Below are 55,228 nucleotides of genomic sequence, written 5' to 3' on the forward strand. Positions count from 1 at the left end.
GACGCTGGGAGGCGACGCTGAGAGGCGACGCGGAAAGGCGCGGCGCTGAGAGGCGGCGCTTAGGGGCAACACCGAAAGGCCCGCCACACGGCGGGCCTTTCGGTGTTGCCCGGAGGTTGCTCGGACGCTGTCCGTGCGAGGGCGGCGGCCTTGTCCGTGCGAGGGCGGCGGCGTTCGGGCGCGACGAAGGGGCGCCGGGAGAGTCCCGGCGCCCCTTCGTCGTGTGTCGTGCCCGTCCGGACCGGCGTGCGGCGGACGTCAGTTCTGCGCGGGCTTCTGGGCCGCGACGCCCGCGTGCACCTCGGCCATGTCGAGCTTGCGGGCCTGGCCGATCAAGTCCTCCAGGGCCGCCTCGGGGAGCGCGCCCGGCTGGGCGAAGACCAGGACGCCCTCGCGGATGATCGCCAGAGTCGGGATCGACCGGATCTCGAACGCCGCCGCGAGCTCCTGCTGCGCCTCGGTGTCGACCTTCGCGAAGGTGATGTCCGTGTGCTTCTCGGCGGCCCGCTCGAAGACCGGCGCAAACTGGCGGCAGGGACCGCACCAGGCCGCCCAGAAGTCGATCAGGACGAACCCCTTGCCGTCCTCACCCTGGACCACCTCGTCGAAGTTGTCCTTGGTCAGTTCCACCGTGCTCATCGCCGCCACCTGCCTTTCACAGCCGGGTATCTCCGTCGCGGGCCCGGTCCCGGACCCACGGCCGTCACAACTCCGCCACCTGCGGAACTATTCCGGGGCTCGACTTCCGCCGAGCGGTCCGGACCCGCCGTACGTACCCCTGGGCGAACTGTTCGAACCGCGGGCCCGGCAGCGCCGGTCACCGTGCCCGCCCGGCGGTGAACACCCCGGCGCGGCACACTGGGGAATGAGGAGGCCACGCGGGCCCGGGAGCTGTCCGCCGCGGGGCGCGTGGACGGCCGAGATGCACGAGATGCACCCGATTCCCCTGCTCTGCCCACGCTGCGGCGAGCCGCAGCAGGTCGTCCACATCGACGACCCGCACCACCCGATCCGGGTGGTGCACACAGAGACCGGCCGCGAGGCCTGCGAGCCCGCCTCCGGCGACCATCCCGCCGCGGCGAACCCGACGGAAAGCTGAACACCCAGTACCCACCCGGGAGGTGGACGCCATGCAGACACTCGTCGGCTGGCACATCGAAATGGAGTTCCAGGAGGACGGCAACCGCACCAGAGCCGCCGCCATGGTCCGGCTCGGCGACGGAACGGAGCTGCGCGCACACGGCTACTCCACCCGCCACCACTCCGACAGCCCGCAACTGCGGGTCGGTGAGGAGGTCGCCGGGGCGCGCGCCCTGAACGACCTCGCCATGCAGTTGCTCACCAAGGCCCACAAGGAGGTCGGGCAGCCCAGCTGATCCGACGGCCCGTCAGAGGTCGGTCAACGGCACCGACGGGTCCGCCAACCGCTCCGGGTCCACCTTGTGCCCGGAGCGGACCATTTCCCGGATCGGGTCGGTGACGTCCCAGACGTTGACGTTCATCCCGGCCAGCACCTTGCCGCCGGACAGCCAGAACGCGATGAACTCCCGCCCGGCGACGTCACCGCGGAACACCACCCGGTCGTAGCCGCCGGGCTCCGCGTAGCCGGTGTACTCCATGCCCAGGTCGTACTGGTCCGTGAAGAAGTACGGAACGCGGTCGTACGCGGCGTCCTTGCCGAGCATCGAGGCCGCGGCGACAGCCGGCTGGTTGAGCGCGTTCGCCCAGTGCTCGACCCGGATCGGCTTCCCGAACAGCGGATGGAAAGCGTTTGCCACATCGCCCGCCGCGAAGATGTCGGGGTTCGACGTCGCCAGGTGCTGGTCGGTGCGGACGCCGTTGTCGACGGTCAGCCCGGCCCGTTCGGCGAGCGCCGTGTTGGGGCTGATCCCGACGCCGACCAGCAGGACGTCCGCGGGCACCGTGCTGCCGTCGCCGAGACGCACGCCGTCCGCCCGCAGCTCCTCGACCTTGACGCCGAATCGCAGGTCGACGCCGTGCTCGCGGTGCAGATCGGCGAAGACCTGGGCGACCTCCCGCCCGAGGACGCGCAGCAGCGGCAGCTCGGCCGCCTCCAGCACGGTCACCTCCGCCCCGGCGGTACGGGCCGCGGCCGCCGCCTCCAGCCCGATCCAGCCCGCGCCGACGATCACCACCCGGGCGCCGGGCCGGAACTCCGCCTTCAACCGCTGACTGTCGCCGACCCGCCGCAGGGTCTGCACGAACTCCCCGTCCCCGCCGGGCACCGGCAGCCGGCGCGGCGACGAGCCGGTGGTCAGCAGCAGCTTGGAGTACGGCAGGCGGTCACCGCCCTCCAACGCGACGGTGTGCGCGGCCGGGTCGATCGCGGTGGCCGCGGTGCCCAGCCGGAGGGTGACCTCGTGCTCCTCGTACCAGTCGGCCGGGTGGACGTAGATCTTCTCCCGCTCCTCGTTCCCGAGCAGGTAACCCTTGGAGAGGGGCGGCCGTTCGTACGGCCGCTCATTCTCGTCGCCGACCAGGGTGACCGGCCCGGCGTAGCCCTCCGCGCGCAACGCCTCCGCAGCCTTCGCCCCGGCCAGGCTCGCCCCGACGATCACGATTCCGGTGTCCATGCCCAATCTCCTTCCCGCCACACGGCTCTCCCAGACCATGGCACCGCGACGCCATCCCCGGGGGGACCCGCGCCGGGTGGGGGAGGGGTTGGGTGCTGTTGTTCGGCCCTGCGGGCGGCGAGGGGGTGGGGATGGGATTGCGGAGCGTTCCTCAGGCCGTGGCACGGCGACGCCTTCCCCGGGGGGGCGTCGGGTGGGGGAGGGGTTGGGTGGTGTTGTTCGGCCCTGCGGGCGGCGAGGGGGTGGGGATGGGATTGCGGAGCGTCCCTCAGACCGTGGCACGGCGACGCCCTCCCCGGGAGGGTCCGCGCCGGATGGTGGGGGGCGTGGTGTTCGGCCCTGCGGGCGGTGAGAGAGGTGGGATGGGATTGCGGAGCGTCCCTCAGGCCGTGGCACGGCGACGCCATCCCCGGAGGGACCCGCGTCGGGTGGGGAGGAGCTGGGTGTGTTGCCGGCCCTGTGGGAGGCGAGGGGGCGGACGCGGGGCGAGGTGGTGGGGGTGTCCGCGAGGCGGAGCGCGGTTCGGGCGGGGGGGCGGCCTAGGCTGGGGGCGGGTCCGGCCGGGCGGCCGGGGTGGCGGCGAAGGGAGCCCGAGGGATGGTGGCGGAGCGAACGGCCACGGTGCGCTGTGTGCCCGCGGTGCCGTGCTGGGCGGGCCTGACGGTCCGTGACATGGATGCCGCGCAGGGGTTCTACGGGCCTTTGCTGGGTTGGGAGTTCGTTCCGGGGCCGGATCGCTGGGGCCCGTACGTGCGGGCCACCGTCGACGGCGTGGAGGTCGCGGGGCTCAGCCGGCTGGGTACGAACTGGGAGCGCCCGGTCGCCTGGACCACCTACTTCGGCATCGAGAGCGCCGACCGGGCCGCCGACGGCGTCCGTGAACGCGGCGGCACGCTGGCCGTCGGTCCGCTGGCGTTCGACGCGGGGCGGGTGGCGCTGGCCGCCGACCCGTTCGGCGCGACGTTCGGCATCTGGGAGGGCGAGTCCGGCGACGACAAGGTCTGGATGACCGCCCCCGGCGCACCCGCCTGGATCGAGCTGCGCACCGCCGACCCGTTCGCCGCCGCGCTGTTCTACGGCGAGGTGTTCCGCTGGGACGGCCGCGACCCGGCGGAGTTCGAAGTCCGGTACGAGCACGAGCGGGTGGTGCTGCGCTCCGAGGGCCACAGCGTGGCCGCGCTGCGGATGGCCCACGACCTGGCCCCGCACTGGGAGGTGTTCTTCTCGGTCGCGGACACCGACGCCACCGCCCACCACGCCACCGCCCTCGGCGGCCGCGTCCTCGACGGCCCGGCCGACTCCCCGTACGGTCGCGTCGCCCGCCTCGCCGACCCCGAGGGCGGCCGGTTCTCCATCCTGGCCGCAACAAGTTGACGGTTCGTCAGAACCGGGTGGTCGGCGCGGTGGCGTGGGCGAACAGGCGGTGCATGGCGTTCGGCAGGTCGTCGGGGTGGTCGACCGGGTGGTGGAAGTCGAAGCGGGCGTCGAGCAGCGCGGTGGGGTCGGCGCCGAGCAGGCGCAGTCGCAGGCCGCGGCGGTCGAGGGCGATCGGGCGGACGTCGTGGAGCCGGTGCCCGAGTGGGCTTTCGGGGCGGTCCAGGGCGCGGGTGCCGAGCAGTAGGAGCTGGTCGGCGTGGGCGGTGGCCAGGTGCTGGAGCAGCCGGGTCTCCTCGGCGGCGACCGGGTCGGTCTCGGCGGCGGCCAGGTCCGCGGGGTCGAGGCAGCACTCGGCGCCCCACAGGTCGTCCAGCGCGAGGTGGTCGAGTTCCAGGTGCAGGAGCACGCCCTCGTCGGTGGCCGGCGGCCCGGCGGGGGCGCGGGTGAGCAGGCCCTGTGCCTGGAGCCGGCCCCGGATGCGGTGCGGCACGGCGACCGGGGCGACGTCCACGCAGTCGAGTTCGGCGACGAGGGGCGTGCGGGAGAGGACGGCGATCCGGTGCAGCGCGGACTCGCGGCCGACCAGCACGGCCACCGTGCCGTCCGGCCGCAGCGTGCACCGGACCTGCGGGGGCAGGCCGGGGCGGGCGGTGAGGTCGGCGCCGCGGACGTCCAGGACGGCGGAGGAGGCGAACTCCAGCAGGGTGCGGGCGCGTTCGGCGGCGGTGGGGGAGGACGAGCGGCGGGCGGGGTCGGGCAGCACGGAGGGTCCCCTTCTCGGTTAGGTAAGGCTAACCTAAGCAAGGTGGGGGTTCGGTGTCCAGCGGAGTGCGTGGCGGCGGCGCGTCAGGCGTCGATCGCGGCGGCCGGAGCGCCCAGCATTCGCAGCACCAACTGCCCGTAGCGGCGGCCCAGCTCCTCCGGGGACTCGCTGCTGCGCTCGGTGTACCAGCGCGAGACGTCGATGCCCAGCGAGGTGACGGCGCGGGCCGCGGTCCGCTGGTCGGGCACCTGGAAAACGTTTTCCGCCACCCCGCGGGCGATGATCCGCAGCACCGTCTCCTCGATCCGGATGCGCAGCTCGGCGACGGCCGCGAAGTCCTCCTCGGGCAGGGCGTGCAGCTCGTGGTTGACGATCCGTCCGACGGTGTGGCCGCGGGCGTGCCAGGTGGTGAAGGTCTCCGCGAGGGTGCGCATCTGGGCGACCGGGTCGGTGGCGGAGGCCTCGGCCTGCTCCACCAGGTCCAGCGTGGCCCGGTGGCCGGTGCGGGAGATCTCGGCGAGCAGGGCGGCCTTGGAGGGGTAGTGGATGTACAGCGCGGCGGGGCTCATGCCGGCGGCGGTGGCGATGTCCCGGGTGGTGGTGGCGTGGTAGCCGCGGCGGGCGAAGGAGTCCACGGCGGCCAGCAGCAGCCGCCGTGCTGCCTCGGTCCGCTCCCCGGGCCACAGTGCGGCGGTCGCTGGGTCGTTCATGGGGGCAATCCTCGCAGACGGTTCGGGCCGGTCCGGGCGGCGCCGGGCGGGGTGGGCTGTTGACAGTGTCGCCCGCCGCCAAGATGCTAAGCAAGCGCTTAGTCAAGCCGTCGGTGCGTGAACGGCGGCGGCACGAGGCGGCGGAACCATTCCTGGCAGCACATCCGAGAGGTACGGCGATGACAGTGTCGTTCAAGGGCAAGGTGGCGGTGGTCACCGGAGCGAGCCGCGGCATCGGCCTCGGCATCGCGCGCGAACTGGTGCAGCGCGGCGCGAAGGTCTGCATCACCGCCCGCACCCAGCAGACCCTGGACGAGGCGGTGGCCGAACTCGGCGGCCCCGACCACGCGTTGGCGGTGGCCGGCAAGGCCGACGACGCCGCGCACCAGGAGGAGGCCGTCACCCGGGTGCTGGAGACCTTCGGCCGACTCGACCTGCTGGTCAACAACACCGGCGTCAACCCGATCTACGGCCCGATCCTGGACACCGACCCGGTCGCCGCCGCCAAGATCCTCGCCGTCAACGTGCTCGCCCCGCTGGCCTGGACCCGCCGCGCGCACGCCGCCTGGATGGCCGAGCACGGCGGCGCCGTGGTCAACGTCGCCTCCGTCGCGGGCATCCGCGCCTCCAACGGCATCGGCATGTACGGCGTCTCCAAGGCCGCGCTGATCCGCCTCACCATGGAACTCGCCTCCGAACTCGGCCCCGACATCCGGGTCAACGCGGTCGCCCCCGCCGTGGTCAAGACCCGCTTCGCCGAAGCCCTGTTCGAGGGCCGCGAGGAGAAGGTCGCCCGCGCCTACCCGCTCGGCCGCCTCGGCCTGCCCGAGGACGTGGCCGGCGCGGTCGCCTTCCTGCTCTCCGAGGACGCCGGCTGGATCACCGGCCAGACCCTGGTGGTGGACGGCGGCGTCACCCTCGGCGGCGGACTGTGACAGACCGACGACCGGTGTTCGAAGGCAGTGGCGTGGTCGTCACCGGCGCCGGCCGCGGCATCGGCGAGGCCCTCGCCCGCGCGCTGACCGCCGCCGGCGCCCGCGTCGTGGTCAACGACCTCGACGCGGACGCCGCGCACGCCGTCGCCGCCGAACTCGGCGCGCACGCCGTCCCCGGCGACGCCGCGAGCGCCGAGGGCGTCGCCGCCCTGATCGACGCCGCCCGCGCCCACCTCGGCGCCGTCGACCTGTACTGCGCCAACGCGGGCGTCGCCACCACCGGCGGCCCCGACGCGTCGCCCGAGGCCTGGGAGCAGGCCTGGCAGGTCAACGTGCTCAGCCACGTGCGAGCAAGCCGACTGCTGCTCCCCGACTGGCTGGAGCGCGGCCGCGGCCGCTTCCTGTCCACTGTCTCCGCCGCCGGGCTGCTCACCATGCTCGGCTCCGCCCCGTACGCCGTCACCAAGCACGGCGCGCTGGCCTTCGCCGAGTGGCTGTCCGCGACGTACCGGCACCGCGGCGTCCAGGTGCACGCGCTGTGCCCGCAGGGCGTGCGGACCAGGATGCTGGACGGCACCGGCGAGCACGGGCAGGTGCTGCTCGCGCCCACCGCGATCGAACCCGCCGAGGTGGCCGAGGCGGCCCTGCGGGGCATGGCGGCGGGCGAGTTCCTGATCCTGCCGCACCCCGAGGTCGCCCAGTACTACGCGGCCCGCGCCACCACCCCCGACCGCTGGCTGCACGGCATGAACCGGCTCCAGCAGCAGATCGAGGCCCCGGAGGAGAACCGATGAGAGCCTGGCAGATCGCCGAACTCGGCGCCCCGCTCGACGTGATGAAGCCGGTGGAGGACGCCGACCGGCCCGTCCCCGGCGACGGGCAGCTGCTGGTCCGGGTCAGGGCCGCGGCCGTCAACTTCCCGGACGCGCTGATGGCGGCCGGGCTCTACCAGGTCCGCCCGCCGCTGCCGTACACCCCCGGCGTGGAGCTCTGCGGCGAGGTGGCCGAGGGCCCGCGCGCCGGTGAACGCCTCATCGGCACCGCCGCGTTGCCGTCCGGCGCGTTCGCCGAGTACGCGCTGATGGACGCCGCCGGTGCGCTGCCCGCCCCCGACAGCCTGGACGACGCCGAAGCGGCCGCCCTGCTGATCGCCTACCAGACCGCCTGGTTCGCGCTGCACCGCCGGGCCCGCCTCGCGTCCGGCGAGACGCTGCTGGTGCACGCCGCGGCGGGTGGTGTCGGCAGCGCTGCCGTGCAACTCGGCAAGGCCGCCGGGGCGTTCGTCATAGCCGTCGTCGGCGGCGCCGAAAAGGCGGACGCGGCCCGGAAGCTGGGCGCCGACCTGGTGATCGACCGGAAGTCCGAGGACTTCGTCGCCGCCGTCCGCGCCGCCACCGGGGGCCGCGGCGCGGACGTGGTCTTCGACCCGGTGGGCGGCAGCGCCTACACCGGCTCCACCAAGTGCATCGCCTTCGAGGGCCGCATCGTGGTGGTCGGCTTCGCCTCCGGCGAGATCCCCGCCCCACCGCTCGGCCACGCCCTGGTGAAGAACTACTCGGTGCTGGGCCTGCATTGGGGCCTGTACGCGGCCAAGGACCCGCAGGCCGTCCGGGACTGCCACGCGGCGCTGACCGCGCTCGCCGCCGACGGGGTGGTCCGCCCGCTGATCTCCGAGCGCATCCCGCTGGCCGGCGCCGCCGACGCCGTCCACCGGGTCGCCACCGGCGCCAGCACCGGCCGGATCGCCGTCCTGCCGTAACCGCCGGAGAGGGGCGGCCCGTTCGGGCGGGCCGCCCCTCTGCGCGTCCGCTCAGCGGTACTTCTTCAACTCCCGGCGTGCCAGCGAACGCCTGTGGACCTCGTCCGGCCCGTCGGCCAGCCGCAAGGTGCGGTTGCCGGCCCAGAGTTGGGCCAGGGAGGTGTCCTGGCTGACGCCGGCCGCGCCGTGCGCCTGGACGGCCTTGTCGAGGATCCACTCGACGGTGGACGGGACGACGATCTTGATGGCCTGGATCTCGGTGTGCGCGCCCCGGTTGCCGACGGTGTCCATCAGCCAGGCGGTCTTCAGCACCAGCAGCCGGGCCTGCTCGATCCGCACCCGGGCCTCGGCGATCCAGTCCTGCACCACGCCCTGGTCGGCCAGCGGACGACCGAAGGCAATCCGGGAGTTGACGCGGCGGCAGGTCAGCTCCAGGGCCCGCTCGGCGATGCCGATGGCCCGCATGCAGTGGTGGATCCGCCCCGGCCCGAGCCGGGCCTGGGCGATCGCGAAGCCGGCGCCCTCCTCGCCCAGCAGGTTCGCCGCCGGGACCCGGACCTGGTCGAAGACGATCTCGGCGTGCCCGCCGTGGTCGGCGTCCTCGTAGCCGAACACCCGCATGCCACGCAGGACTTGGACGCCAGGCGTGTCGCGCGGCACCAGGATCATCGACTGCTGGCGGTGCACCTCGGCGTCCGGGTCGGTCTTGCCCATCACGATGAGGAGCCGGCAGTCGGGGTTCATCGCCCCGGTGATGTACCACTTGCGGCCGCTGACGACGTACGCGTCGCCGTCCCGCTCGATCCGGGTGGTGATGTTGGTGGCGTCCGAGGAGGCGACGTCCGGCTCGGTCATCGCGAACGCCGAGCGGATCTCCCCGTCGAGCAGCGGGCGCAGCCACTGCTCGCGCTGCTCGGCGGAGCCGAACTGGGCGAGCAGTTCCATGTTGCCGGTGTCGGGGGCCGCGCAGTTGACCGCCGCCGGGGCCAACAGGACGGAGCGGCCGGTGAGTTCGGCCAGCGGCGCGTACTGGAGGTTGGTCAGGCCGGCGCCGTGCTCTCCGGGCAGGAACAGATTCCAGAGGCCCCGGGCCTTCGCTGCGGCCCGCAACTCGCCGATCACCGGCGGAAGGTGCCACGGCTCGCGCTTCGGGTCGTCCAGCTGCGCGGCCAGCACCTCCTCGGCCGGGTAGACGAACTCGTCCATGAAAGCGCCGAGTTCGCCCAGCAGCTGGACCGTCCTGGCGTCGTATCCGAAGTCCATTGCGCTAGCCCTCCAGTGCCGTGTGTCCGTATGCCATTGCTCAGCCCTCCACCGACGTGCGTCCGAACTCCACGAACAGCGGCACCAGTTCGCCGACCCGGTCGAACCCGGCGCCGACCGTTCCGCCTTGGGTCCAGCGGAAGTGGATGCCCTCCAGCACCACCGCGAGCTTGAACGAGGCGAAGCCGACGTACCAGCCCAGGCCGGAGACCTCGCGGCCGGACAACTCGGCGTAGCGGCGCACCAGTTCGTCGGTGCCGGGGAAGCCGGGGGCGAGCGCGGCGCCGGGCAGGACGCCGTCGAAGCGGCGGGCCAGTTCGGTGTACATCACCAGCAGGCCGAGATCGGTGAGCGGGTCGCCGACCGTGGACATCTCCCAGTCCAGCACCGCGGTGATCCGGTCGTCCGCGCCGACCAGCACGTTGTCCAGGCGGTAGTCGCCGTGCACCAGCGCCGGGGCGGGGGAGGCGGGCAGGGTGTCCGCGAGCCGCCGGTGCAGCTCGTCGATCCCCGGCACCTCGCGGCTCCGTGAGGCATCCAACTGCTTTCCCCAACGCCGTAGTTGGCGCTCAAGGAAGCCTTCCGGCCGGCCGAAGTCGGCCAGTCCCACCGCGGCCGGGTCGAGCGCGTGCAGGGCCACCAGGGTGTCCACCAGGCGGACCCCGAGCCCGTGCACCCGCTGCTCGCCGAGCGCGGCCAGCGTCCTGGCGTCCCGGTGCGCGACGCCCTCGACGTACTCCATCAGGTAGAACGGCGCGCCGATCACCGCCTCGTCCTCGACCAGCAGCACCGGCGTCGGCACCGGCACGTCGGTCGGCGCCAGCGCGTCCAGCACCCGGTACTCGCGGGCCATGTCGTGCGCGGTGGCCAGCACGTGCCCGAGCGGGGGGCGGCGCAGCACCCAGCGGGAGGCGCCGTCCTCGACCAGGTAGGTCAGGTTCGACCGGCCGCCCTCGAACCGGCGGGCCGTCAGCGGTCCGGCGGTGGGGGAGGGCAGGGCGGCGTCCAGGTGGGTGCGCAGCCTCTCCAGGTCGAGTCCGGGCGGAGCGGCGGTGGTCATCGGGGGCACCTCGCAGAGGGGATGTGAGCTGACTAAGCGCTTGCTTAGGATTGCTCCGAGGGCCCGAGTTGTCAACGAGCACCGCCCGCCGGGCAAGGGAGGGCCGGGCGGGCGGAAGGGCGGGGAGAGCTCAGCGGGCGACGGCGGCGGCCACCCGCTCCCCGAGCGTCCGGTCCACGTTGCGCCAGTACTGGAAAGCGCGTTCCAGCACCGGCGCGGAGACGCCGTCCTGCAGGTGCCCGGCGATGTTGGCGACCAGCCGGTCCCGGGCCGCGTCGTCCAGCACGTCGCGCACCAGCGTGCCGGCCTGCCCCCAGTCGTCGTCCTCCCGGTGCAGCGGGTACGCCTCGCGGACCATCTTCCCGGCCACGTCCCACCCCAGCGGCGCCCCCCACAGCTCCGGGTCGGCCGCCGGCCCGCCGTACGAGTTCGGCGCGTACGGGCGGCCGGTACGGGCGGCGTCGTACCGCATCGGCCCGTCCTTGCTGTACGAGTGCACCGGCACGTGCGAGCGGTTCGGCGGCAGCTGCGCGTAGTTCGGCCCGATCCGGTACCGGTGGGTGTCCGGGTAGGAGAAGATCCGGCCGAGCAGCATCTTGTCCGGCGAGACGCCGACCCCCGGCACCAGGTTGGACGGCTCGAACGCGGCCTGCTCGATGTGGATGAAGTGGTCCTCCGGGTTGCGGTTCAGGGTGAACCGGCCGACCTCGATCAGCGGGTAGTCGCCGTGCGGCCACACCTTGGTCAGGTCGAACGGGTTGAACCGGTAGTCCCACGCCTCGTCGAACGGCATCACCTGGACGTGCAGCGTCCAGGACGGGGACTCGCCGCGCTCGATCGCCTCGAACAGGTCCCGCCGGTGGAAGTCGCCGTCCGCGCCGGCCAGCCGGTCCGCCTCCGCCTGGGTGAGGAACTCGATGCCCTGGTCGGTCTTGAAGTGGTACTTCACCCAGAACCGCTCCCCGGCCGCGTTCACCCAGCTGTAGGTGTGCGAGGAGAAGCCGTCCATGTGCCGCCAGCTCTTCGGGATGCCCCGGTCGCCCATCAGCCAGGTCACCTGGTGCGCGGACTCGGGGGAGAGCGTCCAGAAGTCCCACTGCATGTCGTGGTCGCGCAGGCCGTTGTCCGGGCGGCGCTTCTGCGAGCGGATGAAGTCCTGGAACTTCATCGGATCGCGGACGAAGAAGATCGGCGTGTTGTTGCCGACCACGTCGTAGTTGCCCTGCTCGGTGTAGAACTTCAGCGCGAAGCCGCGCGGGTCGCGCCAGGTGTCCGGCGAACCCAGCTCGCCCGCCACCGTGGAGAACCGGGCCAGCATGTCGCACCGCTTGCCCGGCTGGAACAGGTCCGCCCTGGTGAACCGGCTGACGTCCTGCGTCACTTCGAAGGTGCCGTACGCGCCGCTGCCCTTCGCGTGCACCACCCGCTCCGGCACCCGCTCCCGGTTGAACTGGGCCATCTTCTCGATCAGGTAGTGGTCGTGCAGCAGGATCGGGCCGATCGGGCCCGCCGTCAGCGAGTCCTCGTCGCTCTCGACCGGGACACCGGCGTTGTTCGTGGTGAACGGGACGTGCTGGGACATCGGGGCAATCCTCCTCGGGCACCCCATCGGGCGCCGTAGCCGTGCGGCGGCGAGGGTCGTCCACCGCGACTTCCCCCACTCGAACACCGGCCCGGGCCACCCACAACCGCAGCCCGCCGGGCGTCACTCCCGCCCGCGCGCCGGAGAGTTGCAGCTCAGCCGTCCTGCGTACCGTCATCGGGCGCGTATCCCGGGTCGCCGGAGCCGGAGCCCGAGCCGGAACCCGATCCCGAGCCGGAGCCCGGATCGGTGCCCGAACCCGACCCCGAACCCGAACCCGAGCCGGCACCGGCACCGGCACCCGAGCCCGAGCCCGAGTCGGTTCCCGGGTCCGTTCCCGAGCTGCGGGGCGGCTGGCCGCCGGCCGGCGCGGTCGCGGCCGGCGGTACGTACGGGACCACCGGCGTGGACGGCACCGCCGGGACGGAGGTCGCCGCCGATCCGGACGGTGCCGCGGTGGCACCGCCCGTCGGCTGGTCCGTCGCCCCGGCGCTCGCCGTCGCCGCGCCCGACGGGACGCCGCCGGCGCTGTGCAGCGTCGAGATGTCCACGCCCACCGGGTCGCCCAGCGAAGTCACCGCGTAGAAGGTGCCGTGCTGGTCGGCCACCGTGTGCCCGGCGGCCTGGCCCGGCCCGCGGTCGCCCGTGAACCGGTACAGCGGGTGGCCCTTGTACAACACCTGCGCCGTCCCGTCCGCGAGCGCCGCCGCGCCCAGCAGCCCGTCGTCCACGCCCGGCCCGGCCAGCGGGAAGCCCGGCGTGGTCACCGGCGGCCAGGACTTCGCGCACTCGTCCAGGCAGCTGGCGTGCACCGAGGTGTCCGCGCCGTACAGGTACAGGGCGCGGCCCTGCGCGTCCACCAGGATCGGGCCGAGGCTGCCGACGCTCGCCAGCGCCACCGTGGCGCCCACCGAGGTGGCGAACGCCGACCCGCCCGACGGACTCGCCTCGGCGGCCGGGGCGGACACCGACGGCGCGGCCCCGGCCGGCGGGCCGCTCGGGGCGGGATCCGCGCTGCAACCCGCGGCCGTCAGGGCGGACAGGGACAGCACTGCGGCGGCGACACGGCAGGTACGGGGCATCACGACTCCCGGGGACCGGAGCGGCGGAGGGGCTGGTCACCATCCATCCCCGCCGCCCGCCGCCCGGCCACTCCAGAGCAGGCCCGGTCCGCACCAGGGGGTACCCCGTTGCCCTGGACGGCCCACCCGGGCGGGTCGGCCCGCCCGTGGGCCGCCCGGCCACCGGGCAGCCGCTCTGCGCGCCGCGCCCGGACGGGCGGACACTGGAGAGGTACGCGACCTCGCCCGAGGGGGCGCCCATGAGCACCCAGCACAGCACCGCACCCGCGATCCGGGTCCAGAAGCTCAGCAAGCGCTTCAAGGACCTCGTCGCTCTCGACGACGTCGATTTCGAGGTGCCACCGGGCAGCGTGTTCGGACTGCTCGGGCCGAACGGGGCGGGCAAGACCACCGCCATCCGCATCCTCACCACCATCATCCAGCCCACCGGGGGGCGGGCCGAAGTGCTCGGCACCGACGTGGTCGCCCACCCCGGCACCGTGCGTCGGATGATCGGACTGGCCGGCCAGTACGCCGCCGTCGACCCGAACCTGACGGCCCGTGAGAACCTCCGCCTGATCGGCCGGCTCACCCAACTGCCCCGCAGCCGAAGGTCCCCGCGCGCCGCCGACCTGCTGGCCCGGTTCGACCTGACCCGGGCCGCCGACCGGCCCGTGCGCACCTTCTCCGGCGGCATGCGCCGCCGGCTCGACGTCGCCGCCGCCCTGGTGCCCGAACCACCCGTGCTGTTCCTCGACGAACCCACCACCGGACTCGACCCGCAGAGCCGCACCGCACTGTGGGAGCTGATCCGGGAACTCGTCGCCGACGGCACCACCGTGCTGCTCACCACCCAGTACCTGGAGGAGGCCGACCGGCTCGCCCACCGGATCGCCGTCCTCGCCGAGGGCCGGGTGGTCGCCGACGACACCCCGCACGCCCTCAAGGCCCGGCTCGGCACCACCGTGCTGGAACTCGGCATGGGCGAGGACCCGCGTGCCGTCCGCGCCGCCGCCCTGCTCGCCGACCGGCTCCGGCGCACCCCCGAACGCGACGGCGCCATGCTGCGCCTGCCCAGCCCGGACGGGTCGCTGCTGCTGATGGACGCCCTGCACGCGCTGGAGTCCGAGCAGCTCACCCCGCGCACCATCGCCGTCCGCGAATCCAGCCTGGACGACGTCTACCTCGCCCTCACCGGCCACCGCACCTCCGGAGGCCCGTCATGACCGCCGTCACCGCCACCGGCTTCGCTCCCGCGCCCGGCCTGTCCGGACGCCTGCTGGCCCCCGTCCGGGACGGCCTGGCCGTCTGCGGGCGCAACCTGATCGCGCTGCGCCGGGTGCCCCGGCTGCTGATCTTCTCCACGGTGCAGCCGATCGTGTTCGTGCTGCTGTTCCGCTACGTGTTCGGCGGGGTGGTCGGCGCGGCCCTGCACGGGGTGAGCTACGTCGACTACCTGATGCCCGGCGTGTTCGTGCAGGTGGTCGTCTTCGGCGCGGTCAACACCGCGATCGGCCTGGCCACCGACCTGCAGACCGGCCTGATGGAACGGTTCCGGTCGCTGCCGATGGCCCGCTCCGCGGTGCTCTCCGGGCGGACCGGCGCCGACCTGGTCCGGAACGTCTTCGTGGTGGCGCTGATCAGCGGCGTCGGCTTCCTGGTGGGCTTCCGGGTGCACAGCAACGCCTGGGCGTTCCTGGCCGGGGCGCTGCTGGTGGTGGCGTTCGGCTTCGCGATGTCCTGGGTGTTCGCCGTGGTCGGACTGGCCGTCGGCGACCCCGAGACCGCGACCGCCGCGGCCTTCCCGGTGCTGGCCCCGCTGGTGTTCGCGTCCTCCGCGTTCGTCCCGACCTCGACCATGCCCGGGTGGCTCCAGGTGTTCGCCAACCACCAGCCCGTGACCATCACCGCCAATGCGGTCCGCGCCCTGATGCTGGGCACACCGGTCGGCGCGCAGGTCTGGCAGGCGCTCGCCTGGGACGTCGGCATCGTGGCGGCGTTCGCGCCGCTCGGCGTCTGGCTCTACCGCAAGGCGGTCTGACCGCCCGACACCGCAAGGCGGTCCGGCCGTCCGGCCGGCCGCCTTGCGGTGTCAGGGCGTGGGCAGGTCAGGACGCGGGCTCGGACGGCTGCTCGGGCGCCTGTTTTGGTGGCTGGCCGGCGGGCTCGGGAGCCTGGCCGACGGGCTCGGGCGGCTGCCCGGCGGGCTCGGGAGCCTGCTCGGGCGGCTGCTCGGGATGCTGCGCCCACACGGTGCGGTCGCCGCCCCGCCAGGCGACCAGCTCGGTGTCGTCCAGGTCCGGGTCGTCCACGCCCGCGCGGCGGATGAACTCCGCCACGTCCTCCACCGAGGTGGCCCGCCCCACGGTCCGCCCGTAGATCTCCACCCGCCGGTACGGCCGCGCCCCACGGGTCGGGGGGCGGACCACCACCGGCGGGTGGAATATGTCTCCGGTCTCGCTCATATCCCCAGTGTCCCGCTCCCCGAGCGGACCGGCATCGGTGCAGGTCAGAGCGGTCGCCGTGGCGGTGTTGGCGGCGGAGCGTGGGCGGCCGGTCGCGGACCGTCCGCCGTCCTGCGCGAGCCGCCCTGCGTCGGTCGTCAGCCGTCGGCTGTCCTGCGCGGGCCGCCGGCCGCCGGCCGTCAGCCGGCGAACAGGCGGCGCAGGACGTCCAGGCCGCCCGGGACCAGTGGGCAGTAGCGGCCGGCGAACAGCTCGGCGGGCCGGACGAAGCCGTACCAGTCGACGTCGCCCGGGTCCGGTGCCGGCGGGCGGTCCGTCAGCAGGCGGCGCACCACCAGCAGGCCGCTCGCCAACTGGCCGGTCGGGTGGAGTCGTTGGCGTGCCGCGCCGGTCAACAGGTCGTAGTGGCCGGGGTGGGTGGGGGCCGACCCGGTGCGCCGGTACAGCAGCACCCGGCCGGACGGGTCGACGTGCACCGTGGCGGTGAGGCGGCGTCGGACGGCCGCGGGGCCGGGCGGGTCGGCGGTGTGGGCATCCATCGGTGCGGGAGTGGAGGGCACAGGCATCCCGTCTGTCGCTGGGCCGGAGCCGCAGTCGGCACCGGGCCGGAGGCGGGAGCCGCGCCTGACGCATCGTCGCCACCCGGATGCGGCACGATTGTTGCACATCGTGGTCGGACGGTGACGTATCGTGTGTGCCATCCGCGTCCCGACGCCGAATCGAGGGCCCGTGAAACCCGCCACCCTCCCCGGCGGCCTCCCGCTGCTGGGCCACCTGCCGGCCATGGTCACCCGCCCGCTCGCCTTCCTCGACACCCTTCCCGCGCACGGCGACCTGGTCCGGGTCCGGGTCGGCCCGCGCGAGCTGTACATGGTCGGCGCACCGGAGTTGATCCGGCAGGTGCTCACCGACCGGGCCGGCTTCGACCGCACCGGCCCGCTCTACGCGAAGATCCGCACCTTCCTCGGCAACGGCCTCGCCTCCTGCCCGCACGCCGACCACCAGCGACTCCGCCGGATCGTCCAACCCGCCTTCCGGCACGCCCTGTTGCCGCGCTACGCGGAGGCGATGACGGCCGAGACCGCTGCCCTCACGGCCCGTTGGCGGGCCGGGCAGACTGTCGACATCACCCGCGAGGCCTTCTCCCTCACCACCGCCGTCGCCGTCCGCACCCTGTTCTCCGCCGGCCTGTCCGACGCCGCCGCCGAGCGGCTGCGCCACGCGCTGGACGTGCTGCTGCGCGGCCTCTACCTGCGGGTCGTGCTGCCCGCCGCCGACCTGCTGCCGACTCCGGCCCGCCGCGAGTACCGTCGGGCGCTGCGGACTTGGCACGACGGGGTGGCGGCGATCATCGCCGACTACCGGGCCCGGGGCGTCGACCACGGCGACGTGCTGTCGCTGCTGCTGGCCGCCCGCGACGAGGCCGGTCGGCCGCTGGCGGAGCGCGAACTCGCCGACCAGGTCGCCACCCTGGTGTTGGCCGGGGCCGAGACGACGTCCTCCGCGCTGGCCTGGTCGCTCCGGCTGGTCGCCGAACACCCCGAAGTGGAGCGGAAGTTGCATGCCGAGGTGGACGCCGGCCCGGCCGGCGCCCCGGCCGGGTGGCAGCACCTCGGCCAACTCCCCTACACCGCGCAGGTGGTGAGCGAGGCGCTGCGGCTCTACCCGCCGGCCTGGGCGATCAGCCGCACCACCACCCGCCCGCTCGAACTCGGCGGCGCCCGGCTGCCCGCCGGCGCGCTGGTGATCTGCTGCCTCTACCTGCTCCAGCGCCGCCCCGAGCTGTTCCCCGACCCCACCCGCTTCGACCCGGACCGGTTCGCCCCCGGGGCCGTCCACCGGGACGCCTACCTGCCGTTCGGCCTCGGCGCGACCCGCTGCCCGGGCGACCGCTTCGGCACCGTCGAGGCCACGCTGGCCCTGGCCACCGTCGCCGGCCGTTGGCGGCTTCGCCCGGCGGCGGACAGTGCGGTGCGGCCGCTGCCCAGGCTGGTGCTCTCGCCGGGCCCGCAGCCGATGGTGCCGGCGGAGCGGGTCAGCGGGCCAGCACGTTGACCCCGGCCCGGAACAACGGCGGTGCCGCTGCTGCCAGTCGGACGATCCGGGGGCCGATCGCGGGGTGCTGCCGGGCCGCCAGGAGTGCCGTGGTGAGCAGCCGGTAGGGGCGGGTGGCGCGACGCCACTCGCGTTCGTACGCGCCGGGCCGGTCGGTGGTCAGGCAGCGGACGGCGGCCTCGGCGGAGGCCAGGGCGATCGCGATGCCCTCGCCGGTGAGGGCGTCCAGGTAGCCGGCGGCGTCGCCGACCAGCAGCACCCGCCCGTGCACCCGCGCGGTCGCGTGCTGCCGCAGCGGCCCGGCGCCCCGGACCTGGCCGGCCTCCGCACCGCCGAGTCGCTCCAACAGGTCGGGAAACTGCGCGAGTTGACGATCGAAGGGCAGCCGCTGCGATCCGAGTACCGCCACCCCGACCGTCCGCTCGGACACCGGCGTGACGTACGCCTCGGCATGCCGGGACCAGTACACCTCCACCAGGTCGCTCCACGGCCGCGCCGCGAAGTGCCGCCGCTGCCCGTACCGGGCCGGGCGGCGGGCGTCGGCTACCGGCCGGTGCAGGCCGAGTGCGCGGCGCACGGGGGAGTGCAGGCCGTCGGCGGCGACCGCGTGCCGGGCCGCCAACTGGCCGACCACCACCGCCTGTTCGGTGAGGACGAGGTCCTCCGCGCGGCCGGCGGCGTGCCGGACGCCCACCTGCTCGGCCCGGGCCGCGAGGGCGGCGTGCAGGGCGGTGCGGCGCACGCCCAGGCCGTGGCCGGCCCGGAAGCGGGCCTCGGCGGCGCGTCGGCCGTCCGCCTCCAGGTAGCGGATGCCGTGGAACGGATGCCCCTCGACGGTGACGCCGAGCCGGGCCAACGCCCGTACCGCGCCGGGCATCAGGCCCTCGCCGCAGGCCTTGTCGACCGGGGTCCGGCGCGGCTCCAGCACCGTGGTGGACAGCCCCGCGCGGGCGGCGTGGATGGCGGCGGCCAACCCGGCCGGGCCGCCGCCGATCACCAGCAGGTCGATCACGCGGCGGCCCGGCACAGCGTCAGCGCCGCCTCCTCGCAGCGCAGCCGGGTCGCCAGCAGCAGGGAGTTGAGCACGAGGAACCCGAGCGCCGTCACCCACGCCGTGTGCACCAGCGGCAGTGCGAAGCCCTCCATCACCACCGCAAGATAGTTCGGGTGCCGGAGCCACCGGTACGGCCCGCCCGTGACCAGCGGCAGGCCCGGCACCACGATCACCCGGGTGTTCCAGCGCGGCCCGAGCACCCCGATGCACCACCAGCGCAGCCCCTGCGCGGCGAGTGCCAGCGCCAGCATCGGCCAACCCAGCGGCGGGACGAACGGCCGCCCCGCCCACTGGACTTCGAGCAGACAGCCCAGCAGCAGCCCGGTGTGCAGGGCCACCATCGGCGGATAGTGCCGCCGCCCGTACTCCACGCCGCCGCGGGCCAGGCTCCAGGCGGCGTTCCGGCGGGCGACCAGCAGCTCGGCCAGCCGCTCCACGGCGACCAGCGCGACCAGGACCAGGTAGGCGATCACCGTCGACTACCAGCGGAGCAGGACGAGTTCGGATGAGAACCCCGGCCCGAGGGCGAGCATCAGCCCGAACGAGCCCGGCGCCGGCGGACCCTGGTCGATCACGTCGCGCAGAATGTGCAGCACCGACGCCGAGGACAGGTTGCCGCACCGCGCCAGCGACTCCCGGCTCGGCGCCAACGCCTCCTCCGGCAGCCCGAGTTCCTCGGCCAGCACGTCCAACAGCCGGGGCCCGCCCGGATGGCACACCCAGCTGCCCACGTCCCCCGGCTTCAGGTCGTGCGCGGCCAGGAACGACTCCACCTCCTCGGCGACGTGCAGCCGTACCAGCTCCGGCAGTTCGGGACCGAGCAGAATGCCGAACCCCGAGTCGCCCACCTGCCAGCCGAGCAATCGCTCCGTCCCCGGATACAGCCGACTCCGGGTCGCCACCACCACCGGCCCGCCCGCTGCCGCTGCTGCCGGATGGTCGTCGCCGACCGCGAGCAGCGCGCCGGCGCCGTCCCCGAACAGGGCGGTGGCGAGCAGGTTCGCCGGCGAGGTGTCCGCCCGTTGCAGCGTCAGCGAACACAGCTCGGTGGCCAGCAGCAGCGCCACCCGGTCGCTCCGACCGTCCGTCAGAATGTCGTGCACCACGGCCAGTCCACCCGCCCCGCCCGCACACCCGAGGCCGAACAGCGGCACCCGGCGCACGTCCTCGCGCAGGCCGAGCCGGGAGGCGATCCGCGCCTCCAGCGAGGGCACCGCGATGCCGGTGACGGTGGTCGAGACCACCACGTCGACCTGCTCGGCGGCCAGCTCGGCCCTGGCCAGCGCCAACTCGGCTGACTGCTGCGCGAGTTCGCACGCCGCCTCCAGCCAGGCGTCGTTCGCCCGGCCGAAGCCGTCGATCTCCTCGTGCCGCTCCAGCGGGTACGCCAGATGCCGGGACGCCACTCCCGCCCCCGCGAAGAACCGCTCCGACAGGGCCTGTTCGTCCCCCGCCCCGCCGCGCAGCGCCGCCAGCCCGGCGGCCAACTCGCCCTGCCGGTACCGATGGGGCGGAAGGACCCCGCACACTGCCGCGATCCGCGTCACCGACCCAGGATAGGGAGCGAACCCGCCCGAATCGGGCAATCCGCTCGCCCCGGCGCGTCCCGCCCGGTCCCCGCCGCCACGGCGCGGTGATCCTGCACCGGCGGTCCGCAGGCGGCTAGCGTGGCCGGTGTGAGCGATACGGCGGCGGTGCCCCGGGGGCTGGTCGGGGGACTGGCGCGGGCCTGCCACCCGGTGCCGGCCGCAGCGGTGACCGCCCTGGCCGGGGCGATGGCGGCCGGGGCCGGACGCGGACTGGCCGGAACGCTGCTCACCGGAGGCGCGGTCGCGGTCGGGCAGCTGTCGATCGGCTGGAGCAACGACCTGATCGACCGGCAGCGGGACGAGGCCGCCGGGCGCTCCGACAAACCGCTGGCCGTCGGCCGTCTGACTTCGCGTCAGGTCTCTTCCGCTGCCCGCTGGGCGATCGTCTGCTGCGTGCTGCTGTCGGCGGCCTGCGGGATCGCGGCCGCGACCGTGCACCTGGTGGCGGTGGCCGCCGGCTGGGCGTACAACCTGCGACTGAAAGCCACCCGGTGGTCCTGGCTGCCGTACGCGCTGGCGTTCGCGCTGCTGCCCGCCTTCGTCACCCTCGCCCTGCCGGGCCGTCCCTGGCCCGCCGCATCCGTCCTCGGCGCGGGCTCCCTGCTCGGCGTCTCCGCCCATTTCGCCAACGTGCTGCCGGACTTGGCCGCCGACCGCGCCGCGAACATCCGCGGCCTGCCACAACGCGCCGGCGCCCGCGCCTCGGCCCTGGTCGCCGTCCTCGCCGCCACCGCCGCGGCCCTGCTCCTCGCCCCCGGCTGGCCCGTCCTCGCCGTCACCGCCCCGCCCGCCGTCGCCGCCCTCCTCGCCCCGCGCGGCCGCCTCCCGTTCCTGGCCGTCATCGCCGCCACGGCGGTCGCGGTGGCGCTGCTGCTGCTCAACGGCGGCCTGTGCAGCGGCTCCTGACGACAGGAGTGATTGCCCGGTGGAGCGTCATGAGCGCCGTGCATGACTCCGGCGTGCCGGCCGGTCGCACCATCGCACCATTCACCGAGACCGCGACCTCGGGTGAGGAGTGGACGTGGAACGGGAACCGAAACCGGAACCGAAGGCCCCGATCCCGGCGCGGTGGCTGCCGGGCTTCCTGGCGCAGTCGCCGATCTGGGTGGCCCTGGGGCGCTGCTGTTCGGTGCGCTGGCCCCGGCGGCCGTCTCGGCGGCGCAGCGTGCCGCCCTGCCGCGCGACCTGGGGCCACGCCCTGGTGCCGCGGGGCCCGGACCGTACGGACGGCCCGGGTCTCGCACAGCGCACCTGGCAGAGAGTCAGGGATTGACGCCGACCTGCCGGGTGATGCTGGGGGCCGGGGACGGTCCGGTGGTGGCGGAGTTGCCGTGGCTGGAGGTGATGCCGATCAGGAACAGCAGGACCAACAGCAGCCCTCCTCCGCCGGCCGCGGCCTTCCCGCCGTTGCCGGACCCGCTGCGGTAAGTGGTGTAGCCGGTGTTGCAGGTGGCGCTGTTCGCGCTCTTGATCGTCCGGTGGTGGGGCCTGACGTAGCTTCCGTCGTTGCGGTAGTGGCCGCGAACCGGGACGGTCTTGGTCATCGACGCTCCAGAGAGGGTGGTGGACATGCTCCCCGCACGCGGCGATTCCACCACCCGGCACTGACAATTCCGGTCCACGTCAAGGGATTTGGCGGTTTACCTGCGGCCTTCCCGGAGCCGACCGGACTCGGATCGGCCGGTCGGGGCCGTCGAGCCAGGCGTACCGGCCGGTCGGGGTGACGGTGAGTCCGAACCGTTCGATGCCCGGCTCGCCCGCCTCGTGCCACCAGGAGAGCGTCCGTTCGAACTCGTTCCACAGGCGGCGGGTGCCGCACTGGCGGACGTGGTGGATGCTGTCGCCGTCGCGGAAGGTGGCGGCGGCCCAGGCGGGGGTGGTGAGGGAGTACAGCCACAGGGTGCTGGCGCCGTCGTCGTGCGGTTGGACCGCGTGGGTGACGTCGGGGAGGTGCAGGCCGGCGGCGAACGGGAATGGGTCGAACTTGCCGTGCGGGGGCGGTAGTTGGGTGGTGGTTCGCTCGGTGACGGTGTCGCCGGCGGGCGGTGCGGCGGGCCAGGTGAGGCGCTGGGAGCGCATCTTCATGAACTCGACGGGCTGGAGGAACGGCCCCGTGGCGGTGCCGTCGGGGTGGGCGGTGAGGCGGAGAACGGCGTCCGCGTTCGAGTAGTGGCTGCCGAACGGGGCGAGGATCACGCCGCCGGGCCGGGTCTGTTCGATCCAGGCACGGGGAACGTCGCGCAGGCCGTAGGTGGCGATGACGCGGTCGTACGGCGCACCGCCCGGGTGGCCGTGGACGCCGTCCGCGCAGACGGTGCGCGGGCGGTAGCCGGCGGCGTGCAGGCGGGTGCGGGCGTGGGCGGCGACCTGCGGGTCGATCTCGACGGTGGTGACGTTGGCGTCGCCGAGCCGGTGGGCGAGCAGGGCGGCGTTCCAACCGGTGCCGGTGCCCTGCTCGATCACCCGCATTCCCGGTTCGACCTGGAGCTGTTCGAGCATCGAGGCGACCAGGGACGGCTGCGAAGCGGAACTGCTGGCCACCGTGCCGGGCTCGGCGCCCCGGTGCTCGCCGTCGTCCCACTGGGTGACGATCGGGACGTCGGCGGCCGCGGTGGCCAGCCAACCGGTTTCGTCGGAGGCGCGGTTGACGGGGCGGCTGGTGCCGGTGGCCATGTCGTGCGCCCAGATCAGGTCGGGCAGGAACAGGGAGCGCGGCACGGCGTCGAACGTCGGTGCCCAGCCACCGGCAACGGGAACCACCCGATCGCGTACCGGCGTCACTTGCGCCGTCCCCCGTCCCCCGTCCCCGGGCGGCGGCCCGCCGTCGGGCGAGGGCGGGGTGGGCGGCGGCGTCCACGGCGTGCCGGGAAGGCGGTCGCCTCCGCCGGGGTCTGTGCGGTCGATGTCCATGCCGGCCTCCTGGCCGTCGCGGTGGATGGGGTTCCCTGCGGCAACGGTTCGACGGTAGGCGGGCGCAGCCCGAACCTTCAAAGAGCTTGCGCTTTCTTGCGCGACGTCACCCGAACGAGGCGATGGCGGCAGCGATCAGTTGACGGGAGGCAGTTCCGTGCACGGCCATGGACGCCAGATCCGCGAAGGTACGGACGTAGTCGGCGATCTCGCGCGGCTGGGTGATCCGCAAGTAGCCGGACGTCAACTCGACAGCTACCTCGGCCTCGTCGAACAGGTAGAAGTCCTCGACCGGCAGATGCGGTCGGCCCGGGCCGGTGGGGATGACACCGACGCTGACGAACGGGCTCGCGGAGACATCCAGCAGGTGGCCGAGCTGGGCTGCCATCGTCTCCGGCCCGCACACTGCGGCATGCAACACCCACTCCTCGATGAGCAGGCCGAAGCGGTGCCGGCCGGAGAACAGCATCCGTTGGCGTTCCAAGCGGGCTTCTACGGCGTGGTCGACGTCGTCGACCTCGACCCGGGCGCGCTGGATCGAGCGGAGCACGGCAGTGGTGTACTCGGGGGTCTGCACCATGCCGGGCAGGACCCGGCTGGCGTAGACACGGAACAGCCCGGTGCGCCGGTAGAGGGCGGCGACGGACTCCTGCGCGGCCCGCAGCCCGGTGCGCTCCATGCGTCGCCACTCGGTGTACATCGAGTCGACGGTGCGGGCGGCGGCGATGAGCTCGGGGGCCTGGTCGTCGGCACCGCAGGCGGCGCACCAGGCCCGCACGTCGGCCTCGGAGGGGGCGGACTTCCCACTCTGGATCCGGGAGGTCTTCGCCGGATGCCACCCGCAGCGGGCGGAGAGCTCGTCGCCGGTCAGCCCGGCGTCCTTGCGCAGGCCGGTCAGGCGGCCGGCGAGGGCCTTGCGCGCCTCGACGACGCTGGACGAGGGGGACGACGACATGGTGCGAGCTGTCCAACGGGTTGGTCAGAGGGTGAAGTGCGCGTGCGGGAGGGCTCGTTCCCATACGGCGTCGAAGGCCGTGGTCACTGCTGTCACAAGGGATGGGTCCTCGGTGATCTCGTGGCCGGCCCACTCGCCGTCGCCGCTGAACCAGTGGAACAGGACCGAACGGTCGTCGATCAACCACAGGTCGTTGCCCGGCAACGCAAGGTCCGACGCCTTCGAGCGGGGCAGCCAGCGAACCTGCTCGCCGAGCGCGACGTTGTGTCGCTCGGTGATCGTGTGCTCCCACCGAATGTAGTCACTGACCGGCTCCGAGACGATCCTCGCCCGGCGAACCACCACCCCGCGCCCGACGGCCTCCCGCACCACGGCGGCCCAGGCGGTGTACTCGTCCGGCAGGTCGTACGCCTCGGGTCGCCCGACCGGCAGGCCGGCGCGCCAGTCGGCGAACACCGGGTCGGCCAGGTAGGAGTCACGCATCTCCAGGTGGTAGGCGGAACGCTCAGCACTCCTCAGCAGGGCGCCAAAGTCCGGCACGCTCGGCTTCATCGCACACCTTCCTCAAGAACGGGATCATCCGGGCCGGGATCCTGACGACGGCTTCGTGGTCGGGCACGCCGACGGCGTGGCCCGGGGCCCACTCGGTCTCGTTGATCATGCGGTACATCTCCATGTCGGGCAGCCAGCCCTGGATGACGATCTCCGCCTTCTCGTCCTCCAGCCACACGGTCGGAGAACCGCCGTTGGGCGAGTCCGGGTCGATTCCCTTGAACCGTAGTGCCATGACCGTTCCTTGTGCCAAACCGGTTGCGAATCCTTGCGGACCCACCGTCCCGACCGGTTGACCGACCGTCAACGGCGCATTGGCGCACGGGTGGTGGAGGTAGGCGGGGGAAACCCGGTCGGCAGGGTGGGTGTGGCGGGCTGTGATGGGTCGGGGAATGTGTCGGGGTGGGGGTTGGGTGTGGTGCGGGTTGATGGTGGGCTGGTGGGGCGGTTGGTGGGGGCGCAGTTTCCGGAGTGGGCGGGGTTGTCGGTGGTGGGGGTGGAGAGGGGAGGGTCGGATCATGTGATCTTCAGGCTTGGTGGGGGGTTGGCGGTGCGGCTGCCCCGGCATGTGGATGCGGTGGGGCAGGCTGCCAAGGAGCTGGAGTGGCTGCCGCGGCTCGCGCCGAGGTTGCCGTTGGCGGTGCCCGTGCCGGTGGCGGCGGGGGAGCCGGGGTGCGGGTATCCGTGGGCGTGGGGGGGGTGAGTCGCTGGGGGGAGGGGGAGGTCGCCACGGTCGAGGGGCTGGGGGCGTCGGCGGGGGCGGCCGTCCGACTGGCGGAGTTCCTCAGGGCGCTTCAGGGGTGTGGGCGCGGGGGCGCCGGGGCTGTGCGGGGTGATGAGCTGGCCGCGCGGGACGCGGCGACGCGGGCCGCGATCGCGGCGCTCGGCGGAGTGTTCGACGGTGCGGCGATGACGGCGCTGTGGGACGCGGCACTGGGTGCACCGGCGTGGGGGCGGGTTGCCGGTGTGGTGCCACGGGGACTTCCACACCAGCAATCTGCTGACGGTCGACGGGCGGCTCCGTGCCGTCATCGACTTCGGCGGGCTCGGCGCGCGACCTGACCATCGCGTTCACTTTGACGTCCGCCGGGAGTCGAAGCGTCTTCCGGGAAGCCCTCGGTGTGGACGAGGCCACCTGGCTGCGCGGACGCGGCTGGGCGCTGGCCACCGGACTGAACGCCTACACCCACTACGCCGCCGTGGACCCGCGGGTCGCCGCCCGGACCACCCGTTAGATCACCGAGGCGCCGCGCGGCTGAGGCAATCCGTGGGGTGCGCCGTCAGACGTGGGCGCGGGCCTGGGCCAGGATGCGGTCGGCGTGTTGGTCGAGCAGCAGGCCGGCCACGGAGACGCCGAGCTTCTCGGGGGCGGCGGCGGGGCCGGAGAGGCGGGCCTCGATCTGGTGGGTGCCGTCGACCGAGGTGACTTGGCCGTGCAGGGTGAGGACGCCGTCGGCGGTGGTGGCGAACGCGCCGACCGGGACGGAGCAGCCGCCGTGCAGTTCGGCGAGCATCGCGCGTTCGGCGCGCACCTCGGCGTCGGTGGTCAGGTCGCCGGTGTGGTCGAGGAGTTCGCGGGCCAGCGCGTGGTCCTCGCGGACCTGGATGCCGAGCGCGCCCTGCCCGGGGCTGGGCGGGAAGAGCTCGACGGGGAGGAGTTCGGCGATCTCGCCCGCCCGGTCGAGGCGGCGCAGCCCGGCGGCGGCGACCACCACGGCGTCCAGGGTCTTCAGCCGGGCGAGCCTGGTCGGGACGTTGCCGCGGATCCGCTCGGGGCGCAGGTCGGGCCGCCGGTGCAGGAGTTGGGCGATCCGGCGGGCGGCCGAGGTGCCGACCCGGGCGCCCGTCGGGAGGGCGGCCAGCGGGGCGCCGCACAGTGCGTCGCGGACGTCCTCGCGGGGCGGCGGCGGGAGCAGGATCAGGCCGTCCGGGTTCTCGGTGGGCAGGTCCTTGAGCGAGTGGACGATCACGTCCACCTCGCGGTTCAGCAGCGCCGCGACCTGGTTGGTGGAGAACGCCGAGCCGCCGCCGCGCTCGGAGACCTCCCGCAGGGCGGCCTTCCGGTCCAGGTCGCCGTCCTCCAGGATCACCCGGTGGCGGATCACCAGGTCGGGGTAGCGTTCCCGGACCGGCGCGAGGAACTCCCGGACCTGGGCCCGCGCCAGCTGGCTGGCCCGCGATCCCACCACCAGTTCGACCATCGTCAACTCCCGCTACTGTGCTTCACCCTGACGGCATGCTAGACCCTGACGGGCGTCCCGTTTTCCGACGGAATGTCGGGAACCGCCGCAGTGGGGCGTTCCAGGCGGAGCAGCGCGGGGACGGCGGCCAGCGAGGCGGCCAGCAGGAACAGCCAGGGCCAGGCCGAACCGTGGACGAACAGCAAGGTCAGCAGGCCCGGGGCGAGCGCCTGCCCGATGCTCCAGGAGAGTTGGTTGACCGCCAGGTAGCGGCCGCGGCGCGCCGGGTGGGCGAGGGCCACACTCAACTCCTCGCGCCCGGGCGTGGCGACCGTCTCGGCGAGGTTGTAGACCAGCATGGCGGCCACCAGCCCGGTGCCGACCAGCCAGCCGGACGCGCCCGGCAGCACGGCGAAGACGGCGAAGGCGAGCGCGTTGAGCACCGATCCGGCGGCCACCGCCCGGGTCGGCCGGACGCCCTCCAGCAGCCGCGACACCGGGTTCTGGGTGACCACCACCTGCACGCCGTTGAGCACGAGGAGTGCGCCGGCCACCGCGGCGCCCAGGTGCAGCGCCTCCGTGACGTGCAGGGCGATCAGCACGCTGAGCGCCATCGAGGACAGCACGAAGGAGAGGTTGGACGTCACCATCAGCAGGTAGCGGCGGTCCGTCAGCACCGCCCGGTAGCCGCCCTCGCCGGAGGGCCGCGGGGCGGCGGCCGGCGCCGGGGCGCCCGGCTTCCACGCCGTCAGCAGCACGCCCGCCGCCAGGTAGGAGAGCGCGTTCAGCGTGACCAGCAGTCGCAGTCCGCCCGCTCCGCCGTCGCCCACCAGCAGCGCGCCCACGGCGCCGCCCAGGCCCATGCCGGTGTTGCGCAGCGTCTGCACCAGGGCGAACCAGCGGGTGCGCTCCTCGGGCGGCGAGGCCAGCACCACCAGGCCGGTGCTGGCCGTCCAGTACCCGGCCTGGCCGACCTGGGCGAGCAGGCAGACCAGCACGATCGCCCAGATGCGGTCGGCGAGCAGGAATCCGGCGTACGCCAGGGCGGACAGGACGTTGGCGGCGGCCGCCACCGGGCGGGCGCCGTAGCGGTCGATCAGCGGGCCGACGCCCAGTGCGGTCGGCAGGGCGAGCAGCCGGGCGGCGGAGACGGCCGCGCCGATCGCGGTCAGCGGCAGCGAGGTGGTGCGGGCGAAGTACACCAGGGTGAAGGCCAGTACCAGGCCGGTGCCCAGACTGTCGATCAGGTGGGCGCCGATCAGCCGGCGGTGGCGGCCCGCGGAGGCGGGCAGCCCGAGGCGGTCCCGGAGCGGGACGGCAGGTGCGGTGGTCATGCGTCCAGGCTGCCTGCGATGATCACCCGCGCCCAGGAATTCCGTCCTGGTCGAATCCTCGCCGCCACCGGAGCCTGGAGCGCCATTGCTGACCTGGAAGTTCTCCGCGCAGGACCTGGCGCACACCCGGTTCGCCCAGTCGCCGCTGTGCGAACTCGTCACCAGCGTCGAGGTGTTCAAGAACCCGGGCCGGCACGCCGTCCACCTGCCCTGGGTCCGGCAGGCCCGGACGGCGCTGGCCGGGGTGTCGTGGGAGCTGCTGTCCCAGCTGGTTCCGCTGCCCGCGGTGCACGTGCCGGACTTCCTCACCCCCGTGCCGGCGGGCAGCAGCCCCACCCTGGACGAGCAGCTGGCCGAGCTGACCGCGCTGGAGCCGGCCGCCGTCCGCCGCGACCTGAGCCGGATCGACGGAGAACTGCCGCCGCTGGTCGCCGAGTTGGCCCGCGACCCGGCGGCGGGCACGGCGCGGCTGGCGGGCGAGCTGCGGGCGTACTGGCAGGCGGCGATCGCCCCGCACCGGGCCCGGATCGACCGGCTGGTCGAGGGTGAAATCCTGCGCAGGGCACGGCAGTTGGCGGCGGGCGGGCCGGCCGGGCTGTTCGCCGACCTGCATCCGAAGGTGAGCTGGGAGGGCGACCTGCTGCGGATCGGGCACCGCCACGTCGACGCCGACCGGCGGTTGGACGGCGCACGCGGACTCGTCCTGGTGCCCACCGTGTTCGCCTGGCCCGGCGTGTTCTCCCAGCTCGACCCGCCCTGGCAGCCGGGTCTGGTCTACCCGCCGCGCGGCGTCGCCACCCTGTGGGAGACCTCCGCCACCGGCACGTCCGAGGGCCTGGCCCGGGTGCTCGGCCGGGCCCGCGCCCGGCTGCTCGCCGAACTCGACGCCCCCGCCACCACCACCGAACTCGCCGCCCGCACCGGCCTGTCCGCCCCCACCGTCTCGCACCACCTGCACGCCCTGTGCGCCGCCGGCCTCACCGCCCGCCACCGCACCGGCCGCAGCGTGCTCTACCTGCGCACGGCCGCGGCCGAACTGCTGTGCGGCGACGGGTAGTCGGGAGCACCGCGCGGCCGGTCGATCAGACCCCGAACACCGCGTACGAGAAGCCGTCCGCGTGCAGCGCCGAGTGCGTCAGCGTCACGCCCCGGCCGAACAGCAGCCGCCCCGGCAGGTCGCGCTCCACCGGCAGATGGGCGGGCGTCCGGCGCGGGTTGACCACCACCAGGCAGCGGCCGCCGCGCAGGTACGCCAACGGGTAGCCGGTGTGCAGGACTTCGACCGGCGCGTCCGGCCCGAGCGCCGGGTGGGCGCGGCGCAGCGCGATCAACTGCCGCACCTGGTGCAGCAGGGAGGCCTGGTCGGCGCGCTGGGAGGCGACGTCCGGGCGGTCCGGGGACGGGTCGAGCGGGAGGTAGAAGCGGTCGGCGGGCGCGGAGGAGAAGCCGGCGTCCGGTGTCGCGTCCCACTGCATCGGGGTGCGGCAGCCCGCCCGGTTGTAGCGCGGGCCGAGCGTGCTGCCCTCGGTGTCCGGCAGGCCCGGCACGTACCGCATGCCGATCTCGTCGCCGTAGTAGATGGCCGGCGTGGTCGGCCAGGTCAGCTGGAAGGTGAAGGCCGCCGCCAGCTGCTCGCGGGTGCGCGGGCCGCAGGCCAGCCGGGACCAGTCGTGGTTCGCGGTCGGCAGCGAGGCGAAGCCCCGGCCGTCCATGGCCTGCTCGGCGCGCTGCCACTCGGCGACGAACTGCTGCATCGAACCCAGGCCGTCGGCGTCGAAGTAGCAGGGCTGCTGCGGCCAGTGCTCGTGCACCGTGCCCGTGCCGTTGTCCCACAGCGAGCGCAGCGGGGCGCCGTCGGCGGGGCCGCCGAACTGGAGGAAGAAGTCTCCGTGGAAGCCCATCGGCACCGACCGCGCCGGGTCGCCCCACTCGGCGAGGATCACCCGGTCGGGGTGGCGGGCGTCCATCCAGGCCCGGGTCTCCCGCCACAGCCGGCCGGTCTCCACGAACCCCGGGTCGTCCTTCACCAGCGAGGACGCCATGTCCACCCGGAAGCCGGAGACGCCCAGGCCGAACCAGTGCGTCATGATCTCCCGCAGCGCCGCCCGGTTGGCCTGCGGGCCGTCCGCGTCCACCGGCTGCCGCCACGGCTCCGCCGGATCCTGCTGCGCCCAGCCGAAGTTGAGGGCCGGCTGGAAGTCGAAGAAGTTCGGCCGGTACCAGCCCGGGCGGCTGCCGGGCGAGGCCACGTACCCGGGCGCGGGCCGGTCCGCCCAGATGTACCGGTGGTCGTCCGGGTCGCCGGCCGAGCGGACGAACCACGGGTGCCGGTCCGAGGTGTGACCGGCCACCAGGTCCAGCAGCACCCGGATGCCGACCCTCCTGGCCGCGTCCGTGAACTTCGCCAGGTCCTCCGGCGCGCCGTAGCGCGGCGCGGTGGTCAGGAAGTCCGCGACGTCGTACCCGGCGTCCCCGAACGGCGAGGCGAAGCACGGGTTCAGCCACACCGCGTCCACCCCCAGCCACTGAAGGTACTCCAGCCGCTCGGTCAGCCCCGCGAAGTCCCCGATCCCGTCGCCGTTCCCGTCCGCGAAGCTCTGCGGATAGACCTGGTACAGCACCGCACCCCGCGCCCAGTCCGTCCCCACACCCGTCCCCTCTCGTCCCAACACCGCACCGCTGTTCCCTCAGCCATGCCCGGCCGTCGCCCGGGAAAACGGTCAGGGCGCGGTGGTGGCGAAGCGCTGCCGGTACTCGGTGGGGGTGGTGCCGAGGTGGCGGGCGAACGCGCGGCGGAGGGTCTCGTCGCTGCCGAGGCCGCTGCGGCGGGCGGCGGAGGTGACGGTGTGCCCGGTGAGGAGCAGGTGCCGGGCGTGGTCGAGACGGGCTCGTTCGACCCAGCGGGCGGGCGTGGTGCCGAGTTCGGTGCGGAAGAGGCGGGTGAGGTGGCGGGAGCTGAGCGCGGTGGCGGCGGCCATCGCGGGGAGGGTGTGCGGGCCGGCCGGGTCGGCGGCGACGGCATCGGTGAGGGCGCGCAGCGCGGGGTGCCGGGCGGGCGGGCCGGTGAGTGCGGCGGAGAACTGGGACTGGCCGCCGGGGCGCTGCATGAAGACGACGAGTTCGCGGGCGATCGCCCGGGCCGGCTCGGGGCCGTGGTCGTGTTCGACCAGGGCGAGCGCCAGGTCGATGCCGGCGGTGATGCCTGCCGAGGTGAGGTAGCGCCCGTCCCGCAGGTGCAGTGCGTCGGGTTCGACCCGGACCCGTGGGTGCCGTCGGGCGAGAGTGGCGGCGTGCCGCCAGTGCGTGGTGGCGCGGCGGCCGTCGAGCATGCCGAGCGCGGCCAGCACGAACGCGCCGGTGCAGACCGCCGCGACCCGCTCCGCGCGGGACGCCAACTCCTCGGCGGTGGACAGGATTTCGGCGGGGACGGGGGCTTCGGCGAGCAGATCGCCGCCGGCCACCAGCAGGGTGTCCAGCGGCCCGGCCGCGGCGGCCGGCGCGGTCGCGGCCAGCACCAGCCCGGCGGACGTGGTGACGGCGCCGCCGCCGGGGGAGACCGGCAGCAGCTCGTAGCGGTGTCCGAGCCGCCCCGCCTGGTGGAACACCTCGCCCGGGCCGGTGACGTCGAGCATCGTCACGCCGTCGAAGACCAGGAAGGCCACCCGCCGGGCCGATGTCCGAATCTGTGGGTCGGAGGTCCGAATGGACATGGCCCCAGCGTACGCCGCCGCGCGAGGGTGGAAGAGGAACAGCCACGACGGACGGAAGGCGGTGGCGGACATGGCCATCGAGGAGATCGCGGGCGTACGGGTCCCGGACAGCGCGCTGGCCCGGGAGGCCACCGAGCTGGTGCGCGAGGCGGCGTCCCCGCTGCTGTTCGACCACTCGCGGCGGGTGTACCTGTTCGGGGCGCTGCGCGGCCGGGAGGAGGGCCTGCGGTACGACCCGGAGCTGCTGTACGTCGCGGCGATGTTCCACGACCTGGGGCTCACCCCGCGCCACCGCCGCACCGACCAGCGGTTCGAACTGGACGGCGCCGACCTGGCCCGCGAGTTCCTGCACCGGCACGGCGTCACCGGGGACCCGGCCGACCGGGTGTGGACGGCGGTGGCACTGCACACCACGCCGGAGATCCCGCTGCGGATGGCCCCCGAGGTGGCGCTGCTGACCAGGGGCGTCGAGCTGGACGTGCTGGGCATCGGCTACCGCGCGATCGACGACGCGCAGCGCGCCGAGGTGGTCGCCGCGCACCCCCGGCCGGACTTCAAGAACCGGATCCTGGCGGCGTTCACCGAAGGCCTCGCCGACCGGCCGCAGACCACCTTCGGCAACGTGAAGGCCGACGTGCTGGAGCACTTCCTGCCCGGCTTCCGGCGCGGCGACTTCGTCGAGGTGATCCTCGGCTCGGAGTGGCCCGAGTAGGCCGACCGCGGCGGGCCCCGGGGACGACTCCCCGGGGCCCTTCGTGCACCCGTCCGGAAATTCCCCTCCGGGCGGGAAAGCGGCCCTACCTGGCGGGAACGCGGGCTCCCTAGGTTTCTCGGCGCGACAACCGGCCCTGGAGAGCACCGAGTTCACGTAGGGGAGAGCATGGCTGACCTGGAAGTGGGCGTACTGGCGATCGGCGCCGGCCCGGCGAATCTGGCCCTCGCGGCCGCGATCGAGGAGAGCGGTTCGGCCGAACTGGCCGAAGGCACCCTGCTGTTGGAGCAGGCCCCGGACATCAAGTGGCAGCGCGACCTGCTGATGCCATGGGCCCGCAGCCAGGTTTCCTTCCTCAAGGACCTGGTGACGCTGCGCGACCCGCGCAGCCGGTTCTCGTTCCTCAACTTCCTGCACCAGCACGACCGGCTGGACCAGTTCATCAACCTGGGCACCTTCCACCCGCACCGCTGGGAGTTCTCCGACTACCTCCAGTGGGTGGCCCGTTCGCTGGAGAAGGTGCGGATCCGCTACGACGCCAGGGCCGTCGCCACCGAGCCGCGCCACGACGCGGACGGAAAGCTGATCGGCTGGCAGGTCACCCTCGCCGACGGCGACACCATCCGCTGCCGCGACCTGGTGGTCGGCGCCGGCCGCGACATGCACATTCCGCCGGTCTTCGCCGACCTGCCCGCCGAACGGGTCATCCACAGCGCCCGGTTCCGCAGCCGGATCAACGTCGTCGACAAGGACGCGCCGCTGCGCGCCGTGGTGATCGGCGGGGCGCAGTCCGCCGCCGAGATGTTCATGGCGCTGTACGAGAACCTGCCGAACTCCACCGTCACCATGCTGGTCCGCTCGATCGGCCTGCAGAACTACCAGACCAGCAAGTTCGTCAACGAGCTGTTCTACCCGTCGTTCGTGGACGAGTTCTACGACGCCCCGGCCGAGATGCGCGCCCAGGTGCTCGACGAGATGCGGCTGACCAACTACGCGGGCCTCGCCCCGCCGTTCCTGGACGAGCTGTACATGATGCTGTACCGGGAGAAGATGATCGGCACCGGCCGCGCCGAGGTGCGGTCGATGACCGAGGTGGTCGCCGCCCGCGAGGAGGACGGCGAGGTGGTGCTCGACCTGCGCGACCGGCGCACCGGGAAGGTCGCCGAGCACCGCTGCGACCTGGTGCTGCTCGGCACCGGCTACGACGGCCGGATGCCCGCCCTGGTCCGGGAGTTGACCGAGAAGGCCGGGCTGCCCGAGGTGTCCGTCAGCCGCGACTACCGGGTCGACCTGGGCACCGGCACCGAGGCCGCGCTGTACCTCCAGGGCGTCAACGAGGCCACCCACGGCATCGCCGACTCGCTGATCAGCGTGCTCGCCCACCGGGCCCGCGACATCACCGGCGACCTGCTGGCCCGCCACGGCCTCGACACCGCCGCGGCGGCGCGCTGATGGCCGCGCTGCTGGTGATCGCCCCCGGCCCCACCGCCAACGGGGACCTGCACCTGGGCCACCTCGCCGGGCCGTTCCTCTCCGCCGACGTGTGCGCCCGCTACGCCCGCGCCACCGGCCGCGACGCCCTGTTCGGCACCGGCGTGCACTTCACCCAGAACTACATCGTCACCACCGCCCGCCGCCTCGGCGAACAGCCCGAGGAACTGCGGCTGCGCGCCGCCGAACAGGTCGAGGCCACCCTCGCCGCCGCCGGCATCGTCCCCGACGGCTTCGTCCGGTTCGACGAGCGGTACCTGAAGACCGTCCGCACCTTCTTCGAACGCCTGCACGGCGAAGGGCACTTGAGGCTCCGCAAGGTGAGGTTCCCGTACCTGCCGGAGACCGGCGAGTACCTCACCGACGCGTACGTGCGCGGCGGCTGCCCGGTCTGCCTGGCCGAGGGCTGCGCCGGGCTGTGCGAGAACTGCGGCCACTGGATCGCCTCCGGCGAACTGCTCGACCCGCGCTCCACCCGACACCCCGAACTCCCGGTCGAACTGCGGGAGAAGGACGTCCTGGTGCTGCCGCTGGAGGAGCACCGGGCCGCCCTGGCCTCCTACTTCGCCCGGCTCGCCCCCACCATGCGGCCCCGACTCGCCCAACTCGTCGAGGAGTTGATGGCCCGCCGGCTGCCCGACTACCCGATCACCCTGCCGATCGACTGGGGCATCCCCGCCCCGTTCCCGGAGACCCCCGGCCAGGTCCTGTACTCCGACACCGAGACCGTCGCCTGGAGCCTGCACGCCATCGCGCTGGCCGCCGAGGCCCGCGGCGAAGTCCCCGGCGACGAGGAACGGCACTGGGCCGCCGAGGCCGGACCCGAAGTGGTGTACTTCTTCGGCTCCGACGCCAGCTTCGCGTTCGCGCTGGCCGGCACCGCCATGCTGCTGGCCCTCGGCGGACTCGCCCTGCCCGCGCACTTCGTCACCAACGAGTTCTACGAACTCGACAGCGACAAGTTCTCCACCAGCCGCGGCCACGTGGTCACCGGACGACAGCTCACCGCCGAAGTGCCGCGCGACCTGGCCCGCTACTACCTGGCCGCCACCGGACCCGACTTCCAGCGCACCAACTTCACCCGCGCCGCCATGGACCGGGTCTGCGGACAGCGCCTGGTCGAACCGTGGAACCGGGTCGCCGCCAAGGCGGAGGCGTACCTCGGCCGCGGCCCGCTGCCCGTCAGCACCCGCTCCCGGCACGCCGCCGCGCTGATCGCCGAACGCTTCGCCGCCGCGCTGCGCCCGCGCCGCTTCAGCCTCAGCGCCGCCGCCTTCACCCTCACCGAACAGCTCGGCCGGCTCGACCGCTGGGAGGTCACCGACCAGGACGCCGGCGACTTCTGGCACGAACTCGACCTGTTCCTGCGCTGCGCCGCCCCGCTGCTGGTCGACCTCGCCGCCGAAGGACTGCCGGACAGCGCCGTCCCCGCCGAGCCGACCGCCACCACCGTCCTGCCCCGCCCGCTGCCCAGGCTGGCGACCCGCGTCCGGCCCCGGCCGCACGGCGGCGGACGGTGAGCACCGACAGCGCCGCCGCGCACGTGGTGGTGGTCGGCGCGGGCGTCACCGGCCTGCTCGCCGCCGTCGCGTGCGCCCGGGCCGGGCACCGGGTCACCGTGCTGGAGCGCGGCCCGCTGCCCAACCCGGACGCCACCTCGCACGACCAGCACCGCGCCATCCGCACCCTGCTGCCCGGCGACCCCGACGGCACCGCCCGCCGGCTCGCCGCGCACCGCCACTGGGAGGAGCTGGAGGCGCTGTTCGGCACCCCGCTGTACCGCCGGGTCGGGACGCTCACCGCGCACCCCGAAGGCCGGCTCGCCGAACTGCTCGCCGAGGCGGACCGGGCCGGCGTCCCCGTCGACCGGCCGGCCGAGCACGAACTCCCGCCGCTCGGACTGCCGCCCGGCACCGCGGCACTGCGCGAACGCACCGGCGGCGTGCTGCTCGCCGACCGGGTGCTGCACGCCGCCGCCCGCTGGCTGGCCGCCCGGCCGGGCGTGGCGCTGCGCCCGCACACCACCGTCCGCTCGGTGTTCACCGGCTCCGGACGGATCGTGCTGGACAGCGGCGAAGTGGTCCGCGGCGACCTGGCGCTGCTGGCCGGCGGGCCGTGGACCCGGAAGCTGACGGCCACCCGGGTCGTGCTGCACCGGCAGACCATGGTCTACCTCGGCCGGCCCGCCGGCGGCGACCGCTGGGACGACGCGCCCGCCGCGGGCGGCCTCGGCCGCGAGGGCCGCGGCTGGGTGCTGCCGCCCGGCGCCGGAACCCTGCTCAAACTCAGCTCCGACTCGGTGTGCCGCCCCGTCGCGGACACCGACAGCGCAGGCGAGGACCAGCGGCCCTACCTGGACCGGCTCGCCGCGGAGGGCATCCTGCCCGACCTGGAGCGCTACCGGGTGGCCGGCGTCCGGGTCTGCCACTACACCGCGGACGCCGCCACCGGCGGCCCGCAGCTCACCCGGGTCTCCCCGGGCCTGTGGACCCGCACCGCCTGCGGCGGCAGCGGGTTCTCCACCGCTCCGCTGGTCGCGGAACGCATCGCCACGGCAGTGAAGGAGGCGGCATGACCGACGACAAGCCACCGATCGGCGTCCTCGACACGCTCAGGGCCACCCCGACCACCGTTCGGTACCTGCTCGGCGGCGTCCTGGTCAACCAGCTCGGCGCGTTCGTCCAGACCTTCCTGGTGCTCTACCTGACGCACCGGGGAATGTCCGACGGCACCGCGGGCTTCGCGCTCGGCGCGTACAGCCTGGGCACGGTCTTCGGGACGGTCCTCGGCGGGGAGATCACCCAGCGGCTGGGGGCCCGCACCACGATCGTCGCGGCGATGGCCGTCTCCGCGCCGCTGGTCGCCGTGCTGCCGCTGCTGGCCCGGCCCGGACTGGTCCCGGCGCTGCTGGTGGCGATCGCGCTGGCCGGCCTGTCCGCCCAGGCGTACCGGCCCGCCGCCTCGGTGCTGCTCAGCGACCTGATGCCGGAGCGCTACCACGTGATGGCGTTCTCCATGATGCGCATCGCCCTGAACACCGGAGCGGCGCTCGCCCCGCTGATCGCCGCCGGGGTGATCCTGCTCGACTGGGACGTGCTGTTCTGGGTGGACGGCGCCACCACCCTGCTCTACGCGGCGCTCGCCCACCGGCTGCTGCCCCGGCACGCGGTGCCGGAGACCGCCCCGCAGGAGGCCGCCGAGCGGCGCTCCACCGGCCGGGCGGCGTACGCGGCGATGCTGCGGGACCGGGCGTACCTGGCGTACCTGGCCGCGGTGGTGCTGGGGACGGTCGCCTACGTGCAGTCCTCCATCTCGCTGCCGCTGGAGATCGTCCACGACGACTACCCGACCTGGCTGTACAGCGCGGTGCTCACCGCCTCCTCGCTGGTGCTGATCACCTGCGAGTTGAAGATCACCGCCTACATCACCCGGATCCCGACCTACCTGGCGGTCGGCGTCGGCCACCTGGTCAACTCGATCGGCCTCGCCGCGTACGGCCTGGCCGTGCACTCCGGGGCGTTCGTGCTGTTCGGCGCGGTGCTCGCGGTCAGCGGCCTGATGATCGCCGGGCCCAGCATGTTCGCCCACCCGGCGACCTTCCCGGACGCCTCGAAGGCCCGCTACCTGGCCACCATGCAGGCCGCCGCCGGCCTCGCCTCGGCGGTCGGACCGCTGTTCGGCGTGTGGGCCTGGACGCACCTGCACGCCGGGTTCTGGGTGCTGATGGCCGTGGTCAACGGCCTGGCCGGGGTGCTCGCGGTGATCGGCATCAAGCACCGGGCCGAGCACCGGGCCGCCGAACGGACCACCGACCCGGACCCCGTGGGAGAGACCGTATGAACAGCAAGGCAGCCGGCCCGCGCCCGGTGCTGATCGTCGGCTACGTCGCGTTCGCGGTGCCCGCCATCACCGCCTTCCAGGCCGCCGACTCGGTGATCTACGTCGAGGAACCGGACGTCGCCCGCAAGCGCAACCTCGCCGAGGCCGTCCAACGCATCGGCTACGCCCGCGAGTTGATCGAATGGGAGTACCACCGGCCGGGCCGGGCGGACGCCTTCTTCGCCGCCCACCCCGGCCTCGACCCGGTCGCGGTGATCCCCGCCGTGGAGTACGCGGTGCCGTTCGCGGCCCGCCTCGCGGAGCGCTACGGACTGCCGGGCGCGAGCCTCGGAGCCGCCCAACTGCTGCGCGACAAGCACCAGTTGCGGACCGTCGCGGCCGCCGCCGGGATCGCCAACCCGGCCTCCGAGCCGGTCGCCGACGCCGCCGGGCTGGCCGACTTCATGGCCCGGTACCCCGGACCGGCGGTGCTCAAGCCCGCGGGCCGGCAGGCCTCGGTCGGCACCCGGGTGGTCCGCACGCCCGACGAGGCCGAGGAGGCCTGGGCGTTCGGGCAGGCGCAGGACGAGGGCGCCTTCGTCCCGGACCGGCCGATCGCGTCCGTGATGCTCGCCGAACAGTACGTCGACGGACCGGAGTTCAGCGTCGAGATGCTGGTGTCCGAAGGCCGCCCGGTGTTCGCCAACACCACCGGCAAGGTGCTCTACCCCGGCCCGTACCCGATCGAGGCCGGGCACACCGTCCCCGCCGAACTCGACGACCGGCAGCGGAAATCGCTGGTCGCCGAGACCGAGCGGCTGGCCGCCGCGGTCGGCTTCGGCGACGGCGTGCTGCACTGCGAGTGGATCGTGGCGGACGGCGTGCCGGTGCTGGTGGAGTGCGCCGGGCGGCTGCCCGGCGACTCGATCCCCGACCTGATCGAGGCCGCCTACCCCGTCGACCTCACCCGCGCCTACTTCGCCCTGATGAGCGGCGAGCCCCTCGGCCCGCTGCCCGACCGGGCCGAACGGGCCACCGCCGCCCGCTTCCTGGCCCCCGAGCGGCCCGGCACCGTCACCGCCGTGCACGGCCTGGACGCGGCCGCCGCCGCCGAAGGCGTGCACCTCGCGGTGGTCGGCATCGCCCCCGGCCACCGGGCCGCCGGACTGCGCAGCTCCTGGGACCGGGTCGGCATCGTCACCACCCTCGCCGACACCCCCGCCGAGGCCCGCCGGCTCGCCGACGCGGCCGCCGCCCTGGTCCGGTTCGAGATCGACCCCCACACAAGGACGGAGGACCGCACATGACGGACAGTCAGGAAAATGAGCCGGCGCCCGCCGCCGGCACGCTGCTGGTGATCGGCAGCGGACTGAAGGAGTACCGCGAGTACCTGGTCGGCCCGATGAGCCGCCGCGCCCGCGCCGCCGGGCTGGAACTGCTCCTGGTCAACAACCTGCGGCCGACCTGGCAGCGCGAGTACTTCGACGAGATCGTGGTCGCCGACGTCTTCGACACCGCCACCATGAACGCCACCGTCCGGGAGATCGCCGCCCGCAAGCACATCGTCGGCCTGCTCTGCTGGGACGAGCCGCTGGTGCTGGACGCCGGCCTGCTGGCCGCCGAACTCGGCGTCCCCGGCCTGTCCGAGCGCGGCGTGCGCGGCGTGCGCGACAAGGAGCGCACCCGCGCCGTGCTCACCGCCGCCGGCCTGCGCCAGCCCGGCTACGCGCTCACCACCGACCTCGCCGAGGCCCGCGCCGCCGCCGGACGGATCGGCTACCCGGTCGTCCTCAAGCCGCGCGCCATGGGCGCCAGCATCGGCGTGGTGTTCGCCGCCGACGACAGCGAGTTGGACGAGGCGTTCGCGACCGCACTGTCCGCCAGCCGGGTCGACCCCGGGCCGTACCGGGCCAGCGTGATCGTCGAGGAGTACGCGGGCGGACCGGAGATCAGCGTCGACGGCGCCGTGCACAAGGGCGAGTACCTGCCGCTGTTCATGGCCCGCAAGTACAGCAGCGACGAGCCGTACTTCGAAGAGGTCGGCCACATCGTCGACGCCGCCGACCCGCTGCTCGCCGACCCGCGGCTGACGGCCGTGCTCGCCGACGCGCACCGGGCGCTCGGCGTCGAGGACGGCATCACCCACACCGAGCTGCGGCTCACCCCGCGCGGCCCGCTGATCGTCGAGGTGAACGGCCGGCTCGGCGGCGACCTGATCCCGCTGCTCGGCCGGATCGCCACCGGACTGGAGCCCGGCGAGGTGCTGTTCGACGTCGCCGTCGGCCGCCGCCCGGAGCTCGCCCCGACCCGGTCCGCGGTCGCCGGGATCCGCTTCGGCTGCCCCGAACAAGACTGCCGGCTCGACGAGTTGACCCTCCCGCAGGCCGGCGACGCGCCCGGCCTGCTGCACGCCGCCCCGATGGCCCCGCCCGGCACCGTGCTGCGGCTGCCCCCCGGCGGCTACCTGGCCCGGCACTCCTTCGTCATCTGCGAGGCCGACAGCGTCACCGGGTGCGAACAGCGCCTGGACGCCGCCGCCGCGCTGGTCCGGACGGTCACCTCCGACGTCGAACCCGCCGACCCGCAGGCCCCGTTCGCGATGCCCGCCGGACTGCTGGACGTGGACCGGTGAGCGCCGCGCGCTGGGACGCCCCGCCCCAGGACGCCGCCGAGGTGCTGCGCCGCGCCAAGGAGATCGCCCCCGTGCTGCGGGAGAAGTCCCCGGAGATCGAGGCCAACCGCACGCTGCCCGCCGAGGTGGTCGAACTGCTGCGCGCCACCGGCGTGTTCCGGATGTGCTTCGCCCGCGAGTGGGGCGGCCCCGAACTCACCTCGGCCGAACAGCTGGCGGTCGTCGAGGCCCTGGCGTACGGCGACGCCTCCGCCGCCTGGTGCGGCGTGATCGGCGCCAACAGCGGACTGCTCGCCAACTTCCTCCACCAGTCGGTGGTCAAGGACGTGTACCCCAGCCTGGACCTGATCACCGCCGGGGTGCTCGCCCCCGCCGGCCGGGCCGAGCGGGTGCCCGGCGGCTTCCGGCTCAGCGGCCGCTGGTCGTTCGGCTCCGGCATCGGGCACAGCGACTGGGTGACCTCCGGCGCGTTCCTGTTCCAGGACGGCGAGCCCTGGGCCGAGCCCGGCAGCCCGCACGCCCACGACTCCCGGCAGTTCCTGGTGCCCCGCTCCGAGGTAGAGACGGTCGACAACTGGGACACCACCGGCCTGTGCGGGACGGGCAGTTGCGACTACACGATGACCGACGTGTTCGTCCCCGACGAGCACACCTTCACCTTCTGGGAGGTCCGCGGCACCCCGAGCCCGCTCGCCCAGCCCGACTCCTTCATGCGCGCCCTGTGCGGCGTCCCGCTCGGCGTCGCCCGGGCCGCCCTCGACCACGCCCGCGAGGTCGCCACCGACCGGTACGACCGGATGGCCGGCCGCAGTTGGGCCGAGAGCTGGCGGGTGCAGACCGAACTCGCCCGCTGCGAAGCGGAGTTCAACGCCGCAAGGGAGGGCGTGTACGGGGCGGTGCGCCGCCAGTGGGAGGTGCTCGCGGCCGGCGGCACCCTGGACGACCTCACCCCGACCGAGCGCGCGGCGTCCCCGCTGGCCTGGCTGCATGCCTTCCGGGCCTCCCGGGCCGTCGTCACCCGGCTCTACGACCTGCTCCAGACCTGGTCGATCAACCGCTCCTCGCCGATGGACCGCTGGCTGCGCGACACCGCCGTGATGTGCCAGAACCTCACCGCCCAGGACGCCGTACTGGAGTCGGTCGGGGCCTACCTGCTCGGCCGGCCCCCGATGTTCCGGATCAGCCTCGGGCTGGACCGCTGACCCCCTGCTGGAAGGAGAAGTGACCCGATGACATCGGACATCCTGCGCCGCGCCCGGGAGTTGGCGCCGACGCTGCGGGAGAAGTCCCCGGAGATCGAGGCCAACCGCACGCTGCCCGCCGAGGTGGTCGAACTGCTGCGCGCCACCGGCGTGTTCGGCATGTGCTTCGGCCCCGAGTGGGGCGGCCCCGGACTCACCTCGATGGAACAGACCGAGGTGGTCGAGGCCCTGGCCCACGGCGACGCCTCCGCCGCCTGGTGCGCCGTGATCGGCGCCAACACCGGCATCTACGCCAACTTCCTGGACCAGCGGGTCGCCAAGGAGGTCTTCCCGCGCCTGGACCTGGTGGTGGCCGGCCTGCTCCAGCCCTCCGGCCGGGCCGAGCGCGTCCCCGGCGGCTTCCGGCTCAGCGGCCGCTGGTCGTTCGGCTCCGGCATCAAGCACGCCGACTGGGTGACCTCCGGCGCGTTCCTGTTCCAGGACGGCGAGCCCTGGGCCGCGCCCGGCAGCAAGCACCGGCACGACTCCCGGCAGTTCCTGGTGCGCCGCGAACAGGTCGAGGTGATCGACAACTGGGACACCACCGGCCTGTGCGGCAGCGGCAGTTGCGACTACACGATGACCGACGTGTTCGTCCCCGAGGAGCACACCTACACCTTCGCCACCCCGCAGGGACGCCCCGGCCCGCTCGCCCAGCCGGACTCCTTCACCCGCGCCATGTGCGGCGTCCCGCTCGGCGTGGCCCGCGCCGCGCTCGACCACGCCCGGGAGATCGCCACCTCCCGCTACGACCGGATGGCCGGCCGCAGCTGGGCCGACAGCTGGCGGGTGCAGACCGAACTCGCCCGCCTGGAGGCCGAGTTCAACGCCACCCGGGAGGGCGTGTACGGGTCGATGCGCCGCCAGTGGGAGGTGCTCGCGGCCGGCGGGACGCTGGACGACCTGACGCCCGTCGAGCGCGCCGCCTCCCCGCTGTCCTGGCTGTACGCCTTCCGCAACTCCCGGACCATCGTGGCCCGCACCTACGACCTGCTGCAGACCTGGTCGATCAACCGCAGCTCGCCGATGGACCGCTGGCTGCGCGACACCACCGTGATGGCCCAGCACCTGGTCGCCCAGGACCGCATCCTGCAGTCCGCCGGAGCGTACCTGCTGGGCGGCACACCCGAGTTCGGCATCAGCCTCGGCCTGGTCTGACCGGCCGCCACCCACCTCCCGGGAAGGGGAACCCGATGAGCAGACCCGTCCTGCTGGTCAACCCGAACAAGGTGCACCCACCGATCGCACCGTACGCCCTCGACGTCCTCACCACCGCACTGGAGGACGCCGGCTTCGAGGTCGAGGTGCTCGACCTGACCTTCCGCCGCGACGACTGGAAGACCTGCCTGCACGAGTACTTCGCGGAACGCAGCCCGCTGCTGGTCGGCGTGACCGTCCGCAACACCGACACCGTGTACGCCTTCGAGCAGCGCCCGTTCGTCGGCGAGCACCGGGAGATCATCACCGAGATCCGCCGGCTCAGCGACGCGCCGATCGTCGGCGGCGGCATCGGCTTCTCCACCATGCCGTTCGCCCTGGTCGAGTACTTCGGCATCGACTACGGGGTGAAGGGCCCCGGCGAGAAGATCCTCTGCGAACTGGCCGCGGCCGTCGCCGAGGGCCGTGACACCTCCGGCATCGCCGGCCTGATCCGCAACACCGAACGCGGCGCCGTCCGGGTCCCGCCCGCGGTGCTGACCGTCCGCCACGGCGAACCCCAACCGGTCGACCCCACCGGCCGGTTCGAGCCCCGGGTGTGGCAGGTCGACCGGCTCTCGGTGTACCGGCGGCGCTCCGGCCTGCCGCACCGGGTGGACAACCTGGAGTACTACCGGCGCGGCGGACTCGGCTCCATCCTGACCAAGAACGGCTGCGCGTACCGCTGTTCGCACTGCGTCGAACCCGACGCCAAGGGCACCCGCTACGGACAGCGCGAACTCGCCTCCGTGGTCGACGAGATGGAGTCGCTGGCCGCGCAGGGCATCCTCGACCAGCACACCACCGACAGCGAGTTCAACCTGTCGATCGCGCACGCGAAGAACCTGCTGCGGGAGATCGTCCGCCGCCGGCACGCCGACCCCGGCAACCCGCTGAACGACCTGCGGCTCTGGGTCTACTGCCAACCCAGCCCGTTCGACGAGGAGTTCGCCGACCTGCTGGCCGCGGCCGGCTGCCGGGGCGTCAACGTCGGCAGCGACCACATCCGGCCGGAGGTGCTCAGCGGCTGGAAGGTCACCGAGAAGGGCGGCACCTACTACACCTTCGCCGACACCGAGCGGCTGGTCCGGCTCTGCCACGAACGCGGCATCCTCACCATGGTCGAGGCACTGTTCGGCATGCCCGGCGAGACCCCGGGGACGGTCCGCGCCTGCGTGGACGCCTTCATGGCGCTGGACGCCACCGTCACCGGCTTCTCGCTCGGCCTGCGGCTGTTCCCCTACACCCCGATGGGCATCGACCTGGCCGAACGGTGCGCGGGCGTGCGCACCGTCCCGGGCCTCCAGTCCAACACCGCCGACGGCCCGATCGTGCTCAAGCCGCTGCGGATGTGCGTCTCCCCGGCCGAGTACGAACGGCAGTTCATGTTCGACGAGCACGGCAACTTCCGCCTGGTCTGCTACTTCTCGCCCGACCTGCTGTCCGACCCGGCCCGCGCCGCCGACCCCGCGGAGCGCTGGCACAGCGCGGTCACCGACCTGTGGGCGCTGATCGACCCCGCCGACCACCACCGGGTGATGCTGCCGACCGTCGAGGGCATGAGCGAGCACGACAACAACTACGCCGACAACCCCTTCCTCACCAGCCTCGGCGGCCTCGGCTACACCGGCGCCTTCTGGTCGCACTGGCGCGGCCGCGAGGAGATCATGCGCAAGGCCCGGGAGGCGGCGTCTCAACCCTCACATCTGCCAACTCCTGTATGACATTGACTACTTGAGACGGAGAAATGATCGGCTCATGATGGCATGGCGGAGTCATCACTGCCGGTGATCACGGCCGGCAGCGCCGCACCACCGCCGCACCCCCACACGCCGCGAGGGAACGATGAACCAGCACGGGAGTACGGTGCCACCGACCGTGCTGCTCGCCGACGTGCAACCCGCCGTCCGGCAGGGCGTCCGCTCCATGATCGAGGCCTCCGGGGGCGCGGCGGTGGTCGGCGAGGCCGGCACCACCGGCGAAGTGCTCGCCGCCACCTCCCGGCACCGGCCCGACGTCCTGGTGCTCGACCCGCAGATGGACGAGAGCGCCGGCGTACGGGTGATCAGCCAGGTCCTGCGACTCACCCCCGAGACCGGCGTCCTGGTCTTCAGCACCCTCGACGACGACAAGGCCGTCGCCGCCGCCTTCCACGCCGGCGCCCGCGGCTACCTGGTCAAACGCGCCACCGCCGACCAGATCGTCCGCGGCATCCTGGCCGTCGGCGCCGGCGAAGCCATCCTGGACCGCACCATCGCCGCCCGCCTCGGCACCCTGATCGGCACCGGCCAGCGCACCCGCAGCTACCCGTTCCCGCAGCTCAGCCACCGCGAACGCGAAGTACTCGAACACCTCGCGGCCGGCCGCTCCAACATCGCCATCGCCCGGGAACTCGCCCTCGCCTCCAAGACCGTCAGCAACCGGATCTCCGGCATCCTCGGCAAACTCGGCGTCGCCGACCGCGCGCAGGCACTGGTGCTCGCCCGCGACGCCGGCCTCGGCCACGCGTTCGCCGCCGTCCGCTGACGCCCGGTCCGCCGTCGGCCGGCACCCCCGACCGTCGGCCGACCCTCCACGTCCGCCGACACCCCGCTACCCGTCCGCTGACGCCACTCCACCGTCAGCCCCCTTCCGAACCGGAGTCCGCCATGCCCGAAACCGGCCCACCGCCCGGCCTGGTGATCCGCCGCCAGGAACACCGGCAGCTCGAACGCGCCCACGGCCTCGACCTCCGACTCCTCCACCCCTGGGACGGCCTCACCACCCCCTTCCACGGCGCCTGGTGCGTCCTGCGCCCCGGCGACCTCACCGACACCCACCAGCACGCCGAACGCGAACTGTTCATCTGCATGAGCGGCCGCGGCGAAGTCCGCACCCCCGACGGCGCGAGCCACCCCATCGCCGCCGGAGATCTCGTCCTGCTGCCCGCCGACACCGACCACGCCGTCGCCAACCCGCACGACGCCGACTTCGCCTACTACGCGATCTGGTGGCAGGCATGAACACCCACGACCTCGACTACGAAGGACGCCGCTTCCACGCCCCCGACGGCGACCATCGCACCGTCGCCGTCTACCACCAGCAGGGCGACCTGGTCTGGGGCGAGATCGCCGGCGGCGCGATCCGACGCGGCTGGACGGCCGGCACCCGCGGGCCCGACGGCACCCTCGCCATGGGCTACACCTTCGTCCTCACCGACGGCGAAGTCGTCTGCGGCCGCACCCGCAACACCCCCTCGCTCACCCCCGACGGCCGCATCCGCCTGCACGAGACCTGGGAGCGCTACGGCCCCCACCCCGCCACCGGCACCTCCACCATCGAAGAGGTCGCCCCGTGACCCCCGACTGGGCGCTGCTGGACAAGCACACCGCCGGGCCGCTGCTGCACCCCGGGGACGGCGCGTTCCGGGAGTCGTCGGCGGCGTTCAACGAACGCTGGGCGGACCGGGCGCCCGCCGCCGTCCTGCGGGCGGCCGGCCCCGCGGACGTGCTGCGGGCCATCGAGTGGGCGGGGGAGAGCGGGGTGCCGATCGTCCCGCGCGGAGGCGGGCACTCGTACGCCGGACACTCCGTCAACTCCGGCCTGGTGGTGGACCTGCGGGCGCTGGACGCGATCGACGTCGATCCCGCGACCGGGCGGGTCGTCGTCGGCGGGGGCGTCCTCACCGGCGCGCTGTACGCCGCGCTCCGGCCGCACGGACTGGCCCTGCCGCTCGGCAACGGCGCGGGCGTCGGCATCGCCGGACTCGCCCTCGGCGGCGGGTCCGCCGCCACCTCGCGCCGGCTCGGGCTGACCGCCGACACGCTGCGCGCCACCACCCTGGCCACCGCGTCCGCCACCGTGCTGAACTGCGACGCGCAGGAGAACGAGGACCTGTACTGGGCCTGCCGGGGCGGCGGCGGAGGCAACTTCGGGATCAACCTCGACCTGACCTTCCAGGCCGTCGAGGCCCCGGCCGCGTCCACCTGCCTGCTGCTCTGGGAGGCCCCGCACGCGCCCGCCGTGTTCGAGGCCGTCCAGCAGCTGATGCGCACCGCCCCGGAGCAGACCTCGCTGCGGCTCGGCGTCGCGACGTCCGGCGGCCGCACCCTGGTCTCCACCGTCGGCCTGCACCTCGGCCCGGCCGCCGAACTGCGCGAGCTGCTCGCCCCGGCGCTCGCCGCCGGCCGGCCGCTGCGCGCCGAGATCGCCGACCGGGACTTCTGGGACGCCATGGAGTACCTCCAGCACGAGACCGCCGGCGGGGCCTTCGCCGTCCGGACCCACTTCGCCACCGACCCGCTGCCGCCCGAGGCGGTCGCGGCGGCGCTCGACCTGCTGGCCGCCGCACCGCCGAGCGGCAACCCGGACGGCTGCGGCCTCGCCCTGTTCGGCTGGGGCGGCGCGATCAACCGGGTCGACCCGCAGGCCACCGCGTTCGTCCACCGGGACGCCCAGTACCTGGTCAGCCTGGACACCTCCTGGCTGCCCGGCGAGGACCCGGCCGGCCCGCTCGACTGGCTGGCCGGATTCGATCACCTGATCGCCGCGCACACGACGGACGGCGCCTATCTGAACTTCACCGATCCGGACCTGCGAGGCTGGCGGACCGCCTACTACGGTGCGAACTACCCTCGGCTGGTCGCCATCAAGCACCGTCACGACCCGAGCGGACTGTTCGCCTTCCCGCAGTCCATCGGCAGCTGACCCTCCCCAACCAGATCGCGCGCCACTGACCGACCGTCAGCAGCCGCGTTCCGCCCGGAAGGAGACACCACCGTGTCGCCGCGAACCGCCCGCCCGCGCCACTACCTGATGTGCCGACCCGCGCACTTCACCGTCGACTACTCGATCAACCCGTGGATGGACCCGGCCAAGCCCACCGACACCGGCGCCGCCCTCGCCCAGTGGGACGACCTCTACGCGCTCTTCCAACGCCTCGGCCACACCGTGGAGTTGATCGACCCGCTGCCCGGCCTCCCGGACATGGTGTTCGCCGCCAACGGCGCCACCGTGGTCGACGGCAAGGTGCTCAGCGCCCGCTTCCGGTACGCGGAGCGGGTCGCCGAGGGCCCGGCGTACGCCGACTGGTTCCGCGAGCGGGGCTGGCAGGTCCGGGACGCCGAACACATCAACGAGGGCGAGGGCGACCTGCTGGTGGCCGGCGGGCGCATCCTGGCCGGCACCGGCTTCCGCACCGAGACCGCCGCGCACACCGAGGCCGCCGACTTCCTCGGCCGCGAGGTGGTCACCCTGCGGCTGGTCGACCCGCGCTACTACCACCTGGACACCGCGCTCGCCGTCCTCGACGACGACGAGATCATGTACCACCCGCCGGCCTTCGACGCCGAGTCCCGGGCCGTGCTGGAACGCCTCTACCCGGACGCGATCCTGGCCGGCCCCGACGACGCCCGGGTGTTCGGCCTGAACGCCGTCTCCGACGGCGCCAACGTCATCCTCCCCGAGGCCGCCACCGGCCTCGCCGACCGACTGCGCGCCCGCGGCTTCCACCCGATCGGCATCGACCTCACCGAGCTGCTCCGGGCCGGCGGCGCCGTCAAGTGCTGCACCCTGGAACTGCGCCGCTGACCGCGGCGGACAGCCGAACGGCCCGGCCCCGCGCGAGCGGGACCGGGCCTTCGTCAGCGGGGCGTCACTTCAGGTCGAAGCGGTCCGAGTCCATCACCTTCGTCCAGGCGGCGGCGAAGTCCTTGACGAACTTCTCCTTGGCGTCGTCCGAGGCGTACACCTCGGCCACCGCCCGCAGCTCCGAGTTGGAGCCGAACACCAGGTCGGCCCGGGTGCCGGTCCACTTGACCGCACCGGAGGCGTCCCGGCCCTCGAACAGGGTGTTGTCGGAGGCGACCGGCGCCCAGGCGGTGTCCATGTCGAGCAGGTTGACGAAGAAGTCGTTGCTCAGGGCGCCCGGACGGTCGGTGAACACGCCGTGCTGCGAGCCGCCGTGGTTGGCGCCCAGCACCCGCAGGCCGCCGACCAGCACCGTCAGCTCGGGGGTGGACAGGTTCAGCAGGTTCGCCCGGTCCACCAGCAGGTACTCGGCGGGCAGCCGGCTGGCCTTGCCCACCCAGTTGCGGAAGCCGTCGGCCTTCGGCTCCAGCGCCGAGAACGACTCCACGTCGGTCTTCTCCTGGGTGGCGTCCACCCGGCCCGGGTGGAAGGCCACCTCGACGCCCACACCGCCGGCCTGCGCGGCCCGCTCGACGGCCGCGGAGCCGGCCAGCACGATCAGGTCGGCCAGCGAGACCTGGTTGCCGCCCTCCGCGTTGAACGCCGACCGGATGCCCTCCAGCACCCGCAGCACCTGCGCCAGCTGCTCCGGGTCGTTGACCTCCCAGCCGCGCTGCGGCTCCAGGCGCACCCGGGCGCCGTTCGCGCCGCCGCGCTTGTCGCTGCCGCGGAACGAGGCCGCGGACGCCCAGGCGGTGGACACCAGCTGAGCGGTGGTCAGCTCGGAGGCCAGCACCCGCTGCTTCAGCGCGGCGACGTCCGCCGCGTCGATCGGCGTGCCCTGCGCCTGCGGCAGCGGGTCCTGCCAGAGCAGCTCCTCGGAGGGCACCTCGGGGCCGAGGTAGCGGGACACCGGGCCCATGTCACGGTGCGTCAGCTTGTACCAGGCGCGGGCGAAGGCGTCCGCGAACGCCGCCGGGTCGTCCCGGAAGCGGCGGGCGATCGGCTCGTACACCGGGTCGAAACGCAGCGACAGGTCGGTGGTGAGCATCTGCGGGGCGTGCTTCTTCTTCGGGTCGAAGGCGTCCGGCACGGTGCCCTCGCCGGCCCCGTCCTTCGGCTTCCACTGGTGCGCGCCGGCCGGGGACTTCGTCAGCTCCCACTCGTAGCCGAACAGGATCTCGAAGAAGGTGTTGTCCCAGGTGGTCGGCGTGTTGGTCCAGGTGACCTCGATGCCGGAGGTGATCGCGTCACCGGCCTTGCCGGAGCGGTAGCCGCTCTTCCAGCCGAGGCCCATCTCCTCCAGCGGCGCGCCCTCGGGGGCCTCGCCGACGTTGTCCGCCGGGCCGGCGCCGTGGGTCTTGCCGAAGGTGTGGCCGCCGGCGATCAGCGCGACGGTCTCCTCGTCGTTCATCGCCATCCGGCGGAAGGTCTCGCGGATGTCGCGGGCCGCGGCGATCGGGTCCGGGTTGCCGTTGGGGCCCTCCGGGTTGACGTAGATCAGGCCCATCTGGACGGCGCCCAGCGGGTCCTCCAGGTTGCGCTCGCCGGTGTAGCGCTCGTCGCCGAGCCAGGTGGTCTCCGGGCCCCAGTAGACGTCCTCGTCGGCCTCCCAGACGTCCGGCCGGCCGCCGGCGAAGCCGAAGGTCTCGAAGCCCATCGACTCCAGCGCCACGTTGCCCGACAGGATCAGCAGGTCGGCCCAGGACAGGGCCTTGCCGTACTTCTGCTTCACCGGCCACAGCACCCGGCGGGCCTTGTCCAGGTTGGCGTTGTCCGGCCAGGAGTTCAGCGGGGCGAAGCGCTGCTGGCCGGTGCCCGCGCCGCCGCGGCCGTCGGAGATCCGGTAGGTGCCGGCGCTGTGCCAGGCCATCCGGATGATCAGCGGGCCGTAGTGGCCGAAGTCGGCCGGCCACCAGTCCTGCGAGGTGGTGAGCGCCTGCTCGATGTCCCGCTTCACGGCGGGCAGGTCGAGGCTGTTGAACGCCTCGGCATAGTCGAAGTCCCCGCCCAGCGGGTTCGCCTCCGCCGGGTTCTTGGCGAGGATCTTCAGGTTCAACCGGTTCGGCCACCACTGCTGGTTGCCGCCGCCCTGGGTGGGGTGGGGCGCGCGGCCGTGCGCGACCGGGCAGCCGCCCGCACCCTCGGACTTGGGGTCGGTGACGATGGCTTCGTCGTTCTCGGGCATGGGAGTCCCTCCGAATCGGGCGGATCGCACTCTGCAACCGGCATCTTGGCTGTTCTTCGGAGCCGATCCTAAGATAGACACAGTCTAAGTCAAGAAGTCAGTCAATCGGGTGGTGGTTCCGCTCGAAGTCGGGCGCGTCGCCGCGCCCCCTGTACAGTTCGGGCGTCTGTTGAGCTGAATGGATGAACACATGAGTGACCTGCTGGAACGGCTGCGCGAACGAGGCTGGCGGCTGACCTCCCAGCGCCGGGTGGTCGCCGAAGTCCTGGACGGCGACCACGTCCACCTGACCGCGGACGAGGTCCACGCGCGCGCCGCCGAACGCCTCCCCGAGATCTCCCGCGCCACCGTGTACAACACCCTCGGCGAACTCGTCACCCTCGGCGAGATCCTCGAAGTCGCCACCGACGGCCGCGCCAAGCGCTACGACCCCAACGCCCACCAGCCGCACCAGCACCTGGTCTGCTACGCCTGCGGCACCATCCGCGACGTCCACCCCACCGGCGACCCCCTGGCCGCCCTCCCCACCGCCGAACGCTTCGGCTTCACCATCACCGCCGCCGAAGTCACCTACCGAGGCCTCTGCGCCGACTGCGCCCGCCACCCCGCCTGACCCCCCCGGCCCCCACCACCGCCCGGCGGCCCGACCCCGCCACGCCAAGGACTCCGGCCCCACCGCCACTGCCGTCGAACCCGCCGACTACGGCTTTTGCGCCGACCGCGTGCGCTGCTCCATCGGCTTTGCCGTCACCGGCCCCGCCGAATCCGCCTATCGGAGGCTCTGCGTCGCCTGCGCCCGCCGCTCCGGCTGACGCCCGGGGCCTGCCGGCGGTCGGCGGCCCGAGCCTGTTGCGCCGAGCGCCGTGATCAGTGCGCCCGCCGCCACCAGCAGCCACCACACCCCGTGCGCTGCTGAGGTGAATGTGGCGCCGCCCGCTGCCACCCCGCTCGCGAGCACCGTGCCTGCCACGGCCACCCCCACCGCGGAACCCGTCTGCCGGGCCGCCGAGGCCAGCGCGGACGCCAGCGCTGCCATCGACACCGGCATCCCCGCCACCGCCGTGTTGGTGATCGGCGGATTCACCGTTCCCTGGAACACCCCCACCAGTGCGAACACCGCCAACAGCGCCGGCACCGGTGTCCCAGGCCCCACCAGCAGCAACAGGCCGCCCGCCGACGCCAGCGCCGTACCCGACACCATCAGCGGCAGCCGTGGCCCCCGCCGACCCACCACCCGGCCCGTCCACGGCGACAGCAGCACGATCAGCACCCCCACCGGTGCCGTGCACAACCCCGCCCGCAGCGCCGACATCCCGCGCACCCCCTGCAGGTACAGCGTCACCGCGAACAGGAACGCCCCGAACGCGCACAGCGCCGCGAACGCCATCACCAGCGCCGACGCCACCGGGGCGCTCCGCAGCAGGCGCACCTCCAGGAGCGGGTCCGTCCGCCGCGACTCCCACCACGCGAGCAGCGGCACCGACACCGCCGCCACCGCCATCGGCCCCCACACCTGCGGCGCCGACCAGCCGTCCCGGCCCGCCCCGATCAGGCCGAACACCGACCCGCCCAGCAGCACCACCACCAGCACCTGCCCCACCGGGTCGAACCGCCGCGCCCGCGTCCCCCGCGACTCCGGCACCCAGCGGGCCGCCCCCGCCAGGCCGGCCGCCACCACCGGCAGGTTCACCCAGAACACCGCACGCCACCCCAGCGCATCCACCAGCGCCCCGCCCAGGACCGGGCCCAGCGCCAACGACAGCCCCGACACCGACCCGAACACCCCGATCGCCCGGGCCCGCTCCTCACGCCCCGGAAACGCCGTCGCCACGATCGCCATCGCCACCGGGTTCAGCATCGTCCCGCCCGCCGCCTGCACCGCCCGCGCCCCCACCAGCGCCCCCGCCCCCGGTGCCAGCGCGCACAGCGCCGACCCCACCCCGAACAGCCCCAGCCCCACCATGAACACCCGTCGCCGCCCCCACCGGTCCGCCGCTGCCCCTGCCGGCAGCAGAAACGCCGCCAGCACCAGCGTGTACGCGTCCACCGCCCACTGCAGCGCCGACACCGACGCACCCAACTCCCGCCCCACCGACGGCAGCGCCACGTTCACCACCGTGATGTCCAGCACCACCATCACCATGCTCACGCAGCACACCGCGAGCACCAACCGCTTCCGCCGGCCGGTCAGTTCGGACACCTGATCTCCTCCATTCCGCGCCCGGGCAGGAATTGACGTCTCGTCAGTTGAGGCCCGTCCGGTCGACACCGCCGAAGCTACGATTTCGAGCGCGCTCGAAATCAAGCGCGGCTTCCGCCCGGGCGTCGGCGGGGCAGCCCACCGGGCTCGTCGTCCGCGAAGTCGCCCGGCGTCGCCCAAAATCGCCCGGAGCCGCCCGGAGCCGCCCGGAGCCGCCCGGAGCTGTTCGGATCCGGGAGGTTCCCGTGCGGGGCCGAGCCGGGGGAGGATGTCGAATGTGCTCGACACCGATACCCAACCGGCCGTCCCTGCCCAGGGGTTGACCATCGCCGAAGCCGCCGGACGGACGGGCGTCAGCGTCCACACCCTGCGCTACTACGAACGGGCGGGCCTGGTCGTCACGCCCGTCGACCGCACCCCGGGCGGCCGTCGCCGCTACCACCGCCGCGACCTCGAATGGATCGACCTCTGCACCCGGCTGCGCGCCACCGGCATGCCGATCCGCACCATCCGCCGCTACGCCGAACTCGTCACCGCCGGCCCCGGCAACGAGGCCGACCGCCTCGCCCTCCTCGAATCCCACCGCATCGAGGTCGCCGACCGGCTGGCCGAACTCCAGTCCCACCTGACCGGCATCGACCACAAGGTCGACACCTACCGCGGCCGCCTCGCCGAGGGCCGCGCCGAGGGGTTCTGGGCACCGGGCGGGTGACCTTGCCGCGCAGATGCCCCGGAAAACGCGGAAGAGGCCCCAGATGAACTGGAGCCTCTTCGTTGGTGTCCGAGGGGGGACTTGAACCCCCACGCCCGATAAAGGGCACTAGCACCTCAAGCTAGCGCGTCTGCCATTCCGCCACCCGGACCAGGTGTCTTGTCGTCTTCGGGCTTCCTTTCGGCTGCCCCCTGGCGACAAAGAGAACATTACCAGGCTTCCGGAGTGCTTCTCACCTGCGTTTTCGTGGCGCGGGCCAGGGCTGGCGGGCAATTCGGGCGGAAGGGGGGCAAGGCGGGCGGAGATGGGGGTGAAACTGCTGGTGGTGGGGGGTTCGGGCGGGTGTTCTGGCGGCAGACCCGGTGGTGCGGGCGGCCAGGACGGGGCAGAGGGTGCACCGATTCGGTCGGGAAGCTTCACGACACGCGTGAAATCCAGTCCCGGTGCAGGTCGGCCGGGGCCGCTCTCCTAGCCTCGGGTGACCTGGAGCCCCGAGCGGACCGCCCGATGTCTCGACAGCTGCCGCCGGCTCCCGTCACCGCGTGAAGGGCGGCGTGCAGTGGAAGAGACGCAGAAGGCGGTCGCGACCCGGCGGCCCGGCCGGGAGCCGGGGCCGGGCGTGTGGCGGTTCACCGCGGCGCCGCAGGAGGCTTCGGTGCCGCGGACCAGGCACGCGGTGCGGGACCGGCTGCTGGCGCAGGGCATGGCGGGGGAGCGGTACCAGGAGCTGGTGGACGATCTGCTGCTGATCGTCTCGGAGCTGGTGTCGAACGCCGTCACGCATGCCGCGGCGCTCTCCCCGCAGGTGCACTGCGAGCTGATGATCGGCCCGGAGCGGGTGCGGATCTCGGTGGCCGACGGCCACCCGTACCGGCCCAGGGCGCAGGAGAACGACCCGGCCCGGCCGGGCGGGCGCGGGCTGCTGCTGGTCAAGAGCGTCACCCTGCAGGCGGGCGGCGAGTGCGACGTGGAGCGCACCGCGGACGGCGGCAAGGTGATCTGGGCCAGTCTGCCGCTGCCCGCACCGGGGCCCGCCGGGACGGGGGACGGCCCCGACGAGGACCCGGACTACTGATCGGGCGACTGGCCGGACCGCTAGCCGGACCGCTGGCCGGACTGCCGAGCCGTCACCAGTCGTTGCCGGCGATCTCCCGGATCCCCGGCAGCGCGGCCTCGAAGACCGTCTCGAACCACACCGAGAACGGCTTCTCGGCCCGCAGCTCGCGCAGCTCGGCGGCGGTGACGTAGCGGGTGTCCTCGACCTCCTCCGGGGTCGGCTCCGGCTCGGCGGTGATCAGCCCGACGAACAGGTGGTTCCACTCCCGCTCGATCAGCCCGGTCGTCTCGTCGGGCAGGTCGTAGCGGACGGTGCCGGCCTCGCAGAGCAGCGCGGGGGCGGCGCCCAGCTCCTCGGCGGTGCGGCGGGAGGCCGCCACGAACGGCTGCTCGCCGGGGTAGGGG

General features: G+C 73.7%; 54 protein-coding genes, 1 tRNA gene and 1 pseudogene (1 of these 56 only partly in view). 30 read left to right on the forward strand and 26 right to left on the reverse strand.

What is annotated here, in order from left to right; all coding sequences use genetic code 11:
• Positions 1-258: 258 nt before the first annotated feature.
• Positions 259-639, reverse strand: a complete 381-nt coding sequence (trxA, locus tag ACIQF6_RS24980; protein ID WP_400898642.1) for a thioredoxin — start codon at positions 637-639, stop codon at positions 259-261.
• 292 nt (positions 640-931) lie between these two features.
• On the opposite strand from trxA, the gene ACIQF6_RS24985 reads away from it, so the two are divergent.
• Together ACIQF6_RS24985 and ACIQF6_RS24990 are read left to right on the forward strand one after the other, a co-directional pair.
• Positions 932-1,099 (forward strand): hypothetical protein, encoded by a 168-nt coding sequence (locus tag ACIQF6_RS24985; protein ID WP_400898644.1) that lies wholly within the window; start codon positions 932-934, stop codon positions 1,097-1,099.
• 31 nt (positions 1,100-1,130) lie between these two features.
• The gene (locus ACIQF6_RS24990) at positions 1,131-1,376 is read left to right on the forward strand and encodes a DUF1876 domain-containing protein (protein WP_400898646.1); all 246 of its coding nucleotides are present in this window, start codon (positions 1,131-1,133) and stop codon (positions 1,374-1,376) included.
• Between the two features lie 12 nt (positions 1,377-1,388).
• Here the strand turns inward: ACIQF6_RS24990 and ACIQF6_RS24995 are convergent, their stop codons facing one another.
• Entirely contained in the window at positions 1,389-2,594 is a 1,206-nt protein-coding gene (locus ACIQF6_RS24995) for an NAD(P)/FAD-dependent oxidoreductase (protein WP_400898648.1), read from the reverse strand.
• A 672-nt stretch (positions 2,595-3,266) separates the two neighbouring features.
• Here ACIQF6_RS24995 and ACIQF6_RS25000 point away from each other — a divergent pair.
• Positions 3,267-3,968 (forward strand): VOC family protein, encoded by a 702-nt coding sequence (locus ACIQF6_RS25000; protein ID WP_400898650.1) that lies wholly within the window; start codon positions 3,267-3,269, stop codon positions 3,966-3,968.
• Between the two features lie 7 nt (positions 3,969-3,975).
• Here the strand turns inward: ACIQF6_RS25000 and ACIQF6_RS25005 are convergent, their stop codons facing one another.
• Both ACIQF6_RS25005 and ACIQF6_RS25010 read right to left on the reverse strand, forming a co-directional pair.
• Entirely contained in the window at positions 3,976-4,734 is a 759-nt protein-coding gene (locus ACIQF6_RS25005) for a DUF2470 domain-containing protein (RefSeq protein ID WP_400898652.1), read from the reverse strand.
• An 83-nt stretch (positions 4,735-4,817) separates the two neighbouring features.
• Entirely contained in the window at positions 4,818-5,444 is a 627-nt protein-coding gene (locus tag ACIQF6_RS25010; protein WP_400898654.1) for a TetR/AcrR family transcriptional regulator, read from the reverse strand.
• A gap of 179 nt (positions 5,445-5,623) precedes the next feature.
• Here ACIQF6_RS25010 and ACIQF6_RS25015 point away from each other — a divergent pair, with 179 nt between their 5' ends.
• The 3 genes from ACIQF6_RS25015 to ACIQF6_RS25025 are packed head-to-tail and all read left to right on the forward strand — an operon-like array spanning position 5,624 to position 8,138.
• Entirely contained in the window at positions 5,624-6,379 is a 756-nt protein-coding gene (locus ACIQF6_RS25015) for an SDR family oxidoreductase (RefSeq protein ID WP_400898656.1), read from the forward strand.
• 14 nt (positions 6,380-6,393) lie between these two features.
• Positions 6,394-7,173, forward strand: a complete 780-nt coding sequence (locus ACIQF6_RS25020) for an SDR family oxidoreductase (protein WP_400898658.1) — start codon at positions 6,394-6,396, stop codon at positions 7,171-7,173.
• The gene (locus ACIQF6_RS25025) at positions 7,170-8,138 is read left to right on the forward strand and encodes an NADPH:quinone oxidoreductase family protein (RefSeq protein WP_400898660.1); all 969 of its coding nucleotides are present in this window, start codon (positions 7,170-7,172) and stop codon (positions 8,136-8,138) included. The genes ACIQF6_RS25020 and ACIQF6_RS25025 overlap by 4 nt, the downstream gene beginning before the upstream one ends.
• A gap of 51 nt (positions 8,139-8,189) precedes the next feature.
• Here the strand turns inward: ACIQF6_RS25025 and ACIQF6_RS25030 are convergent, their stop codons facing one another.
• The 4 genes from ACIQF6_RS25030 to ACIQF6_RS25045 all read right to left on the reverse strand — a co-directional run bounded on the left by ACIQF6_RS25030 (position 8,190) and on the right by ACIQF6_RS25045 (position 13,125).
• On the reverse strand, positions 8,190-9,401 hold the full coding sequence (locus tag ACIQF6_RS25030) for an acyl-CoA dehydrogenase family protein (protein ID WP_400898662.1): 1,212 nt from the start codon (positions 9,399-9,401) through the stop codon (positions 8,190-8,192).
• Between the two features lie 40 nt (positions 9,402-9,441).
• Positions 9,442-10,461 carry a phosphotransferase family protein gene (locus ACIQF6_RS25035; protein WP_400898664.1) on the reverse strand — a complete coding sequence of 340 codons (1,020 nt, stop codon included), beginning with the start codon at positions 10,459-10,461 and terminating at the stop codon, positions 9,442-9,444.
• A 130-nt stretch (positions 10,462-10,591) separates the two neighbouring features.
• Entirely contained in the window at positions 10,592-12,043 is a 1,452-nt protein-coding gene (locus ACIQF6_RS25040; RefSeq protein WP_400898666.1) for a catalase, read from the reverse strand.
• A 155-nt stretch (positions 12,044-12,198) separates the two neighbouring features.
• The gene (locus ACIQF6_RS25045; RefSeq protein WP_400898668.1) at positions 12,199-13,125 is read right to left on the reverse strand and encodes a hypothetical protein; all 927 of its coding nucleotides are present in this window, start codon (positions 13,123-13,125) and stop codon (positions 12,199-12,201) included.
• A gap of 239 nt (positions 13,126-13,364) precedes the next feature.
• Here ACIQF6_RS25045 and ACIQF6_RS25050 point away from each other — a divergent pair, with 239 nt between their 5' ends.
• The gene (locus ACIQF6_RS25050) at positions 13,365-14,330 is read left to right on the forward strand and encodes an ATP-binding cassette domain-containing protein (protein ID WP_400898670.1); all 966 of its coding nucleotides are present in this window, start codon (positions 13,365-13,367) and stop codon (positions 14,328-14,330) included.
• On the forward strand, positions 14,327-15,145 hold the full coding sequence (locus ACIQF6_RS25055; protein ID WP_400898672.1) for an ABC transporter permease: 819 nt from the start codon (positions 14,327-14,329) through the stop codon (positions 15,143-15,145). Before ACIQF6_RS25050 ends, ACIQF6_RS25055 begins: the two co-directional genes overlap by 4 nt.
• A 67-nt stretch (positions 15,146-15,212) precedes the next feature.
• On the opposite strand, the gene ACIQF6_RS25060 is transcribed toward ACIQF6_RS25055, so the two are convergent.
• Both ACIQF6_RS25060 and ACIQF6_RS25065 read right to left on the reverse strand, forming a co-directional pair.
• On the reverse strand, positions 15,213-15,569 hold the full coding sequence (locus ACIQF6_RS25060) for a hypothetical protein (RefSeq protein WP_400898674.1): 357 nt from the start codon (positions 15,567-15,569) through the stop codon (positions 15,213-15,215).
• Positions 15,570-15,748: 179 nt separating this feature from the next.
• Complete coding sequence (locus ACIQF6_RS25065) at positions 15,749-16,108, reverse strand: hypothetical protein (RefSeq protein ID WP_400898676.1); 360 nt, start codon at positions 16,106-16,108, stop codon at positions 15,749-15,751.
• 190 nt (positions 16,109-16,298) lie between these two features.
• Here ACIQF6_RS25065 and ACIQF6_RS25070 point away from each other — a divergent pair, with 190 nt between their 5' ends.
• The gene (locus ACIQF6_RS25070; protein WP_400898678.1) at positions 16,299-17,624 is read left to right on the forward strand and encodes a cytochrome P450; all 1,326 of its coding nucleotides are present in this window, start codon (positions 16,299-16,301) and stop codon (positions 17,622-17,624) included.
• Here ACIQF6_RS25070 and ACIQF6_RS25075 read toward each other — a convergent pair.
• From ACIQF6_RS25075 to ACIQF6_RS25085, 3 genes are read right to left on the reverse strand one after another with little or no spacing between them, the layout of a single operon-like run.
• Positions 17,605-18,636, reverse strand: a complete 1,032-nt coding sequence (locus ACIQF6_RS25075) for an NAD(P)/FAD-dependent oxidoreductase (RefSeq protein WP_400898865.1) — start codon at positions 18,634-18,636, stop codon at positions 17,605-17,607. The two genes, ACIQF6_RS25070 and ACIQF6_RS25075, sit on opposite strands and share 20 nt — an antisense overlap.
• Positions 18,633-19,151 carry an isoprenylcysteine carboxyl methyltransferase family protein gene (locus ACIQF6_RS25080; protein WP_400898680.1) on the reverse strand — a complete coding sequence of 173 codons (519 nt, stop codon included), beginning with the start codon at positions 19,149-19,151 and terminating at the stop codon, positions 18,633-18,635. The genes ACIQF6_RS25075 and ACIQF6_RS25080 overlap by 4 nt, the downstream gene beginning before the upstream one ends.
• A 6-nt stretch (positions 19,152-19,157) precedes the next feature.
• A complete protein-coding gene (locus tag ACIQF6_RS25085; RefSeq protein WP_400898682.1) occupies positions 19,158-20,225 on the reverse strand; it encodes a type III polyketide synthase in 1,068 nt (355 codons plus the stop codon).
• Between the two features lie 129 nt (positions 20,226-20,354).
• Here ACIQF6_RS25085 and ACIQF6_RS25090 point away from each other — a divergent pair, with 129 nt between their 5' ends.
• The gene (locus ACIQF6_RS25090) at positions 20,355-21,173 is read left to right on the forward strand and encodes a UbiA family prenyltransferase (protein ID WP_400898684.1); all 819 of its coding nucleotides are present in this window, start codon (positions 20,355-20,357) and stop codon (positions 21,171-21,173) included.
• 356 nt (positions 21,174-21,529) lie between these two features.
• Here the strand turns inward: ACIQF6_RS25090 and ACIQF6_RS25095 are convergent, their stop codons facing one another.
• The 5 genes from ACIQF6_RS25095 to ACIQF6_RS25115 all read right to left on the reverse strand — a co-directional run bounded on the left by ACIQF6_RS25095 (position 21,530) and on the right by ACIQF6_RS25115 (position 24,919).
• Positions 21,530-21,811 carry a hypothetical protein gene (locus tag ACIQF6_RS25095; protein WP_400898686.1) on the reverse strand — a complete coding sequence of 94 codons (282 nt, stop codon included), beginning with the start codon at positions 21,809-21,811 and terminating at the stop codon, positions 21,530-21,532.
• A gap of 79 nt (positions 21,812-21,890) precedes the next feature.
• Positions 21,891-22,985: a methyltransferase domain-containing protein gene (locus ACIQF6_RS25100; RefSeq protein WP_400898688.1), complete on the reverse strand. Its 1,095-nt coding sequence runs from the start codon at positions 22,983-22,985 to the stop codon at positions 21,891-21,893.
• Positions 22,986-23,283: 298 nt separating this feature from the next.
• Complete coding sequence (locus ACIQF6_RS25105; RefSeq protein ID WP_400898690.1) at positions 23,284-24,132, reverse strand: helix-turn-helix domain-containing protein; 849 nt, start codon at positions 24,130-24,132, stop codon at positions 23,284-23,286.
• 24 nt (positions 24,133-24,156) lie between these two features.
• Positions 24,157-24,684: a DUF6879 family protein gene (locus ACIQF6_RS25110; protein WP_400898692.1), complete on the reverse strand. Its 528-nt coding sequence runs from the start codon at positions 24,682-24,684 to the stop codon at positions 24,157-24,159.
• Positions 24,638-24,919, reverse strand: a complete 282-nt coding sequence (locus ACIQF6_RS25115) for a hypothetical protein (protein ID WP_400898694.1) — start codon at positions 24,917-24,919, stop codon at positions 24,638-24,640. Before ACIQF6_RS25115 ends, ACIQF6_RS25110 begins: the two co-directional genes overlap by 47 nt.
• A gap of 183 nt (positions 24,920-25,102) precedes the next feature.
• Between ACIQF6_RS25115 and ACIQF6_RS25120 the strand changes: the two are divergent.
• A pseudogene (locus ACIQF6_RS25120) lies at positions 25,103-25,919 on the forward strand (aminoglycoside phosphotransferase family protein).
• Positions 25,920-25,964: 45 nt separating this feature from the next.
• Here ACIQF6_RS25120 and hemC read toward each other — a convergent pair.
• Together hemC and ACIQF6_RS25130 are read right to left on the reverse strand one after the other, a co-directional pair.
• Positions 25,965-26,885: a hydroxymethylbilane synthase gene (hemC, locus tag ACIQF6_RS25125; RefSeq protein WP_400898866.1), complete on the reverse strand. Its 921-nt coding sequence runs from the start codon at positions 26,883-26,885 to the stop codon at positions 25,965-25,967.
• 38 nt (positions 26,886-26,923) lie between these two features.
• Positions 26,924-28,198, reverse strand: a complete 1,275-nt coding sequence (locus tag ACIQF6_RS25130) for an MFS transporter (protein ID WP_400898696.1) — start codon at positions 28,196-28,198, stop codon at positions 26,924-26,926.
• 85 nt (positions 28,199-28,283) lie between these two features.
• Here ACIQF6_RS25130 and ACIQF6_RS25135 point away from each other — a divergent pair, with 85 nt between their 5' ends.
• A complete protein-coding gene (locus ACIQF6_RS25135; RefSeq protein ID WP_400898698.1) occupies positions 28,284-29,255 on the forward strand; it encodes a DUF5937 family protein in 972 nt (323 codons plus the stop codon).
• Between the two features lie 25 nt (positions 29,256-29,280).
• Here ACIQF6_RS25135 and ACIQF6_RS25140 read toward each other — a convergent pair whose 3' ends face one another.
• Positions 29,281-30,846 carry an alpha-amylase family glycosyl hydrolase gene (locus ACIQF6_RS25140; protein ID WP_400898700.1) on the reverse strand — a complete coding sequence of 522 codons (1,566 nt, stop codon included), beginning with the start codon at positions 30,844-30,846 and terminating at the stop codon, positions 29,281-29,283.
• Between the two features lie 72 nt (positions 30,847-30,918).
• A complete protein-coding gene (locus tag ACIQF6_RS25145) occupies positions 30,919-31,908 on the reverse strand; it encodes a GlxA family transcriptional regulator (protein WP_400898702.1) in 990 nt (329 codons plus the stop codon).
• A gap of 70 nt (positions 31,909-31,978) precedes the next feature.
• Here ACIQF6_RS25145 and ACIQF6_RS25150 point away from each other — a divergent pair, with 70 nt between their 5' ends.
• From ACIQF6_RS25150 to ddaH, 15 genes are all read left to right on the forward strand, one after another.
• Entirely contained in the window at positions 31,979-32,620 is a 642-nt protein-coding gene (locus ACIQF6_RS25150; RefSeq protein WP_400898868.1) for an HD domain-containing protein, read from the forward strand.
• A 168-nt stretch (positions 32,621-32,788) separates the two neighbouring features.
• Positions 32,789-34,072, forward strand: a complete 1,284-nt coding sequence (locus ACIQF6_RS25155; RefSeq protein ID WP_400898704.1) for a SidA/IucD/PvdA family monooxygenase — start codon at positions 32,789-32,791, stop codon at positions 34,070-34,072.
• Complete coding sequence (locus ACIQF6_RS25160) at positions 34,072-35,631, forward strand: class I tRNA ligase family protein (protein ID WP_400898706.1); 1,560 nt, start codon at positions 34,072-34,074, stop codon at positions 35,629-35,631. The genes ACIQF6_RS25155 and ACIQF6_RS25160 overlap by 1 nt, the downstream gene beginning before the upstream one ends.
• On the forward strand, positions 35,628-36,686 hold the full coding sequence (locus tag ACIQF6_RS25165) for an NAD(P)/FAD-dependent oxidoreductase (protein WP_400898708.1): 1,059 nt from the start codon (positions 35,628-35,630) through the stop codon (positions 36,684-36,686). Before ACIQF6_RS25160 ends, ACIQF6_RS25165 begins: the two co-directional genes overlap by 4 nt.
• Complete coding sequence (locus ACIQF6_RS25170; RefSeq protein ID WP_400898710.1) at positions 36,683-37,951, forward strand: MFS transporter; 1,269 nt, start codon at positions 36,683-36,685, stop codon at positions 37,949-37,951. Before ACIQF6_RS25165 ends, ACIQF6_RS25170 begins: the two co-directional genes overlap by 4 nt.
• Positions 37,948-39,237 (forward strand): ATP-grasp domain-containing protein, encoded by a 1,290-nt coding sequence (locus ACIQF6_RS25175; protein WP_400898712.1) that lies wholly within the window; start codon positions 37,948-37,950, stop codon positions 39,235-39,237. Before ACIQF6_RS25170 ends, ACIQF6_RS25175 begins: the two co-directional genes overlap by 4 nt.
• Entirely contained in the window at positions 39,234-40,562 is a 1,329-nt protein-coding gene (locus ACIQF6_RS25180) for an ATP-grasp domain-containing protein (RefSeq protein ID WP_400898714.1), read from the forward strand. Before ACIQF6_RS25175 ends, ACIQF6_RS25180 begins: the two co-directional genes overlap by 4 nt.
• Complete coding sequence (locus tag ACIQF6_RS25185; RefSeq protein WP_400898716.1) at positions 40,559-41,764, forward strand: acyl-CoA dehydrogenase family protein; 1,206 nt, start codon at positions 40,559-40,561, stop codon at positions 41,762-41,764. Before ACIQF6_RS25180 ends, ACIQF6_RS25185 begins: the two co-directional genes overlap by 4 nt.
• 27 nt (positions 41,765-41,791) lie before the next feature.
• Positions 41,792-42,961, forward strand: a complete 1,170-nt coding sequence (locus ACIQF6_RS25190; protein ID WP_400898718.1) for an acyl-CoA dehydrogenase family protein — start codon at positions 41,792-41,794, stop codon at positions 42,959-42,961.
• 35 nt (positions 42,962-42,996) lie between these two features.
• The gene (gene tsrT / locus ACIQF6_RS25195; protein WP_400898720.1) at positions 42,997-44,724 is read left to right on the forward strand and encodes a tryptophan 2-C-methyltransferase; all 1,728 of its coding nucleotides are present in this window, start codon (positions 42,997-42,999) and stop codon (positions 44,722-44,724) included.
• 121 nt (positions 44,725-44,845) lie between these two features.
• Positions 44,846-45,526, forward strand: coding sequence for a response regulator (locus tag ACIQF6_RS25200; RefSeq protein WP_400898722.1), 681 nt, complete (start codon positions 44,846-44,848; stop codon positions 45,524-45,526).
• A gap of 122 nt (positions 45,527-45,648) precedes the next feature.
• Entirely contained in the window at positions 45,649-46,002 is a 354-nt protein-coding gene (locus ACIQF6_RS25205; RefSeq protein WP_400898725.1) for a cupin domain-containing protein, read from the forward strand.
• A complete protein-coding gene (locus tag ACIQF6_RS25210) occupies positions 45,999-46,337 on the forward strand; it encodes a hypothetical protein (protein ID WP_400898727.1) in 339 nt (112 codons plus the stop codon). Before ACIQF6_RS25205 ends, ACIQF6_RS25210 begins: the two co-directional genes overlap by 4 nt.
• Positions 46,334-47,686 carry an FAD-binding oxidoreductase gene (locus ACIQF6_RS25215; protein ID WP_400898729.1) on the forward strand — a complete coding sequence of 451 codons (1,353 nt, stop codon included), beginning with the start codon at positions 46,334-46,336 and terminating at the stop codon, positions 47,684-47,686. The genes ACIQF6_RS25210 and ACIQF6_RS25215 overlap by 4 nt, the downstream gene beginning before the upstream one ends.
• A 72-nt stretch (positions 47,687-47,758) precedes the next feature.
• Entirely contained in the window at positions 47,759-48,568 is an 810-nt protein-coding gene (ddaH, locus tag ACIQF6_RS25220; RefSeq protein WP_400898731.1) for a dimethylargininase, read from the forward strand.
• A gap of 64 nt (positions 48,569-48,632) precedes the next feature.
• Here ddaH and katG read toward each other — a convergent pair whose 3' ends face one another.
• Complete coding sequence (katG, locus tag ACIQF6_RS25225) at positions 48,633-50,855, reverse strand: catalase/peroxidase HPI (RefSeq protein ID WP_400898733.1); 2,223 nt, start codon at positions 50,853-50,855, stop codon at positions 48,633-48,635.
• Positions 50,856-51,045: 190 nt separating this feature from the next.
• Here katG and ACIQF6_RS25230 point away from each other — a divergent pair, with 190 nt between their 5' ends.
• Entirely contained in the window at positions 51,046-51,468 is a 423-nt protein-coding gene (locus ACIQF6_RS25230; protein ID WP_400898735.1) for a Fur family transcriptional regulator, read from the forward strand.
• Between the two features lie 156 nt (positions 51,469-51,624).
• Here the strand turns inward: ACIQF6_RS25230 and ACIQF6_RS25235 are convergent, their stop codons facing one another.
• Positions 51,625-53,055 carry an MFS transporter gene (locus ACIQF6_RS25235; RefSeq protein WP_400898737.1) on the reverse strand — a complete coding sequence of 477 codons (1,431 nt, stop codon included), beginning with the start codon at positions 53,053-53,055 and terminating at the stop codon, positions 51,625-51,627.
• A gap of 277 nt (positions 53,056-53,332) precedes the next feature.
• Here ACIQF6_RS25235 and ACIQF6_RS25240 point away from each other — a divergent pair, with 277 nt between their 5' ends.
• Entirely contained in the window at positions 53,333-53,767 is a 435-nt protein-coding gene (locus ACIQF6_RS25240) for a MerR family transcriptional regulator (protein WP_400898739.1), read from the forward strand.
• A gap of 63 nt (positions 53,768-53,830) precedes the next feature.
• On the opposite strand, the gene ACIQF6_RS25245 is transcribed toward ACIQF6_RS25240, so the two are convergent.
• A tRNA-Leu gene (locus ACIQF6_RS25245) sits at positions 53,831-53,918 on the reverse strand.
• A 408-nt stretch (positions 53,919-54,326) separates the two neighbouring features.
• On the opposite strand from ACIQF6_RS25245, the gene ACIQF6_RS25250 reads away from it, so the two are divergent.
• On the forward strand, positions 54,327-54,842 hold the full coding sequence (locus ACIQF6_RS25250; RefSeq protein ID WP_400898741.1) for an ATP-binding protein: 516 nt from the start codon (positions 54,327-54,329) through the stop codon (positions 54,840-54,842).
• Between the two features lie 52 nt (positions 54,843-54,894).
• Here ACIQF6_RS25250 and idi read toward each other — a convergent pair whose 3' ends face one another.
• Positions 54,895-55,228, reverse strand: the 3' portion of a protein-coding gene (gene idi, locus ACIQF6_RS25255; protein WP_400898743.1) for an isopentenyl-diphosphate Delta-isomerase. Its footprint extends 278 nt past the window's final position; the window shows 334 of its 612 coding nt (coding positions 279-612); its start codon lies beyond the right edge, outside the window; its stop codon occupies positions 54,895-54,897.

Origin of the sequence: Kitasatospora sp. NPDC092948 (assembly GCF_044754805.1) — a bacterium.
Lineage (GTDB): Bacteria > Actinomycetota > Actinomycetes > Streptomycetales > Streptomycetaceae > Kitasatospora.

Bases quoted from the DNA above. Each gene is read 5' to 3' on its own strand.
- trxA (WP_400898642.1), bottom strand. From the start codon at position 639: ATGAGCACGGTGGAACTGACCAAGGACAACTTCGACGAGGTGGTCCAG.
- ACIQF6_RS25035 (WP_400898664.1), bottom strand. From the start codon at position 10,461: ATGACCACCGCCGCTCCGCCCGGACTCGACCTGGAGAGGCTGCGCACC.
- ACIQF6_RS25145 (WP_400898702.1), bottom strand. From the start codon at position 31,908: ATGTCCATTCGGACCTCCGACCCACAGATTCGGACATCGGCCCGGCGG.
- ACIQF6_RS25230 (WP_400898735.1), top strand. From the start codon at position 51,046: ATGAGTGACCTGCTGGAACGGCTGCGCGAACGAGGCTGGCGGCTGACC.
- ACIQF6_RS25180 (WP_400898714.1), top strand. From the start codon at position 39,234: ATGACGGACAGTCAGGAAAATGAGCCGGCGCCCGCCGCCGGCACGCTG.
- ACIQF6_RS25045 (WP_400898668.1), bottom strand. From the start codon at position 13,125: ATGCCCCGTACCTGCCGTGTCGCCGCCGCAGTGCTGTCCCTGTCCGCC.
- ACIQF6_RS25065 (WP_400898676.1), bottom strand. From the start codon at position 16,108: ATGGATGCCCACACCGCCGACCCGCCCGGCCCCGCGGCCGTCCGACGC.
- ACIQF6_RS25200 (WP_400898722.1), top strand. From the start codon at position 44,846: ATGAACCAGCACGGGAGTACGGTGCCACCGACCGTGCTGCTCGCCGAC.
- ACIQF6_RS25040 (WP_400898666.1), bottom strand. From the start codon at position 12,043: ATGTCCCAGCACGTCCCGTTCACCACGAACAACGCCGGTGTCCCGGTC.
- ACIQF6_RS25115 (WP_400898694.1), bottom strand. From the start codon at position 24,919: ATGGCACTACGGTTCAAGGGAATCGACCCGGACTCGCCCAACGGCGGT.
- ACIQF6_RS25105 (WP_400898690.1), bottom strand. From the start codon at position 24,132: ATGTCGTCGTCCCCCTCGTCCAGCGTCGTCGAGGCGCGCAAGGCCCTC.
- ACIQF6_RS25015 (WP_400898656.1), top strand. From the start codon at position 5,624: ATGACAGTGTCGTTCAAGGGCAAGGTGGCGGTGGTCACCGGAGCGAGC.
- ACIQF6_RS25130 (WP_400898696.1), bottom strand. From the start codon at position 28,198: ATGACCACCGCACCTGCCGTCCCGCTCCGGGACCGCCTCGGGCTGCCC.
- ACIQF6_RS25190 (WP_400898718.1), top strand. From the start codon at position 41,792: ATGACATCGGACATCCTGCGCCGCGCCCGGGAGTTGGCGCCGACGCTG.
- ACIQF6_RS25170 (WP_400898710.1), top strand. From the start codon at position 36,683: ATGACCGACGACAAGCCACCGATCGGCGTCCTCGACACGCTCAGGGCC.
- ACIQF6_RS25175 (WP_400898712.1), top strand. From the start codon at position 37,948: ATGAACAGCAAGGCAGCCGGCCCGCGCCCGGTGCTGATCGTCGGCTAC.
- ACIQF6_RS25210 (WP_400898727.1), top strand. From the start codon at position 45,999: ATGAACACCCACGACCTCGACTACGAAGGACGCCGCTTCCACGCCCCC.
- ACIQF6_RS25030 (WP_400898662.1), bottom strand. From the start codon at position 9,401: ATGGACTTCGGATACGACGCCAGGACGGTCCAGCTGCTGGGCGAACTC.
- ACIQF6_RS24985 (WP_400898644.1), top strand. From the start codon at position 932: ATGCACCCGATTCCCCTGCTCTGCCCACGCTGCGGCGAGCCGCAGCAG.
- ACIQF6_RS25110 (WP_400898692.1), bottom strand. From the start codon at position 24,684: ATGAAGCCGAGCGTGCCGGACTTTGGCGCCCTGCTGAGGAGTGCTGAG.
- ACIQF6_RS24990 (WP_400898646.1), top strand. From the start codon at position 1,131: ATGCAGACACTCGTCGGCTGGCACATCGAAATGGAGTTCCAGGAGGAC.
- ACIQF6_RS25155 (WP_400898704.1), top strand. From the start codon at position 32,789: ATGGCTGACCTGGAAGTGGGCGTACTGGCGATCGGCGCCGGCCCGGCG.
- ACIQF6_RS25150 (WP_400898868.1), top strand. From the start codon at position 31,979: ATGGCCATCGAGGAGATCGCGGGCGTACGGGTCCCGGACAGCGCGCTG.
- ACIQF6_RS25055 (WP_400898672.1), top strand. From the start codon at position 14,327: ATGACCGCCGTCACCGCCACCGGCTTCGCTCCCGCGCCCGGCCTGTCC.
- ACIQF6_RS25000 (WP_400898650.1), top strand. From the start codon at position 3,267: ATGGATGCCGCGCAGGGGTTCTACGGGCCTTTGCTGGGTTGGGAGTTC.
- hemC (WP_400898866.1), bottom strand. From the start codon at position 26,885: ATGGTCGAACTGGTGGTGGGATCGCGGGCCAGCCAGCTGGCGCGGGCC.
- ACIQF6_RS25025 (WP_400898660.1), top strand. From the start codon at position 7,170: ATGAGAGCCTGGCAGATCGCCGAACTCGGCGCCCCGCTCGACGTGATG.
- tsrT (WP_400898720.1), top strand. From the start codon at position 42,997: ATGAGCAGACCCGTCCTGCTGGTCAACCCGAACAAGGTGCACCCACCG.
- ACIQF6_RS25160 (WP_400898706.1), top strand. From the start codon at position 34,072: ATGGCCGCGCTGCTGGTGATCGCCCCCGGCCCCACCGCCAACGGGGAC.
- ACIQF6_RS25205 (WP_400898725.1), top strand. From the start codon at position 45,649: ATGCCCGAAACCGGCCCACCGCCCGGCCTGGTGATCCGCCGCCAGGAA.
- ACIQF6_RS25010 (WP_400898654.1), bottom strand. From the start codon at position 5,444: ATGAACGACCCAGCGACCGCCGCACTGTGGCCCGGGGAGCGGACCGAG.
- ACIQF6_RS24995 (WP_400898648.1), bottom strand. From the start codon at position 2,594: ATGGACACCGGAATCGTGATCGTCGGGGCGAGCCTGGCCGGGGCGAAG.
- katG (WP_400898733.1), bottom strand. From the start codon at position 50,855: ATGCCCGAGAACGACGAAGCCATCGTCACCGACCCCAAGTCCGAGGGT.
- ACIQF6_RS25060 (WP_400898674.1), bottom strand. From the start codon at position 15,569: ATGAGCGAGACCGGAGACATATTCCACCCGCCGGTGGTGGTCCGCCCC.
- ACIQF6_RS25095 (WP_400898686.1), bottom strand. From the start codon at position 21,811: ATGACCAAGACCGTCCCGGTTCGCGGCCACTACCGCAACGACGGAAGC.
- ACIQF6_RS25050 (WP_400898670.1), top strand. From the start codon at position 13,365: ATGAGCACCCAGCACAGCACCGCACCCGCGATCCGGGTCCAGAAGCTC.